The following is a 55,066-nucleotide window of genomic DNA, read 5'->3' as shown; positions in this document are numbered from 1 at the left end:
TGCATTTCGACGTCGTCCGCATGCCCGGTCCGTACGGGCGGGCCGTTGCCGCGCGGTTGCGTGAGCTCGTCGCGCCCGGGGATGCGGGGGCGGTCGTGTACGAGGAGAAGGGGGGCGGCTGGACGTACTTCCTCCTGCCGCCCAACAGCGCCGACGACTACACGTGGCCTGCGGACGTGGAGCGGCTGAGCGGGCCGCGCACGATCGCGTACGTCGGCGTACCGGCACTGCCGGGCGCGGGCAACACGTGGCCGCTGAGCTGGTGCTCGCCGCCCACGCGGGTGGCGCCGTTCGTCGAGCCGGAGGTGCTGCTCGACGTGTTGCTCGACGGGCGGCTCAGCCCTCCCGCGCCGCCCGCCGGGACAGGTGCGGGCCGCCGATCTCGGCGGCCATGACGCGGCCGGCCTCCTCGGCGAGCTGTTCCTCGGGGTCGATGGCGTCGGTGTCGAGGCCGTCGAGTTCGGCGAGGGGCTGGTCGAGGCGGACGTGGGCGACGAGGGACTGCAGGGCGCGCAGGCAGGCGGAGGCGGTGGGGCCCCAGTTGGAGAGGTAGGAGAACTGCCACCACCACAGGGCCTCGTTGACGCGGCCGTTGCGGTAGTGGGCCATGCCGTGGCGCAGGTCGGTGATGATGTCGGCGAGGTCGTCGGAGATGCGGGAGGCGACCGGCGCGCTGCGCGGCACGTACGGGTCGAAGACCTCGGAGTAGACGTCGATGGGGTCGAGCATGGTCGCGAAGCGCTCGCGCAGTTCGTCGACGTCCGGCTCGGGGCCGACGTCGGGCTCGTAGCGCTCGTCGGGGACGAAGTCCTCGTGGGCGCCGAGCCGGCCGCCGGTCAGCAGGAGCTGGGAGAGCTCCAGGAGCAGGAAAGGCACGGCGCTGTCGGGTTCGTCACCGCGGGAGACCTCGGTGACGGCGACGATGAAGCTCTCGACCGAGTCGGCGATGGAGACGACGAAGTCGTCGGGGTCGCGCTTCGCGTCGTGCAGGGTTGCGTCAGACATCGAGAAGTCTTCTCCCTTCGAAGGCACGCCCCAGCGTGACCTCGTCGGCGTATTCAAGGTCCCCACCCACGGGAAGACCGCTGGCCAGCCGGGTGACCTTCAGTCCCATGGGCTTCACCATGCGCGCGAGGTACGTGGCCGTCGCCTCGCCCTCGAGGTTGGGGTCGGTGGCCAGGATCAGCTCGGTGACCGTGCCGTCCGCGAGCCGTGCCAGCAGCTCGCGGATGCGCAGGTCGTCCGGGCCGACGCCCTCGATGGGGCTGATCGCCCCGCCGAGAACGTGGTACCGGCCGCGGAACTCTCGGGTCCGCTCGATCGCGACGACGTCCTTGGGCTCCTCCACCACACAGATCACGGCCGGATCGCGGCGCGGGTCCTGGCAGATGCGGCAACGCTCCTCCTGCGCCACGTTGCCGCAGACCACGCAGAACCGCACCTTCGCCTTGACCTCGGTGAGTGCGTGGGCGAGCCGGCGGACGTCGGCCGGCTCGGCCTGGAGGATGTGGAAGGCGATCCGCTGCGCGCTCTTGGGACCGACGCCGGGCAGCCTGCCCAGCTCGTCGATGAGGTCCTGGACCACGCCTTCGTACACGGATCGGTGCTCCTTCTCGGGATGTGGTTATGGGGTTGTCAGAAGGGTCAGAAGGGGAGGCCGGGGATGCCGCCCAGGCCCTGGGTCAGCGGGCCCAGCTTCTGCTCCTGCATCTCCTGGGCGCTCGCCGTGGCGTCGCGGACGGCGGCGAGGACGAGGTCGGCCAGGGTCTCGGTGTCCTCCGGGTCCACGGCCTTCGGGTCAATGACCAGGCCCTGGAGCTCACCGGCACCGGTGACGGTGGCCTTGACCAGCCCGCCGCCCGCCGTGCCCTCGACCAGGGTGCGGGCCAGCTCCTCCTGGGCCGCGGCGAGGTTCTGCTGCATTTTCTGGGCCTGCTGGAGCAGCTGCTGCATGTTGGGCTGACCACCACCGGGGAACACGATCGGCTCCTGCACTGTCGACGACTACGGCGTACTGCTACTGCGTAGCCGAGCCTACGTGCTCGCCGCGCGGCGCGCCCCACGCCGTGCGAACCGGGCGCCGGGGACGACCCCGGCACCCCGCTCACCTGCGGTTTCGCTCGCGATTACTCGTGGGGGATTTCCTCGATGACGGTCGCGCCGAGCTCGCGGACGATCAGGTCGTGACCGGTGAGGGCGGTGTCGTCGAGGTCCGGATCGTCCTCGGCGGGCACGTCCTCCTCGATCGGCACCGGCGGCGGAGCCGCCTCCGCCTCCCGGTACGGCTGCGCGGGCGGGGCCGCCGGGGCGGCCTGGGGCCGCACGGGAGCCGGGGCCGCCGGAGGCGGCGCGGGGGCCGCGGGGGCGGCGGGGGCGGCGGGACGGGCGTACGACGGCGCTGCCGCTACGGGGGCGGGGGCGCCGCCGCCGGCGCCACCGGAGGGGTCGACCAGCAGCTCGGGGCGCCACTGCAGGCCGAGGTCGCCGAGGGCCTGGCGCAGGACGTCCTCGCTGCCGCTGTTGGCGAAGCTGTCGCGGGCACCGGCGGTGGCGAAGCCGACCTGGAGGGTGCTGCCGTCGAAGCCGGAGACGTGGGCGTTCTGGCTGAGCAGGATCCACGTGAAACGGCGACGGTTCTTGACCGCCTCCAGGATGTTCGGCCACAGCTGGCGGGCCTGGGTGGCGTCGCCCTGAACGGGCACCGGGGCGCCCGTGGCGGGCGCGGGTGCGGGCGCGGCGGCCGGCGCCCCGCCGCCTGCGGCGGGGCCCGAACCGGGCGCGGCCGCCGTCGGCCAGGCGCCGGCAGGCGCTGCGGACGACGCGGACGGCTTGGCGGGGCCGGAACCGGGCGCGGCTGCCGTCGGCCACGCACCTGCGGGAGCCTGCGCAGGGGCCTGGGCGGGGCCCGAACCCGGCGCGGCCGCCGCCGGCCAAGCGCCGGGGCGCGAGCCGCCGCCGCCTTCGGCGGGCGGCTGCGCGGGGGCGCCCGCAGGGGCCGGTGAGGCCCCGGTGGGCCAGGCCCCGGCAGGCTGGCCGCCACCGGCAGGGGACGGAGCCGGCTGCTGCGGCGAGGCCGCGGCGCCCTGGCCCGAGGCCGCACCGGCCGCCGGCCAGGCGCCGGACGGCGCGGTCGCAGCAGCCTGGCCTGCAGGGCCACTGGCCCCAGCGCCCGGCCCACCGGCCGCCGGCCAGGCGCCGGACGGCGCGCCTGCGGGCGCCTGGCCCGCCGGGCCACCGGCGCCCGCGTCCGCACCGCCGTGCGCCGCAGGGCCACCCGCACCCGCCGTCTGCGGCGCGCCCTGCGCGCCGTTCGCACCGTTCGCACCCTGCGTGCCCGCCACGGCCGCGCGGGCCGCCGCCCGGCCCGAGAGGCCGGCGGGCAGCGGCGCGTGGGCGTCGGGACCGGGGACGTACCCCACCGGCGGCATCGCGGTGGCAGGGCCCATGCCCCGCTCCAGGCGGTCGAGCCGGGCCCGTACCGACCGCTCGTCGTCGAAGGCGGCCGGCAGCAGCACGCGGGCGCAGATCAGCTCCAGCTGCAGGCGCGGCGAGGTGGCGCCGCGCATCTCCGTCAGGCCCTGGTTGACGAGGTCGGCGGCGCGGCTGAGCTCGGCGGCACCGAAGACGGAGGCCTGGGCCTGCATGCGCTCGACGACGTCGACGGGGGCGTCGATGAGGCCCTTCTCGACGGCGTCGGGCACGGCGGCGATGATCACGAGGTCGCGCAGGCGCTCCAGCAGGTCGGCGACGAAGCGGCGGGGGTCGTTGCCGCCCTCGACGACGCGGTCGACGACCTCGAAGGCGGCCGCGCCGTCGCCGGCGGCGAAGGCGTCGACGACGGCGTCCAGCAGGGAGCCGTCGGTGTAGCCGAGGAGGGACGTCGCCATGGCGTATGTCACACCGGCCTCGTCGGCGCCGGCGAGCAGCTGGTCCATGACGGACATGGAGTCACGCACGGAGCCGGCGCCGGCGCGCACGACCAGGGGCAGCACGCCGTCCTCGACGGGGATCTTCTCCTGCTCGCAGACCTGCCCCAGGTACTCGCGCAGGGTGCCCGGGGGCACCAGCCGGAACGGGTAGTGGTGGGTGCGCGAGCGGATGGTGCCGATGACCTTCTCGGGCTCGGTGGTCGCGAAGATGAACTTCAGGTGCTCCGGCGGCTCCTCGACGACCTTCAGCAGGGCGTTGAAGCCCGCCGAGGTGACCATGTGGGCCTCGTCGATGATGTAGATCTTGTAGCGGCTGGAGGCGGGGCCGAAGAAGGCCTTCTCGCGCAGCTCGCGGGCGTCGTCGACACCACCGTGGGAGGCGGCGTCGATCTCGATCACGTCGATGGAGCCCCGGCCGTTGCGCGCCAGGTCACGGCAGGACTGGCACTCGCCGCAGGGGGTGGGCGTCGGCCCGTTCTCGCAGTTCAGGCAGCGGGCGAGGATGCGGGCACTGGTCGTCTTGCCGCAGCCGCGCGGCCCACTGAACAGGTACGCGTGGTTGACCCGGTTGTTCCGCAGCGCCTGCTGCAGCGGGGTGGTGACATGCTCCTGCCCGATGACCTCTGCGAAGGACTCGGGGCGGTAGCGGCGGTAGAGCGCGAGGGACGACACACCTACGACGATATCGGGCCCCACTGACAAGTGGCTTCCGTCACAGATTTCGCTCACCGGCACACGGGGCGCAACGGCCGCGGACGGCCCCAGGAAATACAAGGGCCCCTCACGCACCCGCCAGAGCCCACTTACCCTTGCTGCCTTCCGGCCCTGGGGGAGTTGGGTGAGATAGCGCCACGTGAGGGGCTTGGCCCCAAGCCTAGCGGATGCCGGGGCATGCTCGGCCACCCCCACCCTCCCGAGGACCCCGCCGGACCCCCTCGGGACCCCCTCGCCGGGAACAGGTTCGCGAGCACTGCCCGGAGTCTTGTATTGTTTGCGGCGGAGGATTCGCCTAGAGGCCTAGGGCGCACGCTTGGAAAGCGTGTTGGGGGCAACCCCTCACGAGTTCGAATCTCGTATCCTCCGCCAGTGCCTCACCGGGCACTTGAAGGCCCCGACCGGGAAACCGGCCGGGGCCTTCTGCGTTCCCGGCTGCAGTTCGCCCCCTCCTTGGTAATGGTTCCCGTTTTCATGTAGCGTGCCGGGCACCCACCCGACGACGGAGGTCCCGTTCCCATGGCCGTACCCAAGCGGAAGATGTCCCGCTCGAACACCCGTCACCGCCGCGCCCAGTGGAAGTCGAGCACGCCCCAGCTGGTGCCGTTCACCGTCGACGGCTCCGTGTATCTGGTGCCACAGCGCCTGCTGAAGGCGTACGAGCGCGGGCTGCTGCGCCCGGAGGGCTGACGGGCCATGGCCGACCACCACCGGCTGCCGGTGACCGTCCTGTCGGGGTTCCTCGGCGCGGGCAAGACGACCCTGCTCAACCATGTCCTCGCCAACCGCGACGGACTGCGCGTCGCCGTGATCGTCAACGACATGAGCGAGATCAACATCGACGCCGCGCTGGTGCGGGGCGGAGAGGGCGCGTTGTCGCGGACCGAGGAGCGCCTGGTCGAGATGACCAACGGCTGCATCTGCTGCACCCTGCGGGACGATCTCCTCGAGGAAGTGGACCGGCTGGCCCGCGAAGGCCGCTTCGACTACCTGCTCATCGAGTCCAGCGGGATCTCCGAGCCGATGCCCGTCGCCGCCACCTTCGCCTTCCCCAGGGACGACGGCGCGACGCTCGGCGACCTCGCCCGGCTCGACACCATGGTCACCGTCGTCGACGCCGCGAACTTCCTCATCGAGCTCGCGGACGGCGACGGCCTGGCGGAGCGCGGCCTCGACCAGTACGAGGACGACGAGCGGACGGTGAGCGACCTCCTCATGGACCAGGTCGAGTTCGCCGACGTCATCGTGGTCAACAAGCTCGACCTGGTCGCCGAGGCGGACGCCGAGCGGCTGCGGGCGGTGCTCGCCCGCCTCAACCCGGCCGCTCGCGTCGTGCCGGCCGAGCACGGCCGGGTGGATCCGTCGGCGATCCTCGGCACCGGCCTCTTCGACCTGGACCGCGCCCAGCAGGCTCCCGGCTGGGTCAAGGAGCTGAACGGCGACCACACCCCCGAGACCGAGGAATACGGCATCTCCTCGATGGTGTTCCGGGCCGAGCGGGCCTTCCATCCCGAGCGGCTGTGGGCGTTCGTCACCGAAGGGCTCGACTCCGGGGCCTACGGCCACGTGCTGCGCTCCAAGGGGTTCTTCTGGCTGGCCGGACGCGACCGGGTGACCGGGCTGTGGTCGCAGGCCGGAGCCGTGGCCCGGTTCGAGCCCGCCGGCACCCGCGAGCACGGCGGGCAGGGCCAGGAGCTCGCCTTCATCGGTACGGAGTTGCGCCCGGAGGCGCTGCGACAGGCGCTGTCCGCCTGCCTCGTACGGCCGGACGAGGCGGGAACGTCTTGGTCCGATCCGTTCCCCGCCTGGGACGTCCACGGTCTGGACGAGGGCGCCGCATGCGAGCACGACCATGAGCCGGAGCACGCCCGCGCCTGAGCGCTCCCGCACGAGGCCCGGACGTCAGCCGTCCCGATGTCAGCCGTCCCGCCGGGGTCGACCCGGCGGGACGGCACTCGGCGAAAGGACGCCGGTATCTGTCACGTTGTGGCCTTCGGCACAGCGGGTGGTGTCGGCTAACCGCCGCACTGGCACGAGCCACCGGACTGGCATCCGCAGCTGCAGCCCGGACCACAGGTGCAGTCCGCCCCGCATGTCGGAGCCGGCGTGTGAACGGTCATGATCAGCGCTCCTTCTTGGGTCGTACGGCTCTCCATCCGAGCGAACACCCGACCGGTTCCCGTCCGCAAGGGGCCGGACGCGGATAGTGACGGCGAGGAGGCGCAAGCAGCCCGCCGGTCGCCGGATTCGTGGAAGGTTTCCGGCCGACCTGTGACGACTTTTGTGATTCCCCGGCACGGTCGAGACTGGAGGGGCAGGCTCTCCCGTCGGAAAGAAACCGACCAGGCGGGGGAACGAAGGGAAGGGGTCGTCATGCCGACTGGCACTCACACTTCTCACGCGGACCACACCCATCAGCACGGTGCCGGCTGCGGACACGTCGCCGTACCGCACAGCGACCACGTCGACTACGCCCACGACGGGCACCTGCACCGGATCCACGAGGACCACACCGACGAGTGCGAGCCGACCGGCCACACCGTTCACCAGGACCACGCCCACCAGCACCAGCCGGGATGCGGGCACGTCGCCGTGCCGCACGGCGACCACGTGGACTACGTCCACGACGGGCACCGTCATGCCCAGCACGACGGGCACTGGGACGACCACTGAGCCTTCCAGGTGCCTGTGACCTTCAGGGTGCCGGCGGCTGGTCCTCCCTCCGGCCGCAGTCCGGGCAGACGCCGGAGAGTTCGAGGGCGTGCCGGACGTCGGCGAACCCCGAGGTCCGGGCGATCCGGTTCGCCCATTTCTCCACGGGGCCGGATTCGACGGGCAGGCTGAGCCCGCACTCGGTGCAGATCAGGTAGTGGCGGTGGTCGGGGCCGGGCCGGTGGCGGAAGAGCCGCTCGCCGTTGGTGTCGCGGACGACGTCCGCGCGACCGGCCTCGGCCAGCGCCGTGAGGGTGCGGTAGACGGTGGAGAGACCGACGGGCGAACCGTCGCTCACCAGCCGCTTGTGCAGGGCCTGGGCACTGATGAAACCTTCCATCACGACAAGGGCTCCCAGCACCACGGCGCGCTGCTGTGTTGCGCGACCGATCAGCGCCACGTCGTGGACAGGTGCCTGCGGTCGGTTGTCTGCCATCGCGGTGCTCCTCCGCTCATGCCTCAGCGAATACGCGGGACAGGGCGCCGTATGAGGAAGGTGGCGGCGTAGACGGCGGTGGCAGCGGCCATGACGGCGAAGCTCGGTGGCATCTGCGGCACCGCGTACGAGCCGAACAATCCCACCCACATCTCCGCCACCGCAAGGCCCGTGGAGAGGGCGAGCGCCCGGTACGGACGGTCCGTCAGCCGGATCGCGGCGCCGGCGGGGGCGGCGAGCAGGCCGAGCAGCAGCAGGGAGCCGACCGCCTGGGTGGCCTCGGCGGCACTGGCCCCGGCCACGGCGAGGAAGCCGAAACCGAGCAGCCGGACCGGAACGCCACGGGCCGCGGCCACGGCTTCGTCCACCGTGGCGAACAGCAGCGGGCGGGCAGCGGTCAGCATCACCAGGCAGACAACTCCGGCCAGCAGAGCGGACGTCACCGCGTGCGCCGCGGAAATGCCGAAGATCGAGCCGAACAGGACGCTGACGCCCGCGGTGCCGTCGGCCGTGCTGCGCGACGTGGCGTAGAGGGTGACGAAGAACGCGCCCACACCCAGGACCCAGGAGAAGACGCTCCCTATGACGACGTCGTCCGGGCGGGCCCGGCGGCCGAGCGCGCCGAAGAGCAGCGCGATGGCGATCGTCGCGGCGAACAGCCCCAGCCGCAGGTCGAAGCCGACGGCGAGCGCGGCCATGGCGCCGGTGAACGCGACGTGGCTCAGCGCGTCGGCAGTGAACACCTGGGCACGCAGCACGAGGAAGTAGCCGACCAGGCCGCACGCGGCCGCGACCAGCGACCCGGCGAGGAGAGCGTGCTGGAAGAACGGCTGGGACAGCGGCGTCATGACGCGACCTCCCCGGTCGGCCGGCCCGGCAGGGCCGCGCGCAGCGCACGCAGCGCCAGACCGGCTCCCCGGGCGAGGACGTATCCGGCGAAGGCGAACGAGGTCACGAAGAACCCCAGGGGATAGGGCGAGTAGTACGCGGCGATCAGCCCCGCCCAGGTGGCCGCGAGGGCCAGCACCACGGCCAGCAGCAGACTCGCCGCCGGACGGGCGGTGAGCGCCTGCGCGGTGGCGGCGGGGATCACCATCAGGGCGAAGACCAGCAGCGTGCCCGTGATCTGGCTCGCCTCGGCGGTCGCCGCCCCGAGCAGCACGAGGAACGCGATGGACAGCGCCCGCACCGGGACGCCGCGCCCGGCGGCCACCCGCGGGTCGACGGAGGCGAACAGCAGCGGCCGGCCGATGAGCACCAGCGCCGCGAGCACGGCGACGCCCACGCCGAGCAGGACGGTCACCTGGGTGGTGGTGATGCCCAGGAACGTGCCGAAGAGGATCGTCTGCGGCCCCTCCAGCAGTCCCTTGTAGAGGGCGGTGAAGAGATACCCGCAGGCGAGGAGGAAGGCCTGCACGGTTCCGGTCAGTGCGGATTCCTCACGGTCGCCGCTGCCGCGCAGGGCCGCGATGACCAGGGCCGCGGCGAGGCAGAGCGTGAAGTAGCCGCAGACCGCGCCGACTCCGAGGAGCACGGCCCCGGCGGCGCCGGGGAAGGCGACGGCGGAGACGGTGTGCGCGGCGAACGTCTGCCGCCGCAGCACCACGAACCACCCGACCGCCGCGGAGACCACGGCCACGATCGCGCCCGCGCGGAAGGCGTTGACCATGAACGGGTACGACCACATCTGCCGGATGTCGTCGGCGAGGTTCCACGTCCAGAGCGGGTCAGCAGGTGCCATGACCGCCCACCGCGGACTCGGGCCGCCCGACCACGACCAGTCGCCCGTCGGATGCGCGCAGCACCTCGACCGGAGCGCCGTACAGTCCCGTCAGGGTCTCGGACGTGATCACTTCCTGTGGAGTGCCGGTGGCGGAACCGCCCTCGGCGAGGTACACGACCCGGTCGAGGTGGTGCAGTATCGGATTCACGTCGTGCGCCACCATCAGCACGGCCACACCCTCCTGTTGGCAGATGCGTCCGATCAACGCGGCGACTCCGCCCTGGTGGGAGAGGTCGAGGCTGTCCAAGGGTTCGTCCAGCAGCAGGAGTTGCGGACGCCGGACGAGGGCCTGCGCGATGAGGATCCGCTGCTGTTCACCGCCGGAGCACTCCCCGACGGGCCGGCCGGCGTAGGCGGTCGCCCCCACCAGCTCGATGACCTCGGCGACGCGGTCGCGGGCGGCCCGGCGGCGCGGGCCGGGAAGGGGCAGCGGCACACCCCAGCGGTCGCCGTCCATACCCAGGCGGACCACGTCGATGCCGCGGATCCGCATCGAGGCGTCGAAGCTGCGGCGCTGCGGCAGATAGCCGATGCGGTGGCCGGCCCGACCGGGACGGGCCCCCAGGACGCGCACCTCGCCCGCGGCGAGGGGGTGTGCCCCGAGCACCACCTTGACCAGGGTGGACTTGCCGACTCCATTGGGACCGAGGACGGCGGTGAACTCCCCCGCCCCGACGGTGAGATCCACCCCCGCCCACAGGGTGCGGCCCGCCACGCGCACGGCGGCGTCGCGCAGTTCGAGCACGGGTTCGGCCGCCTGCCGAGAGGCAGGGAGCCGGGCCTCGGCGGCCCGGACTGCCGGCTCCATGGCCCCGATCATCGCCCGGTGGCCTTGGCCAGGGCCTCTGCGATGCCCTGGAGCTGGGCGGTCTGCCACTGCTGGAAGGTGGCACCGGCGGGTGCCAGGGTCTCGGTGACGGTGGCCACCGGGATGCCCGCGTCCTTGGCCTCCTTGACCTGCGCCTGCACGTCGGGCGTGGAGTTCTGGCTGTTGTAGACGTAGATCTTGATCTGCTTGTTCTTGATCTGGTCGTCGATGGTGGCCTTGTCCTTGGCCGTGGGGTCGGTGCCCTCGCTCGTGGCATCGAGGAAGGTCTCGGGGGTGAGCATCTTCAGCCCGAGCCCGTCGGCGAGCGGGGCGACGATGGACTCCGAGGCGCCGATCGGCGTGCCCGCGTACTTGCTCTTTATCTCCGATATGAGCTTGGTGTACGGGGCGAGGTCCTTGCTCTCGTAGGCGGTCTTCCGCTGGTCGAAGTAGGCGGCGTCGGCGGGGGCGGCCTTCTTGTAGTCGCCGGTGATCCTCTCGATGACCTTGTGGACGTCGTCCGGCGAGTACCAGCGGTGCGGGTTGCCGCCGGGCTTGACGCCCACCAGGTCGCCGACCTTCAGCTCGGTGCGTCCGCCGGCCGGGTTGGCGGCGAGAAGCTTGTCGGCCCAGCCGTCGTAGCCGATGCCGTTGACGATCGCGTACCGGGCACCGGCCACGGCGCGGGCGTCGGCGGCCTTGGGCTCGTAGTCGTGCGGGTCGGCGTCGGGGCTGGCGATGATGCTGGTGACGTGCACACGATCGCCGCCGAGCTGCGCGGCGATGCTGCCCCAGAAGTTCTCCGCCGCCACCACCTCGATCTTCTTGCCGGAACCGGATCCGCTCGCGGCCGACGCGCTGCCGCTTGCCTTCGCGTCGGTCGAGGACGAGGTCGAGCAGGCGGTGGCAGTCGCGGCCGTCAGGGCCGCCACGGCGGCGACGAGGACGGCCCGCGCGGACGGCCGGTGGGATCGGGACGTGGCGGCGGTGGGCATGGGGGGCTCCTTCGGGCGGTGCCGGTGGCTCTGCGACCCATACCGGCGTGCGGGGACTCGCCCCGAAGGTAAATGGAAACGATTGTCATATCAACTCTAGATGAAAACCGTTACCATCATTTGGGTGGAGCCCGACCGTCCGGCCCGGACCACCAGGTCCTTCACGGGGCCACGCGGCCCGCCGTCCGATCGGCGTCGATGAGGGCCTGGACGCCGTCGAGGAGGCGGGCGAGGCCGAATTCCAGGGGGTCGGGGCCTTCCGCGGCGAAGGCTCCTGCCGCTATGGCGCGGGTCAGGGCCGGGAAGCGGGGGGCGTGCCGGGTGAGGAGGTCGCCGGTGAGGGCGTTCCACTCCTGGGCGCGCTCCTCGTCGAAGTCGGCCTGTTCCTGGGCGTGGGTGCGCACCAGGCCGGCGACGAGGACGAAAACGCGGTGCTGTTCGGATGCGGACAGGCCGGTGGGTTCCAGGGCGGCGAGGGCCGCGTCCAGCCAGGCGAGCTGATGCGGGCCCATGAGCTGGCGGCGGGCCGCGGTGGCGGCGAGGAGCCAGGGGTGGGCGTGATGGACGGCGGCCGAGCGGCGGGCCCATTCGGCGATCCGCGGGCGCCAGCCGCTTCCCGCCGCCGAAAGGTCGGGGGCTTCGGCGAGGACGTACTCGACCATCAGCTCGACCAGTTCCGTCTTGCCGGGCACGTAGCGGTACAGCGCCATCGCCGAGACCCCGAACTCGGCGGCGACCTTGCTCATGGAGACGGCGTCCAGGCCTTCGGCGTCGGCGAGGGCGACGGCGGCCCCGGCAATGCGGTGCGGGGTCAGGCTCGGTTTGGGGCCGCGGGTCGGCCTGTCCTGTTCGCCCCACAGCAGCGCCATGGCCGTGCGCAGATCACGGGGCTTGTCCTTGGCCATCGGGTCCTCCAGTCGTCCCCTCGACATCTCCCGCAATTGTATATACCGTAAACACAACTGCTGACGCCGTAAACAGTTGGGGGATCCGTCATGCTCGCCACCGTCCTCGCCGCCTCCGCCGCCGTCCTCGCCGCGCCCGCCGCCGGTCTGCTGGGGCACCGCGCGCTCCGGCGCGCCGCACTCGCCGAGCGGCTGCGCATCACCACGCCGAACGGCATCGACGAGTCCGGGTTCGTCCGCATCGGCGGCATCGACCAGTGGGTGTCCATCCGCGGCGAGGACCTGCGCAACCCGGTCGTCCTGGAGATCCTCGGCGGCCCCGGCGCCTCGAACCTCGTCTTCCTGCCCCGCACCCGCGCCTGGGAGCGGCACTTCACGATCGTGCGGTGGGACATGCGCGGGGCCGGGCGCACCTTCGCCGCCACCGGCCCGGCCGGCCAGGGGGAGATGAGCCTCGAACAGCTCCACCGGGACGCCCTGGAGGTCACCGAGTACGTCCGCACCCGGCTCGGCGTCCCCCGGGTCGTGCTCGTCGCCAACTCCTTCGGCACCGTCCTCGGGCTGCGCCTGGCCCGCAGCCACCCCGAGCTGTACTCCGCCTACGTCGGCACCGACCAGAACGTCATCGCCGGCGGACGCGAACGCTCCGCGTACGACGGGCTGGTGGCCAGGCTCCGCCACGCCGGAAAGGGGAAGCGGAAGGAACTGGCCGCGGTCACCGCCATGGGGGCCGACAAGGCGCAGTGGAGCGTCGAGCAGCTTTCGGCGTACAACAAGCTCGTCCTCACCACGGATGCGCTGTCGTACGACACCATGAAGACGGTGGTGATCCGCTCGCTGTGGTTCTCCCCCTTGCACACGCTGCGCGGCCTGCGGGCCTACCTGAAGGCCATGGCCTTCTCCGAGCCGCTCGCGCTAGCAGCGGTCGCGGTCGACGAGTGGGAGGAAGGCACCGAGTTCCGGATTCCCTTCTTCGTCTTCCAGGGTGATGCGGATGTGCTGACCCCGCCCGGGCCGGCGAAGCGGCTGTTCGACGACGTGACCGCGCCAGTCAAGGAGTTCGCACTGATCCGGGACGCCAGTCACTTCGCGTCCTTCCGGCGCCCGGATCAGTTCCTCGACCTCATGCTCGCCAAGGTGCTCCCTACTTGCGCACCGCGCACGTAGCAGTAGCCGTGCGCGACGGGTCGCTCTCCGAGCGGGCCGTCAGGGTGATCGTGCCCGTGCGGGCGGCGTCGGAGCGGGCCTGCACCGCGACGTCGACCGGGACGGTCGCGCCGCCCTTGGCCGTGGCCAGGCGGTTGGGCAGCCAGGCGGACCAGCCGCGGCCGGCCGTGGTGGCCGACAGGCGGTAGACGTCGTCCGCCGCCGGGCGGCCGGTGTTGGCGAGGGCGAACGTGCACAGGGCCCGGCCGCCGGCCGGGCGGCCGCGGGCGGTGCCCCTGGCCAGGGCGACACCGCGGGCCTGCGGGCCGGCGCCGTCGAGGGACTTCACGCCGACGTCGTAGGAGAGCACGCCGCGCGCGTCCCGCTGGATGTTCAGCACGTAGAAGTGCAGGCGGTTGGCCGCGTCCACGTACTCGTACGAGCTGCCGGAGTCCGCGCCCGCGTGGAAGAGGGCGTCGCTGAGCTGCCGGTAGTCCCCCATGGTGATCTTCTGCGGGGTCCCGTCGGGGCGGATGAAGTCGAGCATGCCGATGTCCTCCGGGTGGGCGTCGATCACCCAGGCGAAGGGGGCGCGGTCGGCGTTCTTGGTCTTGCTGATCAGCACGCCGTTGTCGGGGGTGAAGGAGTCCATGCCCATGCGGTCGACGACCTCGACGGTGTAGTTGTCGTAGCCGCCGCCGTCGCACAGCGGATCGGTGGCGCGGTCGCAGGACGGCGACAGGTCGCGGCCCATGGTGACGTTGATGCCGGTCAGGCCCTTCTCGCCGGGCGGGGCGGAGCGGGCGGTGACGCGGGCGACGACGAGGCCGGAGTCCTTGAGGGCGTCGCGGTCCAGGCGCAGGACGTTCTTCTCGTCGACGATGCCGAGCTTCATCTTGTCCCGCAGCACGTGCTGGGCGCCCATCGAGCCGCCCGCGGTGGCCGGGATCCGCCAGCGGGTGTGCGGGCCGCCGGGTCCGTTGAAGGTACCGCGCGAGAGCATGCCCCAGATGCCGGTGTACGAGCGGCTCAGCGGCGTGCCGTAGGGGTTGTTGTAGTTGTCGCCGATGCCCAGGATGTGGCTGAGCTCATGGGCGAAGGTGGCCATGCCGGAGCTCTCGGCCTGCGTGGAGGAGCCGTTCGCGGCGTTGGGCCAGATGCGGGCCGCCGCCTGCCAGGACGTCCACGGGACGTACCGGGTGGCGGCCGCGTTCAGGCCGGAGGCCAGCGGCGAGGGCGGCCCCCAGGTGGCGGGCACCTCGGCCGCGCTGCGAAAGCGCATCGACCCGAACTCCTGCCAGGCGGACGACTCGTCGACGCCGGCGGTGAGGTAGAAGACGAAGTCGAACGAGCCGGCCTTCTCCGCGCCCACGTCCGCGACCCAGGCGCGCTTGCCGTCGGCGCGGATGTCCTTGCCGCAGGTGTCGCCGACCGGGCAGGCGCCGGGGTTCATGCCGGGCTCGATGCCGTACTGGTACGACTTCCACGGCATGCGGTAGACGCCGAAGGACGTCAGCTGGACGCCGAGGCGCCCGCCGGAGTCCTCCATCCAGTACTCGTTGATGGTGTGGCCGTGGTTGAGCGTGCCCGGCTTGTTGAGGAAGTCCTCGTAGAACTTCGGCACCTGCGCGCGCGGAATGCCGGAGGCGCTCGGCAGCGGATTGCCGAACTTCGCGGCGCCCGCGGCCTTGGTGACGGAGAAGTCCTCGTCGGGGTAGTCGAGCAGCACCAGCGCGCCCCGGAAGGTGCGCTGCGTGGGCTTGGTCGCGGGGTTCGCCCAGTCGGTGCCGGGCACGGCGCGGTACTCGGACCAGGTCATGGCGTCCGGGTTGCGCCAGTGCTGCGGGTCGACCGGCTGGACGAGCGGTGGCCGGCCCCGCCCCTGGTCACCGGGCGCGGCCCCGGCGGGCCCGGCGGCGACGGCGGCCGCCAGGAGGCCGAGGAGCGCGGCGAGTAATCGCCGGCGTGTGCGGGTGCGGGTGGGAACGGGGGTGCGTCTGCTTCGGGGGTGCATCGTCACCTCTCGGCGGATCAACGCGACTGCTGTACATGACAATTGCTCGTTCGCGCCGACGGTAGGGCCGGGAGTGAAGTGATGCCAGATCTCCTACGGGACATTCGTGAACTGCGGCGTCCCCACGACCTCCAGCAGCGCCAGCCGGCTCGCCGTGTCGCTGCCCGGCGGCGGCGTGTACAGCACCAGGCGCTGGTCGCCCTCCGGCGCCAGCAGGACCTGGCAGTCCAGCTCGACCGGCCCGATCAGGTCGTGCAGCACACGGACGCGGCTGTGCCGGCGCACGGCCACCTCGTGCAGCTCCCACAGCTCACGGAACTCCTCGCTGGCCTCCCGCAACCGCGCCACCAGGCGTACGGCGGCCGGGTCGCCGGCGCGGCGGGCGGTGGCCGCGCGCAGGTCGGCGACGTGCATGCGGCTGTAGCGGTCGTGGTCGTCCGCCGGGTACGCGGCGCGTACGGCCGGGTCGGCGAACCAGCGCCAGACGACGTTGCGGCCGTGCTCGGAGACCGTGCACACCCCGCCCAGCAGCGCCTGGGCCACGGCGTTCTGGGCCAGGACGTCGCCGAGGTCGCTCAGCACCTGGGCGGGGGTGGTGGTCAGCCGGTCCAGCAGGTGCAGCAGCCCCGGGGCGACGTGGTCGCCGGCCGCGGCGCCGGCGGGCGGGCGGTGGCCGGCCAGCAGGTACAGGTGGTCGCGCTCGTCCGCGGTCAGCCGCAGCGCCCGCGCGAGGGCGTCGAGCATCTGCGGGGACGGCTGCGGGCCGCGGGCCTGCTCCAGCCGCACGTAGTAGTCGGCGGACATCCCGGCGAGCTGGGCGACCTCCTCGCGGCGCAGCCCCGGCGCACGGCGGCGGGGCCCGGCGGCCAGGCCGACGTCCTGCGGGCGCACCCGGTCGCGGCAGCGGCGCAGGAAGGCGGAGAGCTGGGGGCGGTCGATCGTCATGGTGATCATCCTGCACGGCGGGCCCGCGGCGAACCAGGGACCGCCGGTCCCAGGTTCGGCAGGGCTCTTACGGCACCCTTCCGCAGGCGGCAATGTCGGTGGTGCCGCGGCGACCGACCGCCCGGCGGCATCACCTCCCACCACGGTCTTAGGAGCAGCGCCATGCCCGTCGTCCCCGTCGCCGACGCCCTCGTCCACTACGAGCGCACCCCCGCCGCCACCGCCGGCGCACACCGCCCCGCGCTCGTCCTCGTCCACGGCACCGGCTCGGCCGGGGCCGCCCTGACCTGGGGGCAGCTCGCCCCGCGCCTCGCCACCGACCGCACGGTGATCACCCCCGACCTCTCCGGGGCCGGCGCCACGACGGACGCGGGGGCGCCGCTGACCGTCGACGGCCTCGCCCGGCAGGTCCTGGCCGTCATCGAGGACGCCGGCGAGGGCCCGGTGGACCTGCTCGGCTTCTCGATGGGCGCCCCCGTCGTCGCGGCCGCCGCCGCCCTGCGCCCCGACCTCGTGCGCCGGCTGATCCTGGTCGCCGGGTGGGCGCACACCGAGGGCGACGAATACCTGCGCAACTTCTTCGCCGTGTGGCAGCGCCTGGGCGACCTGGACCCCGAGGCGTTCGGGCGGTACGTGACGATGACCGGCTTCAGCCGCGGATTCCTCAACGCGATAGGCCGCGAGCAGGTCGAGGAGATGGTGCCCAACCTGCCGCCCACCCCCGGCACCCTGCGCCACGTCGACCTCGACACCCGCGTCGACGTCCGCGCGCACCTGCCCCGCATCCAGGCCCCCACGCTCGTCGTGGCCGGCACCCAGGACGCCACCGTGCCGGCGGAGCACAGCCGTGCGCTGCACGCCGCCATCGCCGGCAGCACGTACGCCGAGATCGACGCCGGGCACGTGATGTTCTTCGAGCGGCCGGACGAGTTCGTCAAGCTGGTGCAGGACTTCGTCGCCGACCCGGAGTGAGTCGCGTGGTGGTGACCGTCGCGAGGGGCGATCATCGGGGCATGGACCGTGCGCTGCACCTCGCCCAGCAGGACGCGGCCGACGAGCTGCTCTCACGCAGCCCGCTGGCCGCGCTGGTGGGCATGCTGCTGGACCAGCAGATCCCCATGGAGTGGGCCTTCACCGGGCCGTACACCCTCGCGCAGCGGCTCGGGCGCGACGACCTCGACGCGCACGAGATCGCGGCGTACGACCCCGAGGCCCTCGTCGAGCTGTTCTCGCGCAAGCCGGCCGTGCACCGGTACCCGGGGTCGATGGCCAAACGGGTGCAGCAGTTGTGCCAGTACTTGGTCGAGCATCACGACGGCGAGGCGAGCGCCGTGTGGCGGGACGCGGCGAGCGGCCCGGAGCTGCTGGGGCGGCTGGTGGACCTCCCGGGCTTCGGCAAGCAGAAGGCCCAGATCTTCCTCGCGCTGCTGGGCAAGCAGTTCGGGGTACGGCCGCGGGGCTGGCGCGAGGCGGCCGGGGCGTACGGCGAGGAGGGCTCGTACCGGTCGGTCGCCGACATCACCGGGCCGGAGTCGCTGGAGAGGGTCCGTGCCTACAAGCAGGAAGTGAAAAGAGCCGCCAAGAAGGCAGGGGTCAAGAAGGCGTGAGCGGCCGACCGCGGCCGACGGCGCGTCGCACCGCGGGTCGGCACCGGCCGCCGGGAGACTGGGCCCCATGAGCAGCCCCAAAGCATTCCTCGAAGGCGGCCCGGACGACCTGCCGTCGCGGATCGTCCCCATCGTCCCCCCGGGCATCGAGCTGAAGATCCCGCACCGCGCGGGGTACGAGCACTTCAAGGTCACGCCGCGGCACACGGACACCGCCGAAGGCCGGCTTCAGGTCTTCGAGTGGTTCGAGCGGACGGAGATCGCCGAGTAGCCGGCGGCCCGCTAGCGACGGCGGCGCGTCGTTCCGAACACCGATCGCGTGATCTCGCGGCCCAGCTGCGTGCCGATGGAGCGCGCCAGGGACTTGAACATGCCGCTGCCGACGACCTGTTCGAGGACGGAGGGTTCCGCGCGCTGCGCGGGGCCCTCCGCGGGCCGCTCCGGCGCGGGCGCCGGCGCTTGCGGCTGCGGTTGCGCGGCGGTGAGCTTCTCGTACGCCGATTCCCTGTCCACAGGCTGTGCGTAACGTTCGTACAGCGGCGACATCCGCACCGCCCCCGCCAGGGCCGTCGCGTCCACCGGGCCCATCAGCGAGCAGGGGGCGCGCAGCCGGGTGGCCGCCACCGGCGTGGGGGCGCCCTGCTCGCCCAGCACGGTGACCACGGCCTCGCCCGTACCGAGCCCGGTCAGCACCTCTTCGAGGTCGTACGGGGAGACGGGGAACGTCCGCACCGTCGCCTTCAGGGCCTTCGCGTCGTCCGGGGTGAAGGCGCGCAGCGCGTGCTGCACGCGGTTGCCGAGCTGGCCGAGGACGTCACCGGGCACGTCCTTGGGCGACTGTGTCACGAAGAAGACCCCCACGCCCTTGGAGCGGATCAGCCGGACGGTCTGCGTGACCGACTCCAGGAATTCCTTCGAGGCGCCGTCGAAGAGCAGATGGGCCTCGTCGAAGAAGAACACCAGCTTCGGCTTGTCGAGGTCGCCGACCTCCGGCAGGCCGTGGAAGAGGTCGGCGAGCAGCCACATCAGGAACGTGGAGAACAGCCGCGGCCTGTCCTGGACGGCGGGCAGTTCCAGTACGGACACCATCCCCCGCCCGTCGGCCGCCGTGCGCAGCAGGCCCGCGCTGTCGAACTCCGGCTCACCGAAGAACGCGCCCGCGCCCTCCTGCTCGAAGGCCGTGAGCGAACGCAGGATCACGCCTGCGGTCTGGGTGGACAGCCCGCCGATGTCCCGCAGCTCCGGGCGGCCCTCGTCGGAGGTGAGGAAGGCGACGACGGCCCGCAGGTCCTTGAGGTCGACCAGCTCCAGGCCCTTGGCGTCGGCGTAATGAAAGATCAGGCCGAGGGACTGCTCCTGCGTGCGGTTCAGCCCCAGCACCTTGGCCAGCAGGACGGGCCCGAAGTCGGTGACCGTCGCCCGCAGCGGAATCCCCGCGCCGAGGCCGCCGAGCGCGTAGAACTCGGCCGGGCAGGCCGCCGGGGCCCACTCCTGGCCCACCTCCGCGGCCCGCTGCCGCGCCTTCTCGCCGTCCGCCCCTTCGGCGCCCGGAGCGGAGACGCCGGAGAGGTCGCCCTTCATGTCTGCGAGGAAGACCGGCACCCCGTGGGCCGAGAGCTGCTCGGCCATCAGCTGCAGCGTCTTCGTCTTGCCCGTACCGGTCGCGCCGGCGACCAGACCGTGCCGGTTGAGCACGGACAGCGGCACCCGGACGGGGACCTCGGGATGGCAGGCACCGTCCCAGAGCACGGCGCCCAGCTCCAGGGCCGGGCCGGAGAAGGCGTATCCCGCGGCGATTTCGCTCAGGGGTTCCATCCATCACTCCCGGTATGCGGCTGATTGTCACCATCGCACTCCCGCGCCGTGGCTGCGCTCGGAGCCGCTCGCCCGGTAGGCTTTCCGTGTGATCTTCAAGCGCATCGGAAACGGGCGGCCGTACCCCGACCACGGCCGGGAAAGCACCCGCCAGTGGGCGGATGTTGCCCCTCGCCCGGTACGCCTTGACCAGCTGGTGACAACCAAGCAGCAGCTCGACCTGGAGACGTTGCTCGCCGAGGACTCGACGTTCTACGGGGACCTCTTCGCCCACGTCGTGAAGTGGCGGGGCGACCTCTACCTGGAGGACGGGCTGCACCGCGCCGTGCGCGCCGCCCTCCAGCAGCGCCAGGTGCTGCACGCGCGCGTCCTCGAACTGGACTGACGCATCCGCCGCCCCGTTGGCCCTTTCGGGTAGGGGTCCGCGCAACCCATTGATCATCTAGTAGGCAGCGACCGCACCCCGCACTACGCTGCGTCCATGAGCATGCTCACGCCCCCCGGCATGGGGGGCAAGTACCGCATCACGGGCAACAGGTTTCCCCACATGCGCCGGCCGCCCAACCGCCGCCGGATCGTGCTCGTCAGCGCCGCCGCGGCCGTGGTGCTGGGGCTCACCGGATGGGGAACGCTCCAGCTCGTCGGCGTCTACGGCGGCCTCTCCGGCAGCAGCCAGGACGCTGCCGCCCGGACGGCCGCCAAGGAGAAGAAGAGCGGCGACTGCAAACCCGGCGCCGGCGCCCCACCCGTCAAACGGGCCGACCCCAAGCCGCTGCCGAAACCCGGCGACATCACCGTCAACGTCTACAACGCCACACCACGCGGCGGCCTCGCCAAAATCACGGCGGACGAACTCGAACGCCGCGGCTTCCGCATCGGCCAGGTGGGCAACGCCCAGGCCGACTACGACAAGAAGGTGCCCGGCACCGGGGTGCTGGTGGGCTCCCAGGCCGCCGCCGACGGCGCACTGAAGGTCCTGGGCACGCAACTCGCCGGCACCGAGGTGCACACGGACGAACGCGAGGGCCAGGACGTCGACCTCGTCCTCGGGGCGGGCTACCAGGCGCTCGCGCCGAAGGAGGAGGCGGACAAGGCGCTGACCGCGCTGGAGTCGGGGCAGCCGGCACCGGCGCCCTCGTCCCCGGCGCCGGCCCCCTCCTCCGCCCCGGCGGAGAAGAAGGCGAGCCCGGCCGCCAAGTGCTGACGCACGGCGACCGGGCTCCGCAGTGCCTTGCCTGCGGCAGAGGCGTCAGCCAGCCGTGCCGTACATGCGGTCGCCCGCGTCGCCCAGGCCCGGGACGATGTAGCCGTTCTCGTTGAGGCGCTCGTCGACGGAGGCGGTGACCACGGTCACCGGCGCACCGGCGAGCTCGCGCTCCATGACCTCGACGCCCTCCGGGGCGGCCAGCAGGCACAGCGCGGTGACGTCGTCGGCGCCGCGGTCGATCAGCTCGCGGATCGCCGCGACGAGGGTGCCGCCGGTGGCCAGCATCGGGTCCAGGACGTAGACCTGGCGGCCGGAGAGGTCGTCCGGCATGCGGGTGGCGTAGGTCTCCGCCTTGAGGGTCTCCTCGTTGCGGATCATGCCGAGGAAGCCGACCTCGGCCGTCGGCAGCAGCCGGACCATGCCGTCGAGCATGCCCAGGCCGGCCCGCAGGATCGGCACCACCAGCGGCCGCGGGTGCGACAGCCGCACGCCGGTGGTCGCGGTGACCGGGGACTCGATGTTGACCTGCTCGGTCCGCACGTCGCGCGTGGCCTCGTAGGCGAGCAGGGTGACCAGCTCGTCGGCGAGGCGCCGGAAGGTGGGGGAATCGGTGCGCTTGTCGCGCAGGGTGGTGAGCTTGTGCGCCACCAGGGGGTGGTCGACGACGTGGATCCGCATGACATCGACATTAACCGAGCTTCACGGCCCGGGCGCCCGCCCGGACCCCGTCGGTGGTCTGCCGGCCCGGAGGCATCAAACCACCACTAAGGGGGAAAGTGGGCACGTACGCCCGGTCTGTCGCCGGGCGAGGACCTCGGCACGAGGTGGTGCTGTCCATGGCTGGCGTTGAGAAACGGGAGTCCATAGAGCCCGGGAACGGGCCGCGACGCGGCCCGGGCGAACGACGGGAACGACACGAGAGCGGGGCGCGCACGGGGCGCGCGGCGCGCGGGGACGGCGCGGGCGAACCGCGTCGCGAGGAAGTCCTGGAGCGGCGCCGGGCGCAGCGCGGGCTGCCGGAGGGGCGAAGAGATCCCCGGGCGGGCGCCGCGGACGGGGACGACCCGGGCGGGGACGACCCGGGCGGGGCGGACGCCGGCCCGGAGAGCGCCGAGGACCGCCGGCGGCGCCGGGCGCAGTTCCTCCGAGAGCTGAACGAGGCCAGGGAGCTGCGCGACCGGGTGCAGCCGCGCCGGGCCCGGGCGGCCCGGATGCGCCAGCAGATGCGGATGCGGACCTTCCGGTGGTGAGCCCGCCACCGGCCGGCCACCCCCAGGTCACGCCCGTACGGCGCCCTCCCGGGCCCCACGTGAGCGACATCTCTCGGACTGCTGCACGACGCAGCGCGGAAGACCTCTCGCAACGCCCCGGTTTCTGCCACGATTCCGAGTGGGCGGGGTGGTTCCCCGTCCGGCCCGGCACCGCCTATGACCAGTGGGAGAGTCACGGTGTACTTCGCCGCATTGCTCGCGCGCACCGAAGACGGTTGGGAAGCGAGCGACACAGAACTCGACGATGTGGAGACCCTGGCCGACCTCGTCGACCTCGCCCGGGAGAACGCGGTCGAGGACGACACCGTCGTCGCCCTCATCGAGCAGGAGGACGCCTGGTTCGCCGTCGTGCGGGTGGACGGTGAGGACGACCCGCGCGTCTACGTCTCCAACGCCGCCGTCGCCGCCCGCAGCTCGTACGGGGCGATGCTCGTCGACGAGCTGACCGGCCGCGAGGAGGACGGCTCCGACGACCTCGACGCCCTGGACCTGGACGGCACCGAGGAGGGCGAGCCGGAGCCGGAGGAGGACGACGAGGACGGCGAGGCCGCCGGCGAGGTCGTCCCCCACGGGCCGCTGGGCGACGCCGAGCTCCTGGCCGACCTCGGAGTGAGCGCGAAGGAGCTGCTGGCCCTGGAGAGCGACGCGCTCAGCGACATCGCCGACTCCCTGGGCTGCAGCGAGATCCTGGAGGCCGTGCGCTGACGACCCGGCCCGCCGGGCGGTGAGCCGCCGCCCCGGCGGCCCGCCGCCCGGAGCCCGGGCGCGTTCGCCCACACTGGTGCCATGAACGAAGCCGCCGACCGGAGTGCCGACCGGAGTGCGCCCCTCGCGCCGGAGCCCGCCCCCGATCCCGTACGCGACCCCGTATGCGACCCGTGGCTCGCCCCGATGCGGGCCGCGCTCGCCGAGGCCGAGCGGGCGCCGGACACCGGCGACGTACCGGTCGGCGCGGTGGTCCTCGGCCCCGACGGCTCCGTGATCGGCCGGGGCCGCAACGAGCGCGAGGCCACCGGCGACCCCACCGGCCACGCCGAGGTGCTGGCCATCCGCGAGGCCGCCCGCGCCGTCGGCGAGTGGCGGCTGTCGGGCTGCACGCTGGTCGTCACGCTCGAACCGTGCACGATGTGCGCGGGCGCGATCGTCCTCTCCCGCCTGGACCGCGTCGTCTACGGCGCGGCCGACGAGAAGGCCGGCGCGGCCGGTTCCCTGTGGGACGTCGTCCGCGACCGCCGCCTCAACCACCGCCCCGAAGTGATCTCCGGGGTGCTCGACGAGGAGTGCGCCGGGCTCCTCACGCGCTTCTTCCGGGGAGATGATCGGGGAGGCGATCGGGGAACCGATTTCGGAAGACGGCACCCCGTCCGCTAAGCTTCCTCTCGGTAGCGTGTCCGAGCGGCCGAAGGAGCACGCCTCGAAAGCGTGTGAGGGGGCAACTCCTCCGTGGGTTCAAATCCCACCGCTACCGCCAGGGATCACCCCCGGACCGCGCGAGCGGACCGGGGGTGATCTGCGTTTGCGCGGCTGCGTTTGCCTGACGGCCTGTCGGGTTATGTACGAGTACGTGCATTTCAGATCATTTGCACCACCGCGGACAGCGTCGTGGGCAGCCTCGCGGGCAGTGTCGCACCGGAAAGCAGCCGGCCCATGACCCTGCGCTTCCACGTCCTCGGCCACGTACGGGCCGACCGGGACGGCCAGCCCCTGAAGCTGGGCTCCCCCCAGGAGCGGGCCGCCCTCGCCCTCCTGCTGCTGCGCCGCGGGCGCACCATGAGCACCCCCGAGCTGATCGACGCCCTGTGGGGCCAGGACCCGCCGCACCGGGCCACCGACACCCTGCGCGAGTACGTCACGCGCCTGCGCGCCGTCATCGAACCCGAGCGGGCGCCGCGGGCCCGCGCCAAGGTCCTCGTCTCCACCGGCGCCGGCTACGCCCTGCACGTCCCCGACGACGCCCTCGACGCGGCCCTCTTCGACCAGCGTCTGGCCGCCGCCGCACAGGCCCGCGCCGCCGGCGACCTCACCGGCGCCCACGAGCACCTGGCCGCCGCCCTCGCCACGTGGGAGAGCGGCAACGCCCTGACCGGACTGCCCGGACCCGGCGTCGACCGCGAACGCGAACGCCTGCGCGCCCTGCACACCGGCGCCCGCGAAGACCTCCACGACTGCGCCATCGCCCTCGGCCGGCACACCGACGCCATCACCGGGCTGCGGGCCCTCGCCACCGAACACCCCCTGCGCGAGCGCACCCGCGCCCTGCTCATGCTCGCCCTGCACCGCGCCGGCCGGCAGGCCGAGGCCCTGGCCGTCTTCACCGAGACCGCGCGCCTGCTCGCCGAAGGCGGCGGCCCCGGGCCCGGACCGGAACTCGTCCGCCTCCACGAGCAGGTCCTGGCCGGGGACCCGGCCCTCGCCCCGCCCCGACCGGGCCCGGTGAGCCCCGCCCCGCGGCACGGCGCGGACCGGCTGCCCCCGCAGCCGCCCTGCGGCTTCACCGGCCGCGACGAACTCGCCGCCACGATCCGCGCCGCCCTCACCGGCGACGGCGCCCGCGTCGTCGTCCTCACCGGCCCCGGCGGGGCCGGGAAGACCGCCCTCGCCGTCCACGTCGCCCGGGCGCTGCGCGCCCGCCACCCCGACGGGCCGCTGTGGGCCGACCTGCGCGGCACGCGCGCACTGCCGCCGGACGCGGGCGCGATCCTCGCCCACCTCCTGCACGACCTCGGCGTCACCGACGCCGCCCTGCCGCACGGCACCGACCGCAGGGCCGCCCTCCTGCGCTCCCTGCTCGCCGACCGCCGCACCGTGCTCCTCCTCGACGACGCCCACGACGAACAGCAGGTCCTCCCCCTGCTCCCCGGCGCCGGCGGCTGCGCCGTCCTCGTCACGAGCCGCGCCCCCCTGCAGCTGCCCGGGGCGCAGACGGTCGAGGTGGGCCCCCTGGAGGAGAAGGACGCCCTCCGGCTGCTGGCTGCAGTGAGCGGCAGCGACACGACGGGCCCGCCCGCCCCCGCAGCCGCCGTGATCGCTGCCTGCGAGGGCCTCCCGCTGGCCGTACGCATCGCCGGCGGACGACTGGCGGAACGTTCCGCCTGGACGCTGGCCGACGTGGCCGCACGCCTCGGCGAGGAGCGGGCCCGGCTGGATCACCACGGTGCGCGCGCGGGCGCGGCGGAGGTGGCGGTCGAGGCGGCGCTGTGCGTCGGGTACGAGGCCCTGGACAGGGCGACAGCGGGGGCTTTGCGCCTCTTGTGCACCCCGGACGCGGATCACGCGGACGCGGCGGCAGCCGCGGCGCTCCTGGGGCCGCGCGAGGCACCGGAGGCCGGGGCGCCGGAGGCGGGGGCCCGGGCGGCGTCGGGGGCGGCGCCGCTCGCCGGAGCGCCGGCAGGCGGGGCGCCGGCAGTTGCCGGGGGACCCGTTGCGACACCGCCCGCCGGCGGAACGCCCGTCGCCGGGGCCACACCCACCAGCGGCACACCGGTCGTCGGAGCACCACCCGCCGCCGGAATGCCGGGCGCCAGCACCCACGTCGTCGGGACGGCCGTAGGCCGGGCTCCGACCTGCGGGACCCCGGCCGCGGCCCGGCACGGCGTGCCCGAGGCCGCCGAGGCCGCCGGCGGGGAGGATGCGGTCGAGGCCGCGGCTCGGGTGGTCGCCTCGCTCGTCGACTCGGGGTTGTTGGAGCCGCTGTGCTCCGGGCGGTACCGGCGGCACGCGCTCGTCGAGGACTTCGTGCGGCGGCAGAGCGAACGCAGTGACAGTCCCGCCCTGCGCGAGGCCGCCCTGCTGCGGCTCGGCGGGCATCAGCTCGCCACCGCCGTCGGCGCCCTGCAGCGTCTCCGGCCCGGCAACGTCGTACCCCGCCACCTGCTGCACGAGGCCGCCGGCGGCGGTCTGCCGTTGCCGGGTGGCGCGGCCGTACGTCGGTGGGTGCACGAGGCTCAGCCGCAGGTCCTCGCCACCGTGCGGCAGGTGCTGGGCACGGGCACCGGCGCCGCGCTGCCCCTCGCCGTCGACCTGCTGACCGTATGGGGCGAACTCGCCCCCGCCGCGGGCCTGGAGGCCCCCGCCCGGCAGGCCCTGGAACGGGCCCGCCGTGGCGGCGACGACGTGTGCGCGGCCCGTGCGCTGCGGCTCGTCGCCGCGCCCCGGCCCGGCGCCGACACCTACGAGCGCGCCGAACGCGAACTGCGGGCGGCCCTGCGGTGGGGCGAGGCGGCCGGCGACGCCCTCGCGGCCCTGCTCACGGGCCGCCAACTCGCCCTCGTCCTGCTGGAACTCGGCCGCCCCGAGGAGGCGCTGCCCCTGCTGGTGCGCGCCGAGGAGCGCCTGCGGGAGGAAGGCGCGCAGGCCGACGCCGCCGAGGCGTTGGCCGAGGCGGCCCTGGCGTACGTGGCGGTGGGGCGCACCGAGGAGGCGCTGCGCGCCGTCGACCGGGCCACGGCCCTGGCGCGCGAGGCCGGCGGGCCGGGCGCGCTGGCGCGGGTGCTCGCCGAGTCGGGCCGTGTCCACCTGCGGGCCGGCCGCTCGGCCGCCGCGGCGGACCGGATGCGGGAGGCATTGGAGACGGCCGGACCGGAGGGGACCGACCCGCGCTGGGAGGCCCTCGTCCGGGCCCGGTTGGCCCAGTGCCGGCTGGCGCAGCTGCGGCACCGGGAGGCGATCGCGGCCGCGGACGCGGCGCTGGCGGCGGAGGCGGTGCTGGGGGACGCGCACGTCCGTGCGCTGGCGCTGGCGGCGCGCGGGCGGGCGCAACTTGCTCTGGGTGAGCCGCGGCTTGCGTGGGGGGCATTGCGGGAGGCGCACGAGTTGCTGACGCGGCGGGGGGCGGCGGAGGCGGCGGAGGTGGCGGTGGTGCTGGCGGAGGAGTTCGCGGCGGGGTGACGGTGCCCGGACGGGCCGGCTTGTCGGCCCGTCCGGCGATCGAGGAGGCCAGCCGTACCGCCTACGCCGGCACGCTGCCGGCGACCGGGGCCGGGAAGTCGTCGATCCAGCGGAACGCCGGTTCCACACCGGAGATGCGGATCACCTTCGAGACCATCGCCCCGCCCCGCACCACCCGCAGGCACCCCCCGCCCCGCACCGCCCGTGCCCGGACGCGGAGGAGCAGGCGGACGCCGCTCGCGTCCAGGAACGTCACTGCGCGCAGGTCGACGACCAGATCGCGGCAGCGTGCCGCGAGTGCTTCCATGCGAGGCCCGAGCACCTGCTCGGCCAGGATGTCGATCTCTCCCACGAGTTCCATGACGACCGCTCCTCCGACCACGCGTTCCCGCATGGTGAAGGCGAGCTCGTGCACGCCCATGGCGAACCTCACCGCCCTCCCTCATCGGGCACATCGTGTGCCCTTGTGGTGCCCCGGCAGTGGGTGGATTTCACCTGTCCGGCCGCACCGGGAAAAGCGCGGAAGCCCCGGCTCCGGACCCGTGCGCGAAATGGTCCGGAGCCGGGGCTCCCGGCGGTTGGTGCACGGGGGAGGCGGCGCAAGGGGCGAGCCGCCTCCCCCGACGAGGACACGGTCTCCGGCACGGGCCGCGGTCGGGGGGATTCGCGCGGCCCGGCCCCGCAGTGAGGCCGTATCCCAGGCCCGGGGGATTCCTGCCAGATCCCCGGACCGGCCTCCATCCTCCGCCCGCGCCCGCGTCCCGGAGCCCGGCGAAGGGCCCGGCCCATAGGGTCGAAGGTCCTTAAATGCCGCGTAAGGGAGTGAAACGCGACACGACAGCCCGACACGCCGCCAGTTTTCGGCCATCCGTTCCCTCGCACGGATGCACGGATAGACTCACGCGACCGCACAGGGGACGGCAGCAGGGGAGGCAGTGCGCGGTGCAGACGAAGAAGGTCGTGCTCTGGGGCCTGGGCATCTTCGTGGCGTACACGATCATCCACTCCCCCGCCCGCTCGGCCGAGCTGGTGCAGATAGGGTTCGAGGGCATTTCGGACGCCGCCAAGAACATCGGCGAGTTCGTGACCCAGCTGATCAGCTGATCAGTCGACCGGCCGAGCCGAGAGGACGAGGACGCCTGTGATCCGCCACCTGGTGCTGTTCAAGCTCGACGAGGGCGTGGAGCGCGACGACCCGCGCGTCGTCGCCGGCGTGCGCGCCTTCGAGGGGCTGGGCGAGGCCATCGAGGACCTGCGCTCCTGGGAGTGCGGCTGGAACGTCTCGGACCGGCCGATCGCCTACGACTACGCCATCAACTGCTCGGTCGAGGACACCGACGCGCTGCAGCGCTACCTGGACCACCCGGCCCACCAGGCGGGCGTCGCCCAGTGGCGCGAATTCGCGACCTGGGTGATCGCCGACTACGTGTTCTGACCCGGCCCGGTACGCGGCGTCCGCCCGGCCCCCGCACCGGAGCGCGCCGGTCCGCCGCCTTTCACCGCCTCTCACCGCCTCGGTGGGGGGCGGTTTTTGATGCCAACACGGCTTTATGCGGTGCTTGCACACTACGGACATGTCTTGTGATGCTATGACCGCTTTTGCCGGATGAGTTGATCGAATTTGACCGCGAAGGGGTGGTGACCGTGCCGGCCCGTACAGCGCCCGAAGCCCCCCTCCGGCGCGATGAGCCCACCGGCGAAAGGGACGCCGAGCGGCCGCACGCCGACGGGGTGCCGGACGAGCGCGGGGAGGACTCCGCGCAGCCGGCCGCGCCCGCCGGCCGGTCCCGCGAGAGCCGCGGAGCCGACGCCCGCGCCCTGACGCAGGTGCTCTTCAAGGAGTTCGTGAAGCTCCAGCCCGGCACGCCGGAGCACGCCCGCGTGCGCGCCGCCCTGATCGAAGCCAACCTCCCGCTCGTGCGGTACGCCGCGGCGCGCTTTCGCAGCCGCAACGAACCCATGGAGGACGTGGTGCAGGTGGGCACCATCGGACTCATCAACGCGATCGACCGCTTCGACCCCGACCGGGGCGTGCAGTTCCCGACGTTCGCCATGCCCACCGTGGTCGGCGAGATCAAGCGCTACTTCCGCGACAACGTGCGCACCGTGCACGTGCCGCGGCGCCTGCACGAGCTGTGGGTGCAGGTCAACGGCGCCACCGAGGACCTGACGGTGCTGCACGGCCGCTCGCCGACCACCGCCGAGATCGCCGAACGGCTCAACATCGCCGAGGAGGAGGTGCTGGCCTGCATCGAGGCCGGCCGCTCCTACCACGCCACCTCACTGGAGGCCGCCCAGGAGGGCGACGGCCTGCCCGGACTGCTCGACCGGCTCGGCTACGAGGACCCCGCGCTGGCGGGGGTCGAGCACCGCGATCTGGTGCGCCACCTGCTCGTACAGCTTCCGGAGCGGGAGCAGCGCATCCTTCTGCTGCGCTACTACAGCAATTTGACGCAGTCGCAGATCAGCGCGGAGCTGGGGGTGTCGCAGATGCATGTGTCCCGGCTACTCTCACGGAGCTTCGCCCGTCTGCGCTCCGCAAATCGAATCGAAGCCTAACCCCTGTGGGTGACAGCCCCCCGGTGACATGGGGAAGATATATCGACTTGGCGCTACAGCGTGTTGCCGACATGTGACATTCTGCAGGAACTGCGTTTGCCACAGCGCAGCCTCCGGTATTCAGGTGGAGGCTGAATCCCTCGTGCGAGGGCGCCGCTGTGACCCGTCCGCGACCTCAAGGGGGTGGCATGTCCGTAGACCTGGGCAGCGCGAAGGTGCTCGCCAACGACGCACCGCAGGCGGCTCCGCAGACCGTGCTCGACGACTGCGAAGCCATCGACACCCGCACCCTCTCCCGCTCGTTGTTCCTGCGGCTGGCCACCCTGGAGCCCGGCAGCGCCGAGCGGGCGTACGTGCGCGACACCCTCATCGAGCTCAACCTCCCCCTCGTGCGGTACGCCGCGGCCCGCTTCCGCAGCCGCAACGAGCCCATGGAGGACATCGTCCAGGTCGGGACGATCGGGCTGATCAAGGCGATCGACCGGTTCGACTGCGAACGCGGGGTCGAATTCCCGACGTTCGCCATGCCCACGGTCGTCGGCGAGATCAAACGCTTCTTCCGCGACACCAGCTGGTCCGTGCGCGTGCCGCGCCGCCTGCAGGAGCTGCGGCTCGCCCTCACCAAGGCCAGCGACGAGCTCGCACAGAAGCTCGACCGCTCGCCCACCGTGCCCGAACTGGCCCTGTGCCTCGGCGTCTCCGAGGAGGACGTCGTCGACGGCCTCGCCGTCGGCAACGCCTACACCGCGAGCTCCCTGGACTCCCCCTCCCCCGAGGACGACGGCGGCGAGGGCTCGCTGGCCGACCGCCTGGGCTACGAGGACACGGCGCTGGAGGGCGTGGAGTACCGCGAGTCGCTCAAGCCGCTGCTCGCCAAGCTTCCTGCGCGCGAACGGCAGATCATCATGCTGCGGTTCTTCGCCAACATGACGCAGTCGCAGATCGGCGAGGAGGTCGGCATCTCCCAGATGCACGTCTCCCGGCTGCTGACCCGCACGCTGGCGCAGCTGCGCGAGGGACTCATCTCCGACTGAGTCATGTACAGCTGACGTACCGTCAGCGACACTGGGCCGATGCGACGGAAGACGCTCGTCTCCGCTTCGGCCGCCGCGCTCTGGCTGGGTACGGCGGGCGCCCTGGGCGCCCTCGCCGCCGGCTGCGACAGCGCCACCCGTGACGGCTACGTCGCCGCCGCCTCGGGGGACGCCGGCCCCGGCGGCAACGTGCCGCCGCAGGACGGCGTACGGCTCGTACCGCTGCCGACGCCGACGTCACCACCGTCGCAATCACCGTTCCTGTCGCCGTCGCCGGTGCGCGGTACGGCAACGCCGGCGCCGACGCCGACTCCCACGGTGCGTCGCTCCGTGCCGGCTCCCCGCGCCGTCCCGCCCGCGCACAGGCCGGTTCCGACTCCCGCCACGAGCGGGGGCGCGAGCCCCACGAGGAGCAGCGGCAGCCGCACACCCACGGCCTCGCCGCAGCCCTCGCCGTCCCCCTCCGCCTCGCCCGCCCCACCTGCGCTGCAGGTGAGCGCACCACGCCGCGAACCAGCCGGCGACCGCTGGTGCGAGCAGGTCGCGCTGACCTTCACGAACACGGGCGGCGGCCCGGTCACCGAGGGCACGGTCACCCTGGGCACCCACGTGCTGGGCCTGTGGGGCGACACGGACTGGACGACCGTCACCACGACCCGCCCCCTGCCCGCCCCGATCGCCGCCGGCGAGGCGGCGGAGGGGAAGTGGACGGTGTGCGTGGACGCGTGGCGCGTCCTGCCGGGGATGTGGGTCGAGACCCGGGACGTCACCGCCGACTGGCGGTAGCCGGGCGCCAACCCGGTCCGGGGGTGCCAGGTGTATTGACCCGGCGCCACGGCGCCCTGTAAGGGGCGCGGGGAACTGCGCGACAAGCCACGACGCACCCGCAGACGAAGTGCCGTGCTTCGCCCGGGCCCTGCCGGTGGCGCTTCGGCTGCGGGCCGTCAGTGGCTGATCGCGCAGTTCCCCGCGCCCCTGCGGGGCGTACCTCTACGCCAGGGCCAGCCAGGCCGCGCCCGCCACGAGGGCGATCGCGGCGAGCACGGCGAGGAGGACGCCCACGCGCCCCCCGCCGCCGTCACGGCGGCGCCCGTGCGTCGCGGGCGCCGTGGCGCGCGGCGCGCCCGGTGCCGGTGCGGCCTCGTCGACGAAGGCGCGGAACATCTGCGTACTGCCCGCCGGGTCGTAGGGGCCGTCCTGGTGGGCTTGGGGATGCTGCGGGTTGGCCATGGGCCAGGACCCTAGCGAAGCCGGGGCGGCGCCGGGCCGCGGGGCTGCTGCTTTACGGCCACTCGGGCAAGCCTTGGGGTTTCTTTTACACGATTTTCCTACTTTTCGTTTGCCTTCAGCAACCAATCTTTCTTACAGTTGCCTCAAGCAACCTAAAGTCCGAGGAGCAGGCCCATGGCCGCACAGGAGCAGTACGAAGAGCTGGCCCGCCAACTCAGTGCCATCGGCGCCGTCAAGCGCGGCCTCGGCCGGAGCCTGCCCCAGGACTGCCACCCGGCCACCGCGATCATGCTCGCCCTGCTCAAGCAGGACGGCGACATGCGCATGGGCCGCCTCGGCGAGCTGATGGCCGTCGACGCCTCGGTGACCAGCCGGCACGTCGCCCACGCCGCCGAGCGCGGCTGGCTCGACCGGCGGCCGGACCCCCTCGACCGGCGGTCCCGGCTGCTGAGCCTCACGCCCAGCGGAGAGGCGCTGCTGGAGGAGGTGAGCCGGCGCTACACGCAGGCGCTGGCCACCGCCCTGGAGGACTGGTCCGACGACGACGTCGGCCACCTCATCGGCCTGATGAAGCGGCTGCGCAACAGCTTCGGGGACTGCCGTCCCCGTACGCCCGCGGCCACCACCCGTACGCCCGTCTGACACCCCCCACCGCGAAAGGAAGTCCATGGCCAAGTCCACACCAGCCGGTGTACGGGACGCCACCGGAGCAACCTCCCCCACCGCCGACGCCGCGCCCATGACGCACCGCCAGATAATGGAGGCGCTCTCCGGACTGCTGCTCGGCATGTTCGTGGCGATCCTCTCCTCGACGATCGTCTCGAACGCGCTGCCGGAGATCATCCACGACCTGCACGGCAGCCAGTCGTCGTACACCTGGGTCGTCACCGCGTCCCTGCTGGCGATGACCGCCTCGACCCCGCTGTGGGGCAAGCTCTCCGACCTGTTCAGCAAGAAGCTGCTGGTGCAGCTGGCGCTGGTCGTCTACGTGGCGGGCTCGGTCGTGGCCGGCCTGTCGCAGAACACCGGCACCCTGATCGCCTGCCGCGTCGTGCAGGGCATCGGCGTCGGCGGTCTGTCCGCCCTGGCGCAGATCGTCATGGCCGCGATGATCTCCCCGCGCGAGCGCGGCCGTTACTCCGGCTACCTCGGCGCGACCTTCGCCGTCGCCACCGTCGGCGGCCCGCTGCTGGGCGGCGTCATCACCGACACCGACTGGCTGGGCTGGCGCTGGTGCTTCTACGTCGGCGTGCCCTTCGCGATCATCGCGCTGATCGTGCTGCAGAAGACCCTCAAGCTGCCCGTGGTCAAGCGGGACGTGAAGGTCGACTGGCTGGGCGCCTTCTTCATCACCGCTTCCGTCACCCTGCTGCTGATCTGGGTCACCCGGGCCGGCAAGGGCAAGGACTACGACTGGATCTCGTGGCAGACCGGCGTCATGGTCGGCGGCTCGCTGCTGCTCGCGCTGCTCTTCATCCTGGCCGAGAGGCGCGCCGCGGAGCCGATCATCCCGCTGCGGCTGTTCCGCAACCCGACGATCGCGCTGTCCTCGCTCGCGAGCCTCTTCGTGGGTGTGGCGATGTTCGCCGGCACCGTCTTCTTCTCCCAGTACTTCCAGCTGGCGCGCGGTGAGTCGCCGACGATGTCCGGTGTGCTGACCATCCCGATGATCGGCGGCCTGTTCGTCTCCTCGACCGTCTCCGGCCAGATCATCACCAAGACCGGTCGCTGGAAGGCGTGGCTGCTCAGCGGCGGCGTGCTGCTGACCGCGGGCCTGGGCCTGCTGGGCACGATGCGCTACGACACCCCGTACTGGCACCTGGCGATCTACATGGCGCTCACCGGTCTGGGCATCGGCATGATGATGCAGAACCTGGTGCTCGCCTCGCAGAACCAGGTCGAGCCCAAGGACCTCGGCGCCGCCAGCTCCGTCGTCACCTTCTTCCGCTCCCTCGGCGGCGCGGTGGGCGTCTCCGTGCTGGGCGCGGTGCTCGCCAACCGGGTGCCGGACTACGTCCGCGACGGGCTGGTCAAGCTCGGCCCGAAGGCCGCGGCGGCCATGGGCCACGGCGGTACGTCCGGCGGCGGCATCCCCGACCTGAAGGCGCTGCCCGCCCCGCTGCGGACGGTCATGGAGAGCGCGTACGGCCACGGCATCGGCGACGTGTTCCTCTACGCGGCGCCGTGCGCGCTGATCGCGTTCATCGTGACGCTGTTCATCAAGGAGGTCGCGCTCAAGCGCGGCTGACGAGGGCTCCCGGTGCGGGGGCGTGCGCAAGGGCAGGGGACGGCCTGCACGCGCCTGCACCGGGCATGCGAAGTGCCGGGTACGCCACGGACGTACCCGGCACTTTGCGTTTCGCCTTCCGGCGACGCACGGCACTTCGTCTGCGGGTGCGTCGTGGCTTGTCGCGCAGTTCCCCGCGCCCCTGCGGGGCGTTCCGCTAGCTCTCCCGGCTCTCCGCCCCGGAGCGGTCGCGCAGGACCTCTATGCCGGCGATCACCGTCTCCAGGCCCATCCCGAAGTCGTGCTCCCACATCTGGGCGACGGTGCGCTCGCCGCGCTCCTCGACGAGCTCGGCGGCCTCCCGGTACTGCTCGGTGAAGTCCGTCCGTTCCGTGACGACCTGCATCACACGGGCGTAGTACTCGTCCTCACTGACCCCCGCCGCCCGGCAGCGCTCCACGTACAGCCCCTGCGTGGCGGCGAAGCCGTACGCGAACTGGAACACCGCCGAGATCGCCCCGGTCAGGGCGTGGGGCGCGACCCCGCTGCGCCGGATGACGGCCAGCGAGGTGTTCGCGAAGGTCATGGCCCGCGGCCCGATGTTGAGGTACTGCCCGAGCAGCTGCGGCAGCCAGCTGTGGGCCACCAGGGTGCGGCGGTACTGACTCACCAGGTCGCGCAGCTGGTCGCGCCAGTCGGCGCTCTCGTCGGCGGGGTCGGGCAGGGTGATCTCGCCCCACACCTCGTCGATCGCGAGCTCCAGCAGGTCGTCCTTGGTGTCGACGTACCAGTAGACCGACATCGCGGTCACGCCGAGCTCCGCCGCCAGGCGGCGCATGGAGAACTTCGCCAGGCCCTCGGCGTCCAGCAGCCGCACCGTGGCGGCCACGATCCGTTCCCGGTCGAGGGTGCCTTCGCCGCCCTGCCCACCCGATCGGCGCTTGGGGGCACCGTCCTGCTTGCCGGCCAGCCACACGCTGGTCCGCAAGGTGTCCGCGTCCTTGCGGCTGCCGCCCGCCATGCCGGCCCTCTTCCTCTTCACTGGAACGCTCCCCGTACCGGAATGCTACGGCCCGCCCCCGGCGGACCGAAGGGCCCGCCCGGGGCGGGCGTCGTCATGCTGTGCCCACCGCTGTCACGCTCCGGCCTGCTGCCGGCGCTCGGCCCGGCGCAGCAGGACGGCCGCGAGGGCACCACCCGCGAGGACGGCGGCGGCCCCCACCAGCTGGCTGGTCTGCACGCCCGTGGCGAAGGCGTCGGCGATCGCGGCGCGGTCGGCGGGCGTACGGGCGTGGGAGAGGGCGGCCGGCAGCGAGCCCGCGCCGGCGGCGACGGCCGGGACGAGGGCGGCGAAACGGGAGTTCAGCACGGCGCCCAGGACCGCGACGCCCAGGCCGTTGCCGCACTCCTGCAGCGTGCCGTTGACGCCGGCGCCGACGCCGGCCTTCTCCGGCGGGATCGCCGACATGATGGCGTTGGCCATGGCCGGCATGGACAGCGCGATGCCGCAGCCCATCAGGATCAGGCCCAGCAGCATGCCGCCGTAGCCGTGCGCCCCGAGGGTCGCTATGGCCGCGAGGCCGCCGGCCAGCAGGCCCATGCCGCCGGCGATGGCGAGCGGGGTGCCCACCTTGGGCAGCAGCCGGGCGCCCACGCCGGTGAGGTTGAGGACGACGATGACCAGGGCGAGCGGCGTCATGCGCAGACCCGTCTGCAGCGGGTCGTAGCCCAGGACGAGCTGCAGGTGCTGGGTGAGCAGGAAGAACGAGCCGCCCATGCCGAAGGCGACCAGGATGCCGCCGGAGACCGCGCCGACGAAGCGGCTGTTGCGGAAGAAGTGCATGTCCAGCATCGGGTACGGGCAGCGGCGCTCCCACAGCGCGAACGCGGCGAGCGTGACGAGGCCGATCGCGCCGGAGAGCAGCACCCGGCCGGAGGTCCAGCCGTGGCCGGGCCCGGAAATGATCGCGAAGACGACACCGGTCATGCCGATGGTGGACAGGATCGCGCCGGGCACGTCCGGCCGGTCGCCGGAGGGGTTCTTGGACTCGGGCACCCACTTGAGCACGGCCAGCAGACCGAAGACGGCCACCGGCAGGTTGATCAGGAAGATCGAGCCCCACCAGAAGTGGTTGAGCAGCGCGCCGCCGATCAGCGGGCCCGCGGCGAAGCCGAGGGAGCTGACGGCACCCCACAGGCCGATGGCCCTGGGCCGCTCCTCGTCGTCGAAGACCTGCACGATGACGGCCAGGGTGGTGGTCATCAGCAGCGCCCCGCCGACGCCCATGCCGGCGCGGGCGGCGATCAGCTGGCCGGTGCTCTGCGCGAGACCGGCGGCCAGCGACCCCAGCCCGAACAGGGCGAGGCCGGTGACCAGCATCTTCTTGCGCCCGTAGCGGTCGGCGGCATTGCCCGCGGTGAGCAGCAGGCCGGCCTGGACCAGCGAATAGGCGTTGATCATCCACTGGACGTCGGCGGTCGAGGCCCCCATCTCGCTGGTGAGGGAGGGGATCGCGACGGTGAGCACGGTGTTGTCCAGCAGCACGGTGAGCTGCGCGAGACAGATGACGGCGAGCACGGCCCAGCGGGTGGGGTTCCGGTGCGGCGCGGCGGTGGGTTGCGGTGTCCGTTCGGTCTGGCTGTCGGTCTGCGCCGGCATGCGGGGTCCCCCTTGTACGGTGTACGAGCGCGATTGCTCGTACACCGTACAAGACCGAGCTATACGCTGTACATCGCTTTTTTGGCGGGCCTCGCCCCCGGCCCCGCGGGCCTCGCCGCGAGGACGGGTTCGGCGGGCTTGATGAGGTAGCCCGCGCCGCGGCGGGTGTGGATCATCGGCGGGGCATCGGCCTCGATCTTGCGACGCAGGTAGGAGATGTAGAGCTCGACGACGTTGGCCCGGCCGCCGAACTCGTACGACCACACGCGGTCGAGGATCTGCGGCTTGCTCAGCACCCGCCGTGGGTTGCGCATCAAGAAACGCAGCAGCTCGAACTCGGTGGCGGTCAGGCGGATCTCCCGGCCGCCGCGGAAGACCTCACGGCTGTCCTCGTCCAGCACCAGATCCCCCACCACCAGCACCGACCGGCCGCGGGCGGCCAGCGAGGGCGAACGGCGCAGCAGCCCGCGCAGCCGGGCCACGACCTCCTCCATGCCGAACGGCTTGGCCACCCGGTCGTCCCCGCCCGCCGTCAGCCCGGCGAAGCGCTCGCCGCCCGGGTCCTTCGGGGTCAGGAACAGCACCGGCAGCCCCGGCCGTTCACTGCGCAGCCGGGCCGGCAGCTCCTGCGCGTCCGCGCCGGCGAGGGCCACGTCCAGGACGACGGCGTCCGGCCGGAACTCCGCGGCCGCCGCGGCCGCCGCACCGGCAGCGGCCGACCGCACGTGCCAGCCCTCGTAGCGCAGGGCGAGGCAGAGCAGTTCGGTGAGCGCCGGCTCGTCGACGACGACCAGGACGCGCACGGGGGATCCGTCGTCGTGCAGCAACTGGGTGCGCCCGGTGGGCGAGGCGGTGGTCATACCGCCGATGGTGGGAGCGCCGGGTGAGAGTGGCCTTGCGGCACTCTGTGAATCCTCTGAGAATCGCCCGCCCTGGCCGCCCCGCCTGCCCGGGCATACGGAAATGCCACAGGGCCGGTACGAGAACGTACCGGCCCTGTGGCCACAGTAGCGGGGACAGGATTTGAACCTGCGACCTCTGGGTTATGAGCCCAGCGAGCTACCGAGCTGCTCCACCCCGCGACGGTCGAGAAGACGGATCCAGAAACTGGGGACCGACGACTCGGCTGTGCGCTCGGCAGGATTCGAACCTGCAACCTCTTGATCCGTAGTCAAGTGCTCTATCCGTTAAGCTACGAGCGCTCGGCTTCCCGGCCGTTTTCCTGGCCGGTCGGCGTTGCGGGAACAACATTACATGAACCTCGCCGCCAGACGAAATCCATTGCCCGGACCCCACCTGACCTGCGAAAACGCGCCCCAGGTGATCGAAAAAGCCCCGGCCGTCGAATCGACGACCGGGGCTTTCCCGTGTGCTGCGGAGGCGGAGGGATTTGAACCCTCGATGGGCTTTAAGGCCCAAACCGCATTAGCAGTGCGGCGCCATAGACCGGACTAGGCGACGCCTCCAGCTCACCCGCGCGTACACGGATGTCGCGTGCAGATGATGACACAGCCTTGCGGCCCGCCACCAATCGCACCCCTACGGTACCGGGCGACGGGTGCCTCGGGCAAAGGCGTTCGCGGCGCGCAACGCGGGGCGCTCCGGGGCGTTAGTGCGGGTGAGGGGTCCGGCCGGGGTTCCGGCCGCCCGGCCCCGCCGTCGCCCGCACCCCAGGAGTACGCGCATGTCGCTCCGCCCGCTCCGCCGCCCGGCCCGCACCGCCGCCGTCCTCCCGGCCCTGGCCTCCGCCCTCCTCGCCGCCCCCGGCGCCACCGCCGCCCCGCTCCCGCCGGCCGGACTCGACCGCGAGGACCACCTGACGATCACCGTCGCCGACGGCGTCCGGCACGGCGCGCACTACGAGCTGTACTGCCACCCCGCCGGCGGCACCCACCCGCGCGCCCGCGAGGCCTGCGACCAGCTCGACGGCCAGACGACCTGGGCCAAGGACCCCTTCGCCCCCGTACCGGCCGGCGAGATGTGCACGATGATGTACGGCGGCACGCAGCGCGCCCACGTCACCGGCACCTGGGCCGGGCGGCCGGTCGACGCCGAGTTCAACCGCACCAACGGCTGCGAGATCGCCCGCTGGAACCGGTTCTCCCTTCTGTTCGGGGACTCGAAGGGCTTGCCGAAGAAAACCGCCGCGCAAACATTCCGGAAGTGACCCCGACGCCCCCGACGTCCCCACGAAGGCGGACACGAGGGGCATGTCCGGCCTGCCCGCAACGCTCCTGAGGGGTCCCCCGGACCCCCTCGGCACACCCGTCATCACACCCGTCATCCGCAGTAGCGCCCGCCACGGCAGCCCGTAGACTTCCCCTCGATGACATGCCCGGGCGCGGTACGAAGCGGTACGAACCCGCCCCGAGCGGTCGGCAAGCAGCGGTAACCAGGGAGGAAGCGTCGTCGTGAGCAGCAGGCCATCCCGAGGCGCTGCTCGCCTCGCAGCCATACTCGACGCGCTGCCGGACGCCCTGCTGCTCGTCAACTGCAACGGCACGGTCGTCAACGCCAACCACATCGCGCTCGAAACCTTCGAGGTGCCCGGCACCGGACTCGTCGGACGCGGCCTGCTCGACCTCCTCCCCGAGTTCGACTCCCGGCGCATCCCCGGCGGCCTGCGCCCCCCGCGCGCCGAAGCCGACGGCGGACGCACCAAGCCCACCCGCATGATCGCCCGGCGCACCGACGGCACGCAGTTCCCCGTCGAGGTCACCAGCGCCAACCTCGAGGACGGCCGCACCCCCTACGCCGAACCCAACGGCTCCTACGACGACGAACTCCTCATGCTCGTCGTCCGCGACCTCACCGGCACCCTCGACACCGAGGCCGAACTCGCCCGCCAGCAGCGCCAGACCGAGATGATCCTGCGCGCCGCCGCCGAAGGCGTCGTCGGCGTCGACACCGCCGGCAAGGTCGTCCTCGTCAACCCCTCCGCCGCCCAGATCCTCGGCTACCGCGCCAGCGACCTCGGCGGCCGCGAGCTCCACCCCCTCATCCACCACTCCCGCCCCGACGGCACGCCCTTCCCCTTCGAGGAATCGCCCATCGCCGACACCCTGCGCTCCGGGCGCAAGCACCGGGTGCGCGGACAGGTCCTGTGGGCCAAGGACGGCCGGGCCGTCCCCGTCGACCTCACCACCGCACCCGTGCGCGACGGCGAACAGCTCGTCGGCGCCGTCATGACCTTCACCGACCGGCGCCCCTACGACGCCCTCGCCGCCCGCCACCAGCAGCTGCTCGGCCTCGTCGAATCCTCCCTGCGCGGCCCCCTCGAGCAACTCCGCGCCGAACTCGGCACCCTCGCCGACGACCCCGCCGGCCAGCTCTGGCCCGAGGCCAACCAGATCCTCCACCACCTCGCCGCCGGCTACGGCCGGATGGCCACGCTCGTCGACAACGTCCTCGCCTACCAGCGGCTCGACGCGGGACAGGACGACCTCGACCGCGAAAGGGTCTCCCTCGACGACGTCGTCTCCGCCGGCGTCGAAGGCGCCGTCGACCTCATCGGCCCCGGCCGCGCACAGTTCGCGGTGCACGCACCCGCCATCGAGGCCGAGATCGACCCCACGCGGTTCGCCCAGGCGCTCGCCCACCTCATCGCCGACGTCGCCGGCGTCGACGCCACCGGCAACTCCCCCGCCGGCACCGCCCGCACCGGCGACTCCACGATCGTGGTCGCCGCCGCGCAGCGCGGCGACGTCGTCCGCATCGAGGTCCGCGGCCCGCACCCCGGCGGCGACCCCGTCCACGGCCCCCTCGTCCGCGGCATCGTGCGCCGGCACGGCGGCGTCCTGCAGACCCACGACGTACCGGGCGCGGCGGGCGGCCGCGCATACGTCCTCGAAGTACCCCTCTCGGCCGAGGCGGGCCCCGTCCCGCCCCCGGCGGACCGGCGCGGCCCCGACACGGAGAATCTGACGACGGTCATGCCGCTGCCGACCCAGCGGGGCCGCGGCACGGCGCCGTCGGCGCCGAAGGCGCCGGACCCGGCGCCGGGCACGGGCGGCACCCCGGTTGCGGGGGGCCCTGCCGGGAGCCCTGCGGGCGGCGAGGCGGTCCGCGGCGCGGGCCCCGGCGCGGCGCCGGACGGCGGGAACGGCTTCCCGGCTCCGGCGGGGCCGGCGGGTGACGGCGCGGGCCGGGGCCGCGGTACGGCGGGCGGCCCGAACGGCTTCCCGGCTCCGGCGGGGCCGGCGGGTGACGGCGCGGGCCAGGGCCGCGGCGCGGCGGGCGGCCCGAACGGCTTCCCGGCTCCGGCGAATGACGGCGCGGCCGACGGCCGGAACGGCTTCCCGGCTCCCGCGGGGCCCGCAGGTGACGGAGCGGCCCACGGCCGCGGTGCGGGCGGCGGCCCCAACGGCTTCCCCGTACCGGCCGGTGAGGGCGCGGGCCAGGCGCCCCGCGCGGCGGGTGGCCCCAACGGCTTCCCCCTGCCCGCGGGGCCGGCGGGTGACGAGGCGGGCCGGGGCCGCGGAGCGGCCGGCGGGCCGAACGGTTTCCCCGTTGCGGCGGGTGACGGCACTGCCCCGGTGGCCGACGGGCACGGCAACGGCTTCCCGGCCCCGACAGGTGACAGCGCAGGCCAGGGCCCGGGCGCGGCCGGCAGCCAGAACGGCTTCCCGGCTCCCGCGGGGCCTGCAGGTGACGGCGCGGCCCACGGCCGCGGTGCGGTCGGTGGCCCGAACGGCTTCCCCGTACCGGCGGGTGACGGCGCGGGCCAGGCGCCCCGCGCGGCGGCCGGCCCCAACGGCTTCCCCCTGCCGGGGATTCCCACGGGTGACGGCACGGCCCCGGGGGCCGATGGACACGGCAACAGCTTCCCGGCCTCGACAGGCGACGGCGCAGGCCAGGGCCGCGGTACGGCGGCCGGCCCGAACGGCTTCCCCGTACCGGGGATTCCCACGGGCGACGGCACGGCCCCGGGGGCCGACGGGCACGGTACCGGCCTCCCCGGCCCCGGGCTTCCGCCCGGCGACGGCCCGGCCCCGCGTGCCGGCCGGCATGGCAACGGCCCGACGGGCGGACCGAACGGCTTCCCCGTTCCGGCAGGGCCGGCGGGTGACGGCACGGCCAGCGGCCCGAACGGCTTCCAGGCCCCGGTGGGGCCTGCGGCCGACGGCGCGGGGGCGCCGGACGGCGGCCCGGTCCCGCGTGCCGGCCGGCACGGCAACGGCCCGGCGGACCCCGCAGGTGGCGACGCCGGCCCGGGTGCCGGTGCACCGAACCGCTTCCCCGTTCCGGGGAACCCCGCGGGCGACGGCGTGGGTACGCCGGAGGGCGGTCCGGCCGGCCGCGGGCGGCGGCGCAGCGGGGGCGATGCCCCGGGCGGGGATGATCGGCGCGGCGGCTTCGAGGGCCCCATTGCGCTGCCCGGCGCCGCGGGCCCGCACGGCGGGTTCGACGATGCTGCAGCTCCGTTCGAAATGCCCGGCGCGCCGCGACCCGTTCCGGCGCCCGGCGACGTCCGGGCCGCCGGTGACAACGGCTCCGACGGGCCGCAGGCCACCGGCACCGACGCCGACGTACCCGGCAAGGCTGCGGCCCCGGCTCCGGCCCCTGGCCCGGAGAGCGGTCCTGCGGACCACGAGGCATTCGGCGCCACCGGCGCCGGTGGGCGGCCCACGGGGCGGCGGCGGGGGCCGGCGCGGCCCGAGGTGGAGGAAGAGCAGGGCGGCAGCGGCCTCGTGCCGGCGCAGTCCGCGCCCACCGGGCGGCGGGCGCGGCGGGACGCGGCGCCGGAGGCCGTGGACGCGGCGGAGGCGCCGACGGGCCGGCGGGCGCGTCGGGCCTTGGCCGAGGCCGTGCCGGAGGCGCAGATTCCCGGCCAGGCGACGGCCGAACCCGCGGTGGAGCGCACGGCGTTCGCCATGCCGCCGGCCGACGGCCCGGCGCAGGGCGGCGCGGACCCGGCGGAGTTGTACGACCTCGCCGGGGCGTCCGTGCCGCCGGCGCAGCCCACGGGGCGGCGCCGGGCGCGGCGGGCGCTCGCCGAGGAGCCCGGTGCGTCCGTGCCGCCGGCGGTGACGCCCGCGGCGCGGCCGATCAGTGTGCGCACGCTGGGTCAGGGCCCGGGTGCGGGTGACACGCCGGCGGCGGGGACGCCCACGGCCGGTTCGGGCCGGCGCCGCAGGCTGGCGAACCCGGCCGAGGGCGACCGTGAGGCCCAGGCCCAGGCGGCGGCCGCGGCGGCGCCGGTGCGGCCGCAGCCGCTGGGTTCGCCGGAGGGCAAGGCGTTCGCGGTCGGGGCGCCGGACGAGGGTGCCGAGGGCCCGGAGCCGCTGGACGGTCCGGACGGTGCGGTCGAGGTCGTGGAGGCGGTGCGGCCGCCGATGGACGACGAGCTGCCGCCGGAGCCGCTGGACAATCCGCGCCGCCTGCTGGTGTGGCCGGCGCCGGACGAGGCGACGGAGAAGGCGCTGACGGAGCGCGGCTACCGTCCGGTGATCGTGCATTCGCGCGAGGAGGTGGACGAGCAGAAGGCCGCGTATCCGGCCGCGCTGTTCGTCGATCCGCTGACGGGTCCGATCACGCGGACGGCGCTGCAGTCGCTGCGGGAGGCGGCGACCGCGGCGGAGGTGCCGGTGCTGGTGACGGCGGGGCTGGGGCATGCGACGCGGGAGGCCGCCTACGGTGCCGATCCGGCCGTTCTGCTGAAGGCGCTGGCGCCGCGGGACAGCGAGATGCATCCGCCGCGAGTGCTGCTGATCGAGGAGCACGAGCCGATCGCGAACGCGCTGACGGCGACGCTGGAGCGGCGCGGCATGCACGTGGTGTGCGGGGCGACGGATTCGGAGGCCGTACAGCTCGCGGGCCAGACCCGGCCGAACCTGGTGGTGATGGACCTGATGCAGGTGCGCCGCCGGCGCGCCGGCATCGTGGACTGGCTGCGCGGCAACGGCGTGCTGGGCCGTACGCCGCTGGTGGTGTACACCTCGGCCGACATCGACCCCGCGCAGCTGCCGCGGCTGGCTTCGGGCGAGACGGTGCTGTTCCTGGCCGAGCGCTCGACGAGTGCGGACGTGCAGGGGCGGATCGTCGACCTGTTGGCGAAGATCGGCACCAACTGACCGCCACGGCGCCCCTGACGGGGCGCCCTAGCCGCCCGTGCCGCTCGTGATGCGGTGGGCCGCCGTCCGTACGGAGGCGCGCAGGCGTTCGACGTCCTCGTCGCGTTCGCCGACGATGATGCGGCGCATCTGCGGCTGCACGGTCGGCCAGGAGGCCAGCGCGATCATCATGAACAGCAGGTCGGCGGGCGGGATCCGGTCGTCGATGACGCCCTTGGCCTGGGCCTCGGCGAAGGCGGCGACCTTGCCCTCGTAGTGGCGGCGGCGTTCGGCCTCGTGCGGTATGCCGCCGGTGCCGTACTCCAGGCCCTCCCAGAAGACGAGCCTGATGAGCTCGGGGTGGGCGGCGTGGTACTCCATGAGCCGGTCGATCCAGCCCTCGGGGTCCTCGGCGTCGACAGGGTTGGCGGCGGCGAGTTCGATCAGGCGCTTTTCGAGCACCTGGGAGAAGAGCTCGGCCTTGTTGCCGAAGTAGGCGTAGATCAGCTGCTTGTTCGCCCGGGCCTCGCGGGCGATGCGGTCGATGCGGGCGCCGGCGATGCCGAAAGCGGCGAACTCGGCGGTGGCCGCTTCGAAGATGCGGGCCTTGGTGGCCTCGGGATCCCTGACTCCTGCCATGGGAACAGAGTAACCAACTATTTGGTTGACAGCGCTTGTACGTGCCTGCCACATTCATGTCGACCGTCACAACCAACCAGTTGGTTACGCCTCAGGGGGAGCGCCGCCCAATGCCGACCACCACCCCGGCCACCGCCACAGCCACAGCCACAGCCAGGGGGACGACGCCGTCCGCGCCCGTCCGCCCGGGCCGCAGCTCCGGCACGCTGCTCGCCGTCATCGCGCTGTGCACCGCCGTCACCGCGGCGAACATCTACCTCGCTGCACCGCTGCTGCGCCTCATAGCCACCGACTTCGGCACCACTCCCGAGGCGGCCGGCTGGATCGCCTCCGTGGCCCAGCTCGGTTACGCCGTCGGCCTGCTGCTCTTCGCCCCGCTCGGCGACACCGCCGACCGGCGGCGGCTCGTCGGCGGGCTGTCCGCCGTGGCCGGCGCGGCCCTGGTCGCCGCCGCCCTCGCGCCCGGGCTGCCGGCGCTCGCCGCCGCGATCCTCGTCTCCTGCGCCGCGACGGTCGTCCCGCAGCTGCTCGTCCCGCTCGTCGCCGAGCGCGCCCCCGCCGAGCGGCGCGCGCGGCACGTGGCCGCCGTGGTGGCCGGCCTGTTCACCGGCATCGTCGCGGCCCGGGTGGTCGGCGGCCTGGCGGGCCAGGCGTTCGGCTGGCGGGCGGTGTTCTGGGGGGCCGCGGCACTGACCGTGGCGGTCGGCCTGCTCACCGCCCTCATGCTGCCGGCGGAGACCCGGCCGCGGCGCTCCGGCAACCCGCTGCGCGGCATCGCCGCGCTGCCCGGCCTCTTCCTCTCCTCGCCGCAGCTGCGCGCCGCGTGCCTGCGCCAGGCCGGGCTGTTCGGGTCCTGGAGCGCCCTGTGGACCTCGCTGACGCTGCTGCTGACCGACGAGTCCGGTCCGTACCGCGTCTCGCTCGGCACCGCCGGGCTCTTCGGCCTCTTCGGTCTCGTCTCCACCGCGGTCGCGCCCGTCTCCGGCACCCTCGTCGACCGCTTCGGGCCGCGCCGGGTCGTCGCGGTCGCGTACGGGGCGAGCGCGCTGGCCGTACCGCTGTTCCTGCTCGGCGAGCACATGATGGCGGCGCTGTGCGCGGGGGCGGTGCTCATCCACGCCGGGCTGATGGCCGGTCAGGTGGCCAACCAGACGCGGGCCCTGGGCGCCACGGAACGCCCGGCGGTGGCCAACACCGCCTACGTCGTCGCCGCGTTCATCGGTGGCGCGGCGGCGTCGGCGCTGGCCGGGCCGGCGTTCGGCCGGTGGGGCTGGGCGGGCGTGTGCGCGATCGCGGCGCTGTGGGTGACCGTCGGCTGGACCGGCGGCGCGCTCGCGGAACGGCGCGTGCGCGCCTGACCGAGGGGCCCGGGGCCCGGGGCGAAACCCCAGGTCCCGGGCCCTTCGGGGGCTACCCGCCCAGGACCGTCACCACCAGATCCCCGTCCGCGTACTGCTTGCGCAGCACCTTCTTGTCGAACTTGCCCACCGACGTCTTCGGCACCGCAGCCACCGTCGTCCACCTCTCCGGCAGCTGCCAGCGGGCGACGCGGTCGCCGAGGAAGGCGCGCAGGCCCTCGAAGTCGGCGGAGGCGCCGTCGCGCAGGACGACGGCGGCCAGGGGGCGCTCGCCCCACTTCTCGTCCGGCACGCCGATCACGGCGGCCTCCGCGATCCCGGGGTGGGCCATCAGGTGGTTCTCCAGCTCGACGGAGGAGATCCACTCGCCACCGGACTTGATCACGTCCTTGGCCCGGTCGGTGAGCGTCAGGAAGCCGTCGGGGCTGATCACGCCGACGTCGCCGGTGCGCAGCCAGCCGTCCGGGCTGAACTTGTCCTCGGGACGCTGCGGTTCGCCGTCCGCTCCCCCGTGGTACGCGCCCGCGATCCAGGGGCCGCGGACCTCCAGCTCGCCGGCCGACCGGCCGTCCCAGGGCAGCACCTCGCCGCCCGGGCCCACCAGCCGCGCCTCGACGGAGGCCGGCACCCGGCCCTGGGTGATCCGGTACGGCCAGGCCTCCTCGGCGTTCAGCCCGGCCGGCGGGTAGGCGACGGTGCCGAGCGGGGAGGTCTCGGTCATGCCCCAGGCCTGCACGAGCGTGAGGCCGAGCTTCTCCTCGAAGTCCTTCATCAGCGAGGGCGGGCACGCCGAACCGCCGCTGATCACGGTGCGCAGCGAGGAGACGTCCCGCGGCTTGGCCACGAGCTCGGCCAGCAGCCCCTGCCAGATGGTGGGCACGCCCGCCGTCACGGTCGGCCGCTCGGCCTCGATCATCTCCGCGAGCGGGGCCGGCTGCAGGAAGCGGTCCGGCATCAGCAGCGACGACCCGGCCATGAAGGCCGCGTGCGGCAGCCCCCAGGCGTTCACGTGGAACATCGGGACCACGGGAAGACACACCTCGGCGGGCGTCAGGCCGAAGGACGCCGCCGCGTTGACCTCCATCGCGTGCAGGTAGACCGAGCGGTGGCTGTAGACCACGCCCTTCGGCTCGCCGGTCGTGCCGGAGGTGTAGCACAGCGCCGCGGCCTGTCGCTCCTCCAGCTCGGGCCACGGGTACGCGTCGTCCGGGTGCCCGGCGATCAGCTCCTCGTACGCGTGCACCTGCGGCCGGCAGCCGGCCAGGACGGAGGTGTCGCCGGCGCCGGAGACGACGACGTGCTCGACGCACTCCAGGTGCGGCAGCAGGGGTGCGAGCAGCGGCAGCAGCGAGCCGCTGACGATGACGACGCGGTCGGCGGCGTGCCGGACGATCCAGGCGAGCTGCTCGGCGGGCAGTCGCAGGTTGAGGGTGTGGAGGACCGCGCCCATGGAGGGGATGGCGAGGTACGCCTCCAGGTGGTCCCCGTTGTTCCACATGAGGGTGCCGACCGGTTCGCCCTCGCGCACGCCGAGGCCGTGCAGGGCGTGGGCCAGGCGCGTGGCGCGGCGTCCGACCTCGGCGAACGTGCGCCGCTCCGGTGCGCCGTCACCCGTCCAGGTCGTGACCTTCGCGCCGGCGTGGACCGTCGACCCGTGGGCCAGGATCCGCGTGACCGTGAGCGGTACGTCCTGCATCGTGCTCTGCACCGGGGCCTCCCGACTGGTGCGCGCGTCGTCGCGCGAGGGGCAGTTCCCGGTGATTCTGCTGGGGTGTCCGGCGGTAAGTCACTAGCCGGAAGCAACGACTCCGACACATTCCGTTGACGAAGGCCGCTGATCCTTTGCGATTACGCGGCGTACGCCAGCTCCGGGTCCTCGCGGAGCTTGCCCAGCGCCCGCGAGACCGCGCTCTTGACCGTGCCCACCGAGACGCCGAGCAGCTCGGCGGTCTGCACCTCGGTCATGTCCTCGTAATACCTGAGGACGACCATGGCCCGCTGGCGGTCCGGCAGCCGGTGCACCGCGCGCCACATCGCGTCGCGCAGCGCCTGCTGCTCGGCGGGGTCCGCGGCCGCGGTCGCCTCGCGCTCGGGGAGCTCCTCGCAGGGGTACTCGTCGATGCGCCGCTTGCGCCACTGCGAGGTGCGGGTGTTCACCAGCGCCCGGCGGACGTAGCCGTCGAGGGCGCGGTGGTCGGCTATGCGGTCCCAGGCCAGGTAGGTCTTGGTGAGCGCCGTCTGCAGCAGGTCCTCGGCGTCGCACGGGTTCGAGGTCAGCGAACGGGCGGTGCGCTGCAGCACCGGGCCGCGGGCCCGGACGTAGGAGGAGAACGACGGGTACACGGCGGCGGTGGAGGCGCTGGTGCACACGGACGTCGAGGTCACTGTCATGCCCTCAACGCTAGGAGCGCGGGCGCCTCCGGCGTATCGGCCGGAGGTGCCGAAGCGCGGTCAACCTCAGGTCGTAGCCGTGGGGGTGTCCCCACCTCCTGGAGGGGGAGGAGCGAACGACGTAAGGCGCGGCCGGACGGAGATCGTACGAAGATACGAGGAATCGATTCAGTGGATGATCGCCACGGGAGCGTCGATCGCGTTGCGGTCGATGGTCAGCTTCCGGCCACCGTACGTCTCGCTCACGTTCCCGGCGTACTGGTGGATGCGGCGGTGCGGCTGCCAGGCCCCCGGGGGCAGGACGCGCTCGTGATCGGTGGACGCCGGCACCTTCCAGCGCGCGAACCACAGCACGTCCGGCAGGTCGTCCAGCCCGTCCCGGCGCGCCAGCACCATGTGCCGTACGCCCGACTCGGCGCTGCTGTAGAGGCCGGGGATGTAGCCGTGGCGGTCGACCGTCGCGCTCCAGGCGCGGATGAAGTCCAAGGTGGCGCCGCCGCAGTCCTCGTCCTTGTAGTCGTACGCCTCCATGTCCAGGTAGAGCGCGCTGCCGGGGGCGATGCCCAGGTCGGCCGCGGTGTCCACGGCGTCGCGGCCCTCGTCGACGCCCTGGTCCTCGGGGTAGTCGCCGATGGGGTAGTACCGCTTGCTGGTCGCCCGCGCGCACGGCGACTGCGAGCCGACGTACACCGGCAGCACCCGCCAGCCCAGGTCGCGGGCGCCGGTGAGCCAGCGGTGGCTGAGGTAGTGCTGGTTCGGGCAGGCGCGGGCCCGCCCGGCGTAGTAGACGCCGACGGCCCCGTACGGGGAGGTCTCCCCCCAGGCGCTGAGGGTGGTCAGCGGCGGCGCCTGGCAGGTGTCGAAGCCCTTGCCCCGGTAGACGACGGGCCGGGTGTCCGGGACGACGTCGCCCGGCGCGGCCGCGGCCGGCACCTGGGCGACTGCCGCCAACAGGGCGACGAGATATCCGATGATCTTTCTCCGTCGGTACATAACGGCGAGCCTGGGCGCCGTGCGGGGCGGGCCCGCGCTGACACGCCCGGCCGTTCATCCGTCTGCGCCGAGAATGAGCCCCGACGTGGGAACACCGCTTCCGGCGGTGACGAGCACGCGTCCGGCACCCGGCACCTGGTTCGCGGACGTGCCGCGCAACAGCCGTACGCCCTCGGCGATGCCGTTCATCCCGTGCAGGTACGCCTCGCCGAGCTGGCCGCCGTGCGTGTTGACCGGCAGCGCGTCCGCCGCGAGGAACGCACCGCCCTCGCCCGGGCCGCAGAAGCCGAACTCCTCCAGCTGCATGAGGACATGGGGCGTGAAGTGGTCGTACAGAACGGCCGCGTCGACGTCCGCCGGCCGCAGCCCGCTCGTGCGCCACAACCGCTCGGCCACGACGCGCGACTCGGGCAGGCCGGTGATGTCCTCGCGGTAGAAGTTCGTCATCTGCTCCTGCCCGCGCGCCGCGCCCTGCGCGGCAGCGAGCACGACGGCGGGCGGATGCCGCAGCGTACGGGCCCGTTCGAGGCCGGTGAGGACGAGCGCCTGCCCGCCGTCGGTCTCCTGGCAGCAGTCCAGCAGCCGCAGCGGCTCCACGATCCAGCGGGACGCCGCGTGCTCGGCGAGGGTCAGGGGCCGGCCGTGGAAGTACGCCGCCGGGTTGCGGGCCGCGTGCCGGCGCGCGGTGACGGCGGCGTGTCCGAACACCTCCGGTTCCAGCCCGTGGACGTGCAGGTAGCGGCGCGCCTGCAACGCCGCCCAGGACGCCGGCGTGAGCAGCCCGTACGGCATCCCCCAGCCCAGCGCCACGCCCTCGGCGGAGGGCGCGCGCCGCGTGAGGCCCGCGCCGAAGCGGCGGCCGGACCGCTCGTTGAACGCCCGGTAGCAGACGACCACTTCCGCCGTGCCCGAGGCCACGGCAAGGGCCGCCTGCAGCACGGTCGCGCAGGCGGCACCACCGCCGTAGTGGACGCGGGAGAAGAAGGACAGCTCCCCCATGCCGGTGGCCTGGGCGACGGCGATCTCGGGGCTGGTGTCCATGGTGAACGTCACCAGGCCGTTGACGTCGGCCGGCGCGAGGCCGGCGTCGGCAAGGGCGGCGCGCACGGCCTCGGCGGCCAGGGCCAGTTCGCTGCGGCCGGAGTCCTTGGTGAAGGCGGTGGCACCGATGCCGGCGACGGCGACGCGGCGGCCGCTCACGGGGCACCCCCGGGGGCGGGCAGGGCGAAGGCGAGGGTGGCGGTGCCGGTGACGTGACGGCCGAGGCTGTTGGTGCCCGTGAAGGTGACGTCGGCGGTGCGTTCGTCGTCACATGTGGAGGTAATTATTCCGGTCAAGGTGAGGGTGTCACCGGGGTAGTTGGGCACGCCCAGGCGCACGGCGAGGCGGCGCAGGACGGCGCCGGGACCGAGGCGCTCGGCGAGGTAGCGGCCCACCAGACCCTGGGTGGTCAGGATGTTCATGAAGATGTCCGGCGCCCCCGCGGCGCGGGCGGCCTCGGCGTCGTGGTGCACGTCCTTGAAGTCCCGCCCGGCGAGCGCGCCCGCGACGATCAGGGTGCGGGTGACGGGGACGGAGAGGGGCGGCAGCTCGTCGCCGGGCTTCACGGGGCGTCCTGGCGGCGGGCGCGGAAAAAAGGCAGCTGCTGGGCGTCCCCGGGGCCGTACGCCCGCGCGAACTCCAGCTCGACCGGCATGCCGATGCGCAGGTCCGCGGGCCCGGCGCCGGTGATATTGCTGATCATCCGTACGCCTTCGGCGAGTTCGACCAGGCCGACGGCGTACGGCGGCGCGAAGGCCGGGTGCGGGGGATGGTGCACGACGACGTACGAATGCACCGTGCCGGCGCCGGACGCCTCCTCCGTCCCCCACCGGTCCGAGCCGCAGTCCGGGCAGCCGGGGCCCCAGGGGAAGCGCAGGCGGCCGCAGGCCGTGCAGCGCTGCAGGAGCAGCCGGCTGCCGGCCACGCCCTCCCAGAAGCCGGCGTTGTCGCGGTTGACGACGGGGCGGGGGCGCCGGGAGGCGTCCGCGGTTGGTTGTGGGTGGTACTTCAGGATGCGGAAGCGGTGCGTGGCGGCCGGCTCGCCGTTCGCGCGGATCTCGGTACGGGTGGTGACGAAGTGGCCGGTGCCGAGGCTTGTGGTCTTGCGCGGCGAGATCTGTTCGATCACGGAGTCGAAGGTGATCACGTCGCCGGGGCGCAGCGGCCGCAGGTACTCCTGCTCGCAGTCGGTGGCCACGACGGCGGTGCAGCCGGCGGCGTCCAGCAGGGCGAGCAGCTCGCCGTACGCGGCGGAGCGGCCCGCACCCGGGGCATCGGCGCCGGCGGGGCCCGGCATGATCCACGCCTGCAGCATGGCGGGCGGGGCGATGGCGGCCGGCCCGCCATGGGCGGGGCCGGGGTCGCTGTGGCCCATGACCTCGCACCAGTGCCCGATCATGGCGGTGTTCACCGGGTACCGGCCGGTGCCGGAGGCGGCGGGGCACCCTTCGTAGGACCGCAGGCGGGCGAACAGGTCGTCGTCGCTCACGAGTTCTGACTGTCCGTCAGGTGCTGGCGGCTGTCAAGGCGTGGGTGAGGGGCGGGGTCGGGCGGGGCGGGCAGCCGGCACAACGCCGCGCGGCGGCACCGGAGTGCCGCCGCGCGGTTCGTACTGACCCAGTCCCCTCTCACCACATCACCCTGCTGTCACCCCCGGGGCGCGGGGGGCCGCAGGGCTCACCACATTCTGGTGAAGGTGATCCTGATGTTCTCCTGCTGGATCACGTTGTGCCCGTGCTGCCCGGGACTGAGGATGCTGGCGGTGTTCGCCTGTGCCGTGGCGCCCGCACCTGTCGCGAGCTGCTGCGTCGTGGTGCTGTTGCCGTGGTTGCTCCCCCCGACGCCGCTGCCCACGATGTCGGCGGCAGCCGCGTTCGCGCCGCGGTTGGCCAGCTGGCCGTGGTCGTCGGCCGTGGCGACGCCGGCGAAGAGCAGGGCGGCCATCGGCAGGGCGGTCAGGGCGGCGAAGATGCGGGCGGCTGCAGTGCGGGTGCTTGCCATGTCACTTCCTCCAGACGGAACTACTCGATCGTGCCCAGCGGTTGGCCGGCCGCTGCGGCGATTTGTCGACGTCGCGACTCCAGACTTGCCCACCGAATCCACACCGAACCCACCGACTCTCCGCATTCCCTCTCAAGCATGAGATTCCCGACCTAAACACTGACCCCATGGAAACGCCGCGCACCGACGCCCTCTCGGCCCGCTCTCGTCCCATGCGCACCAAGAGGTGAACCGTTTCGGCAGTGCCGGCCCGCGACCGGGGAAACTCCCCCGGATCGCCCATCGGTTTCGGCCCAACTGCCCCCGAAAAACGTCTTTTCGCTTCACCTCGAAGGTGACGGACCGGCTCCGCGCCGCCGGAAACGGGGACCTCCAGCAATGACGGCCCGGTCCACCGCCCGCCCCTGTCGGCCGCTCACGGCCGCAGGCCCCGCGACGGCGCGACCGGGCCGCCGCTCGGCCGCGCCGTCACCTGCGACCCGGCTGCCATCGGGACTCGCAGGCATCCCAACTGACACTGCAGTCCCTCGACTTACCTCGTTGATCCCTCGTACCACCGCACCGTTCGTCCATCACACCGCCGCGCGGCCGTGCCCACCGGTCCCGTACCGACCGACCGTCGACCGCACAGGAAGGTGTCCGATGAACCTCATAACCCAGGCCCTGCCCGTTGCCCTCCCCACCCTCGGCTGGGCCGCCCACGCGCTCGTCCTCCTGCGCCGGCTGCGGACCGCCCGCACCGACCGGCTCACCGGGCTGATGCGGCGCGAGGAGTTCACGCCCCGCGCCCTGCGGGCGCTGCGGCATCCGCACGCCGCCGTACTGCTGCTCGACCTCAACGGCTTCAAGCAGATCAACGACACCCACGGCCACGAGGCCGGCGACCGGGTCATCGCAGCCGTCGGCCGGCGCCTGGCCGCCTGGTGCAAGGAACGCGGCGGCTTCGCCGCGCGCCTGGGCGGCGACGAGTTCACCGCACTGGTCCGGCTGGCGCCGGAGGCCGACCACGACGCCGAGATGCGCTGCCTGTCGGCCCGGCTGTCCGCCCCGCTCGACGCCGGAATCGTCACCCTCGCGCCCCGCGCCTCCATCGGCCTGGCCCACACGGCCGACCACCCCGGCGCCGGGCTCTCCGACCTGCTGCGCGGCGCGGACGAGGCCATGTACGCGGCCAAGCGACGCGGCATCCCGTGGCAGCCGGCCCGCCCCGCCGCCACCCGCACCCGGCGCCCGAGCCTGACGCTGCTCACGCCGGTGTGGCGCAAGGCGTCGTGACCGGTGCTCCGGCATGCCGACGACCCGGCCGTCCCCAACCGGCCGGGTCGTCGCTGCCTGCGCTGTTGCTGCTGCGTCAGTCGAGGCGGGTGTGGACGTACATGCCACCGAGGCCGGAGTCGCTCGGGATGAGGGAGGTGCAGTAGCCGTTCAGGCCGCCGTAGTACTGGTCGCCGTAGGCCAGCAGGTAGTCGCCGGTCCGCGGGCCGACGACGCCGTCGCTGTCGAGGCCGACGAAGCTCTGGTACCAGCGCACCTGGGCGTCCGTCCGCGGGCCCCACTTGCCGTCCTCGGAGACCTGGGCCCGGCCCACCTTGGCGGCGATGCTGTTGACCTGGTGCTGCACGCACCACACGGCGGAGCCGGAGGTGGTGTAGCCGTAGCCGACGTAGCCCGCGCCCTCGGCGGCGTTGGCGGTGCCGCCCAGTCCGCCGGCGACCAGGGCGGCGGCGCCGACCACGAGACCGGCCTTGGCCGCGTACTTCTTCAACACTTTCGTGTCCCCCGTTCGTTGAGTTGATCTTCACGGAGGACGGTACGTCCTGATCTGCCCATGCCAGAAGCGGGGACGGCCTCCCGGACGCCCCTGATGCGCCGCCGGCCCCGTCCGGTGACAGCCGTGACCGGACCGAGACGTTCCAGGCCCCCTTCGTCAAGCCCGGCGTCCCGGCCGTCCTGCGTCCGATATCCGGTCACAAGCGTCCGCCACGCCGGACGCGTGATTGACGCCCTCCCCACCGGCCCCGAGTCTGTCGCCCGCGACGGACGACCCGTTCCTGCCGAGGAGGACCCATGCTCCGCACCGCACGCAGCAGGCTGCGATTAACCCTGGCCGCCCTGGGCACCGCCGCCGCCCTGGCCGCCGGCTTCCTCACGCCCGCAACCGCCACCGCCGCCCCCGGACCCGGCGCCCGGAGCGCCCGCTACGTCGCCCTGGGCGACTCCTTCACCTCGGGCCCCTCCATCCCCACCCAAGTGAACGTGACCTGCGGCCGCTCGAACGCCAACTACCCGTCGCTCCTGAAGGAATGGCTGGGCATCACCCGCTTCACCGACGCCAGCTGCGGCGGGGCCGTCACCCAGGACATGTGGCGATCCCAACCGGGACGCCCCGGCACCACGCCCCAGCTCGACGCGATCGACTCGTCCACCACTCTGGTCACGCTGGGCATCGGCGGTAACGACATCGGCTTCGGCGAGGTCATCTTCCGTTGCTCCCACGCCTGGCCGAAGCCCGTCCCCACCGACAACCCCTGCCAGCGCTACTTCACCGGCAGCGGCACGGACGCGCTGGAAGAGCGCATCGAACAAACCGCACCGAAGGTCGCCGACATCCTCAAGGGCATCCACCAGCGCGCCCCGCACGCCCGGATCGCCGTCGTCGGCTACCCCGCGGTGATCGGCGACGACATCGCCGGCTGCCGCACCTCCCT

At 73.4% G+C, this 55,066-nt stretch carries 54 protein-coding genes, 5 tRNA genes and 1 other RNA gene (2 of these 60 only partly in view); 28 read left to right on the top strand and 32 right to left on the bottom strand.

Translation table 11 applies throughout. From position 1 onward, the window contains the following. A protein-coding gene (locus ABD361_RS03680) for a hypothetical protein (RefSeq protein WP_344433183.1) crosses the window boundary here: on the top strand, positions 1-395 show its 3' portion. It extends 91 nt beyond the left edge of the window; the window shows 395 of its 486 coding nt (coding positions 92-486); its start codon lies off the left edge, out of view; its stop codon occupies positions 393-395. Here ABD361_RS03680 and ABD361_RS03675 read toward each other — a convergent pair. The 5 genes from ABD361_RS03675 to ffs all read right to left on the bottom strand — a co-directional run bounded on the left by ABD361_RS03675 (position 337) and on the right by ffs (position 4,794). Further along, a complete protein-coding gene (locus tag ABD361_RS03675; RefSeq protein WP_344433182.1) occupies positions 337-1,005 on the bottom strand; it encodes a DUF5063 domain-containing protein in 669 nt (222 codons plus the stop codon). The two genes, ABD361_RS03680 and ABD361_RS03675, sit on opposite strands and share 59 nt — an antisense overlap. Beyond that, entirely contained in the window at positions 998-1,597 is a 600-nt protein-coding gene (gene recR / locus ABD361_RS03670; protein WP_344433181.1) for a recombination mediator RecR, read from the bottom strand. The genes ABD361_RS03675 and recR overlap by 8 nt, the downstream gene beginning before the upstream one ends. A 47-nt stretch (positions 1,598-1,644) precedes the next feature. Continuing rightward, entirely contained in the window at positions 1,645-1,980 is a 336-nt protein-coding gene (locus tag ABD361_RS03665; protein ID WP_344433284.1) for a YbaB/EbfC family nucleoid-associated protein, read from the bottom strand. 146 nt (positions 1,981-2,126) lie between these two features. Next, complete coding sequence (locus ABD361_RS03660; protein ID WP_344433180.1) at positions 2,127-4,601, bottom strand: DNA polymerase III subunit gamma and tau; 2,475 nt, start codon at positions 4,599-4,601, stop codon at positions 2,127-2,129. Between the two features lie 98 nt (positions 4,602-4,699). Then, an RNA gene (gene ffs, locus ABD361_RS03655) (signal recognition particle sRNA small type) lies at positions 4,700-4,794 on the bottom strand. Between the two features lie 133 nt (positions 4,795-4,927). Between ffs and ABD361_RS03650 the strand changes: the two genes are divergently transcribed. The 4 genes from ABD361_RS03650 (at position 4,928) to ABD361_RS03635 (ending at position 7,316) form a co-directional block, all read left to right on the top strand. After that, positions 4,928-5,015, top strand: a tRNA-Ser gene (locus tag ABD361_RS03650). A 147-nt stretch (positions 5,016-5,162) separates the two neighbouring features. Further along, the gene (gene rpmF / locus ABD361_RS03645) at positions 5,163-5,333 is read left to right on the top strand and encodes a 50S ribosomal protein L32 (protein WP_344433179.1); all 171 of its coding nucleotides are present in this window, start codon (positions 5,163-5,165) and stop codon (positions 5,331-5,333) included. Between the two features lie 6 nt (positions 5,334-5,339). Further along, positions 5,340-6,521: a GTP-binding protein gene (locus ABD361_RS03640; RefSeq protein WP_344433178.1), complete on the top strand. Its 1,182-nt coding sequence runs from the start codon at positions 5,340-5,342 to the stop codon at positions 6,519-6,521. Positions 6,522-7,016: 495 nt separating this feature from the next. Next, positions 7,017-7,316, top strand: coding sequence for a hypothetical protein (locus tag ABD361_RS03635; protein WP_344433177.1), 300 nt, complete (start codon positions 7,017-7,019; stop codon positions 7,314-7,316). A gap of 22 nt (positions 7,317-7,338) precedes the next feature. On the opposite strand, the gene ABD361_RS03630 is transcribed toward ABD361_RS03635, so the two are convergent. The 6 genes from ABD361_RS03630 to ABD361_RS03605 form a co-directional block, all read right to left on the bottom strand. After that, a complete protein-coding gene (locus ABD361_RS03630; RefSeq protein ID WP_344433176.1) occupies positions 7,339-7,791 on the bottom strand; it encodes a Fur family transcriptional regulator in 453 nt (150 codons plus the stop codon). Positions 7,792-7,814: 23 nt separating this feature from the next. Then, positions 7,815-8,639 (bottom strand): metal ABC transporter permease, encoded by an 825-nt coding sequence (locus ABD361_RS03625; RefSeq protein ID WP_344433175.1) that lies wholly within the window; start codon positions 8,637-8,639, stop codon positions 7,815-7,817. Further along, a complete protein-coding gene (locus ABD361_RS03620) occupies positions 8,636-9,532 on the bottom strand; it encodes a metal ABC transporter permease (RefSeq protein ID WP_344433173.1) in 897 nt (298 codons plus the stop codon). The genes ABD361_RS03625 and ABD361_RS03620 overlap by 4 nt, the downstream gene beginning before the upstream one ends. Continuing rightward, complete coding sequence (locus ABD361_RS03615; RefSeq protein ID WP_344433172.1) at positions 9,519-10,382, bottom strand: metal ABC transporter ATP-binding protein; 864 nt, start codon at positions 10,380-10,382, stop codon at positions 9,519-9,521. Before ABD361_RS03615 ends, ABD361_RS03620 begins: the two co-directional genes overlap by 14 nt. An 8-nt stretch (positions 10,383-10,390) precedes the next feature. Further along, complete coding sequence (locus ABD361_RS03610; RefSeq protein WP_344433171.1) at positions 10,391-11,377, bottom strand: metal ABC transporter solute-binding protein, Zn/Mn family; 987 nt, start codon at positions 11,375-11,377, stop codon at positions 10,391-10,393. Positions 11,378-11,538: 161 nt separating this feature from the next. Beyond that, positions 11,539-12,309 (bottom strand): TetR/AcrR family transcriptional regulator, encoded by a 771-nt coding sequence (locus tag ABD361_RS03605; protein ID WP_344433170.1) that lies wholly within the window; start codon positions 12,307-12,309, stop codon positions 11,539-11,541. A 63-nt stretch (positions 12,310-12,372) separates the two neighbouring features. On the opposite strand from ABD361_RS03605, the gene ABD361_RS03600 reads away from it, so the two are divergent. Next, positions 12,373-13,449, top strand: a complete 1,077-nt coding sequence (locus ABD361_RS03600; RefSeq protein ID WP_344433168.1) for an alpha/beta fold hydrolase — start codon at positions 12,373-12,375, stop codon at positions 13,447-13,449. On the opposite strand, the gene ABD361_RS03595 is transcribed toward ABD361_RS03600, so the two are convergent. Next, entirely contained in the window at positions 13,427-15,442 is a 2,016-nt protein-coding gene (locus ABD361_RS03595) for a M6 family metalloprotease domain-containing protein (protein WP_344433283.1), read from the bottom strand. The genes ABD361_RS03600 and ABD361_RS03595 overlap by 23 nt on opposite strands. A gap of 93 nt (positions 15,443-15,535) precedes the next feature. Next, positions 15,536-16,387, bottom strand: coding sequence for a helix-turn-helix transcriptional regulator (locus ABD361_RS03590; RefSeq protein WP_344433167.1), 852 nt, complete (start codon positions 16,385-16,387; stop codon positions 15,536-15,538). Positions 16,388-16,549: 162 nt separating this feature from the next. Between ABD361_RS03590 and ABD361_RS03585 the strand changes: the two genes are divergently transcribed. The 3 genes from ABD361_RS03585 to ABD361_RS03575 all read left to right on the top strand — a co-directional run bounded on the left by ABD361_RS03585 (position 16,550) and on the right by ABD361_RS03575 (position 18,265). Next, the gene (locus ABD361_RS03585; RefSeq protein ID WP_344433166.1) at positions 16,550-17,359 is read left to right on the top strand and encodes an alpha/beta fold hydrolase; all 810 of its coding nucleotides are present in this window, start codon (positions 16,550-16,552) and stop codon (positions 17,357-17,359) included. A gap of 41 nt (positions 17,360-17,400) precedes the next feature. After that, positions 17,401-17,994: an HhH-GPD-type base excision DNA repair protein gene (locus ABD361_RS03580; RefSeq protein WP_344433165.1), complete on the top strand. Its 594-nt coding sequence runs from the start codon at positions 17,401-17,403 to the stop codon at positions 17,992-17,994. A gap of 67 nt (positions 17,995-18,061) precedes the next feature. Beyond that, a complete protein-coding gene (locus ABD361_RS03575; RefSeq protein ID WP_344433164.1) occupies positions 18,062-18,265 on the top strand; it encodes a DUF5988 family protein in 204 nt (67 codons plus the stop codon). 11 nt (positions 18,266-18,276) lie between these two features. On the opposite strand, the gene ABD361_RS03570 is transcribed toward ABD361_RS03575, so the two are convergent. Next, positions 18,277-19,809, bottom strand: a complete 1,533-nt coding sequence (locus ABD361_RS03570) for a helicase HerA-like domain-containing protein (RefSeq protein WP_344433163.1) — start codon at positions 19,807-19,809, stop codon at positions 18,277-18,279. Positions 19,810-19,897: 88 nt separating this feature from the next. On the opposite strand from ABD361_RS03570, the gene ABD361_RS03565 reads away from it, so the two are divergent. Together ABD361_RS03565 and ABD361_RS03560 are read left to right on the top strand one after the other, a co-directional pair. Next, positions 19,898-20,194: a type II toxin-antitoxin system VapB family antitoxin gene (locus ABD361_RS03565; RefSeq protein WP_004929488.1), complete on the top strand. Its 297-nt coding sequence runs from the start codon at positions 19,898-19,900 to the stop codon at positions 20,192-20,194. Positions 20,195-20,290: 96 nt separating this feature from the next. Continuing rightward, positions 20,291-21,013: a LytR C-terminal domain-containing protein gene (locus ABD361_RS03560; protein ID WP_344433162.1), complete on the top strand. Its 723-nt coding sequence runs from the start codon at positions 20,291-20,293 to the stop codon at positions 21,011-21,013. Between the two features lie 45 nt (positions 21,014-21,058). On the opposite strand, the gene upp is transcribed toward ABD361_RS03560, so the two are convergent. Continuing rightward, positions 21,059-21,694, bottom strand: coding sequence for a uracil phosphoribosyltransferase (gene upp / locus ABD361_RS03555; protein WP_344433161.1), 636 nt, complete (start codon positions 21,692-21,694; stop codon positions 21,059-21,061). A gap of 158 nt (positions 21,695-21,852) precedes the next feature. Here upp and ABD361_RS30615 point away from each other — a divergent pair, with 158 nt between their 5' ends. From ABD361_RS30615 to ABD361_RS03530, 5 genes are all read left to right on the top strand, one after another. Then, complete coding sequence (locus ABD361_RS30615; RefSeq protein WP_425583131.1) at positions 21,853-22,266, top strand: hypothetical protein; 414 nt, start codon at positions 21,853-21,855, stop codon at positions 22,264-22,266. 198 nt (positions 22,267-22,464) lie between these two features. Further along, complete coding sequence (locus ABD361_RS03545) at positions 22,465-22,992, top strand: tRNA adenosine deaminase-associated protein (protein WP_344433160.1); 528 nt, start codon at positions 22,465-22,467, stop codon at positions 22,990-22,992. 81 nt (positions 22,993-23,073) lie between these two features. Then, positions 23,074-23,658, top strand: coding sequence for a tRNA adenosine(34) deaminase TadA (tadA, locus tag ABD361_RS03540; protein ID WP_344433159.1), 585 nt, complete (start codon positions 23,074-23,076; stop codon positions 23,656-23,658). A 10-nt stretch (positions 23,659-23,668) separates the two neighbouring features. Then, positions 23,669-23,758 (top strand) — tRNA-Ser (locus ABD361_RS03535). Between the two features lie 176 nt (positions 23,759-23,934). Further along, a complete protein-coding gene (locus ABD361_RS03530; protein WP_344433158.1) occupies positions 23,935-27,174 on the top strand; it encodes an AfsR/SARP family transcriptional regulator in 3,240 nt (1,079 codons plus the stop codon). A 61-nt stretch (positions 27,175-27,235) separates the two neighbouring features. Here ABD361_RS03530 and ABD361_RS03525 read toward each other — a convergent pair whose 3' ends face one another. Beyond that, positions 27,236-27,607, bottom strand: a complete 372-nt coding sequence (locus ABD361_RS03525) for an STAS domain-containing protein (RefSeq protein WP_344433157.1) — start codon at positions 27,605-27,607, stop codon at positions 27,236-27,238. A gap of 509 nt (positions 27,608-28,116) precedes the next feature. Between ABD361_RS03525 and ABD361_RS03520 the strand changes: the two genes are divergently transcribed. From ABD361_RS03520 to ABD361_RS03500, 5 genes are all read left to right on the top strand, one after another. After that, the gene (locus ABD361_RS03520) at positions 28,117-28,278 is read left to right on the top strand and encodes a hypothetical protein (protein WP_344433156.1); all 162 of its coding nucleotides are present in this window, start codon (positions 28,117-28,119) and stop codon (positions 28,276-28,278) included. Between the two features lie 37 nt (positions 28,279-28,315). Next, entirely contained in the window at positions 28,316-28,609 is a 294-nt protein-coding gene (locus tag ABD361_RS03515) for a Dabb family protein (protein ID WP_344433155.1), read from the top strand. A gap of 203 nt (positions 28,610-28,812) precedes the next feature. Next, entirely contained in the window at positions 28,813-29,733 is a 921-nt protein-coding gene (locus ABD361_RS03510; RefSeq protein WP_425583130.1) for an RNA polymerase sigma factor SigF, read from the top strand. Between the two features lie 188 nt (positions 29,734-29,921). Then, positions 29,922-30,767 carry an RNA polymerase sigma factor SigF gene (locus tag ABD361_RS03505; RefSeq protein WP_344433154.1) on the top strand — a complete coding sequence of 282 codons (846 nt, stop codon included), beginning with the start codon at positions 29,922-29,924 and terminating at the stop codon, positions 30,765-30,767. Positions 30,768-30,806: 39 nt separating this feature from the next. Beyond that, complete coding sequence (locus ABD361_RS03500) at positions 30,807-31,553, top strand: hypothetical protein (RefSeq protein WP_344433153.1); 747 nt, start codon at positions 30,807-30,809, stop codon at positions 31,551-31,553. A gap of 204 nt (positions 31,554-31,757) precedes the next feature. Here the strand turns inward: ABD361_RS03500 and ABD361_RS03495 are convergent, their stop codons facing one another. After that, positions 31,758-31,997, bottom strand: coding sequence for a hypothetical protein (locus tag ABD361_RS03495; RefSeq protein ID WP_344433152.1), 240 nt, complete (start codon positions 31,995-31,997; stop codon positions 31,758-31,760). 174 nt (positions 31,998-32,171) lie between these two features. Here ABD361_RS03495 and ABD361_RS03490 point away from each other — a divergent pair, with 174 nt between their 5' ends. Next, a complete protein-coding gene (locus tag ABD361_RS03490) occupies positions 32,172-32,639 on the top strand; it encodes a MarR family winged helix-turn-helix transcriptional regulator (RefSeq protein WP_344433151.1) in 468 nt (155 codons plus the stop codon). Positions 32,640-32,736: 97 nt separating this feature from the next. Beyond that, positions 32,737-34,245 (top strand): MDR family MFS transporter, encoded by a 1,509-nt coding sequence (locus ABD361_RS03485; RefSeq protein WP_486387903.1) that lies wholly within the window; start codon positions 32,737-32,739, stop codon positions 34,243-34,245. Positions 34,246-34,441: 196 nt separating this feature from the next. Here ABD361_RS03485 and ABD361_RS03480 read toward each other — a convergent pair whose 3' ends face one another. The 6 genes from ABD361_RS03480 to ABD361_RS03455 all read right to left on the bottom strand — a co-directional run bounded on the left by ABD361_RS03480 (position 34,442) and on the right by ABD361_RS03455 (position 38,349). Further along, positions 34,442-35,266, bottom strand: a complete 825-nt coding sequence (locus ABD361_RS03480; RefSeq protein WP_344433149.1) for a TetR/AcrR family transcriptional regulator — start codon at positions 35,264-35,266, stop codon at positions 34,442-34,444. A gap of 93 nt (positions 35,267-35,359) precedes the next feature. Next, entirely contained in the window at positions 35,360-36,883 is a 1,524-nt protein-coding gene (locus ABD361_RS03475) for an MFS transporter (protein ID WP_344433148.1), read from the bottom strand. Between the two features lie 59 nt (positions 36,884-36,942). Further along, positions 36,943-37,743: a response regulator transcription factor gene (locus ABD361_RS03470; protein WP_344433147.1), complete on the bottom strand. Its 801-nt coding sequence runs from the start codon at positions 37,741-37,743 to the stop codon at positions 36,943-36,945. 148 nt (positions 37,744-37,891) lie between these two features. Beyond that, positions 37,892-37,965 (bottom strand) — tRNA-Met (locus ABD361_RS03465). Positions 37,966-38,012: 47 nt separating this feature from the next. Next, positions 38,013-38,085: transfer RNA gene (locus ABD361_RS03460), tRNA-Arg, on the bottom strand. Between the two features lie 173 nt (positions 38,086-38,258). Next, positions 38,259-38,349 (bottom strand) — tRNA-Ser (locus ABD361_RS03455). Positions 38,350-38,567: 218 nt separating this feature from the next. Between ABD361_RS03455 and ABD361_RS03450 the strand changes: the two genes are divergently transcribed. Continuing rightward, positions 38,568-39,050, top strand: a complete 483-nt coding sequence (locus ABD361_RS03450) for an SSI family serine proteinase inhibitor (protein WP_344433146.1) — start codon at positions 38,568-38,570, stop codon at positions 39,048-39,050. Positions 39,051-39,294: 244 nt separating this feature from the next. Continuing rightward, positions 39,295-43,956, top strand: coding sequence for a PAS domain-containing protein (locus ABD361_RS03445; RefSeq protein WP_344433145.1), 4,662 nt, complete (start codon positions 39,295-39,297; stop codon positions 43,954-43,956). A gap of 27 nt (positions 43,957-43,983) precedes the next feature. Here the strand turns inward: ABD361_RS03445 and ABD361_RS03440 are convergent, their stop codons facing one another. Further along, positions 43,984-44,574: a TetR/AcrR family transcriptional regulator gene (locus tag ABD361_RS03440; RefSeq protein WP_344433144.1), complete on the bottom strand. Its 591-nt coding sequence runs from the start codon at positions 44,572-44,574 to the stop codon at positions 43,984-43,986. 110 nt (positions 44,575-44,684) lie between these two features. Here ABD361_RS03440 and ABD361_RS03435 point away from each other — a divergent pair, with 110 nt between their 5' ends. After that, entirely contained in the window at positions 44,685-45,932 is a 1,248-nt protein-coding gene (locus ABD361_RS03435) for an MFS transporter (RefSeq protein ID WP_344433143.1), read from the top strand. Positions 45,933-45,984: 52 nt separating this feature from the next. On the opposite strand, the gene ABD361_RS03430 is transcribed toward ABD361_RS03435, so the two are convergent. The 7 genes from ABD361_RS03430 to ABD361_RS03400 form a co-directional block, all read right to left on the bottom strand. Next, positions 45,985-47,640, bottom strand: a complete 1,656-nt coding sequence (locus ABD361_RS03430) for a long-chain fatty acid--CoA ligase (protein WP_344433142.1) — start codon at positions 47,638-47,640, stop codon at positions 45,985-45,987. Between the two features lie 140 nt (positions 47,641-47,780). After that, entirely contained in the window at positions 47,781-48,323 is a 543-nt protein-coding gene (locus tag ABD361_RS03425) for a SigE family RNA polymerase sigma factor (protein ID WP_344433140.1), read from the bottom strand. Positions 48,324-48,491: 168 nt separating this feature from the next. Further along, positions 48,492-49,316 carry a DUF1906 domain-containing protein gene (locus ABD361_RS03420; RefSeq protein ID WP_344433139.1) on the bottom strand — a complete coding sequence of 275 codons (825 nt, stop codon included), beginning with the start codon at positions 49,314-49,316 and terminating at the stop codon, positions 48,492-48,494. Positions 49,317-49,370: 54 nt separating this feature from the next. Beyond that, a complete protein-coding gene (locus ABD361_RS03415; protein ID WP_344433138.1) occupies positions 49,371-50,516 on the bottom strand; it encodes a lipid-transfer protein in 1,146 nt (381 codons plus the stop codon). Beyond that, a complete protein-coding gene (locus ABD361_RS03410) occupies positions 50,513-50,923 on the bottom strand; it encodes a MaoC/PaaZ C-terminal domain-containing protein (RefSeq protein WP_344433136.1) in 411 nt (136 codons plus the stop codon). Before ABD361_RS03410 ends, ABD361_RS03415 begins: the two co-directional genes overlap by 4 nt. After that, the gene (locus tag ABD361_RS03405) at positions 50,920-51,846 is read right to left on the bottom strand and encodes a bifunctional MaoC family dehydratase N-terminal/OB-fold nucleic acid binding domain-containing protein (protein WP_344433135.1); all 927 of its coding nucleotides are present in this window, start codon (positions 51,844-51,846) and stop codon (positions 50,920-50,922) included. Before ABD361_RS03405 ends, ABD361_RS03410 begins: the two co-directional genes overlap by 4 nt. A gap of 188 nt (positions 51,847-52,034) precedes the next feature. Further along, entirely contained in the window at positions 52,035-52,358 is a 324-nt protein-coding gene (locus tag ABD361_RS03400) for a hypothetical protein (protein WP_344433134.1), read from the bottom strand. 642 nt (positions 52,359-53,000) lie between these two features. Between ABD361_RS03400 and ABD361_RS03395 the strand changes: the two genes are divergently transcribed. Continuing rightward, the gene (locus ABD361_RS03395; protein ID WP_344433133.1) at positions 53,001-53,633 is read left to right on the top strand and encodes a GGDEF domain-containing protein; all 633 of its coding nucleotides are present in this window, start codon (positions 53,001-53,003) and stop codon (positions 53,631-53,633) included. A gap of 76 nt (positions 53,634-53,709) precedes the next feature. Here ABD361_RS03395 and ABD361_RS03390 read toward each other — a convergent pair whose 3' ends face one another. Next, positions 53,710-54,123: a peptidoglycan-binding domain-containing protein gene (locus ABD361_RS03390; RefSeq protein ID WP_344433131.1), complete on the bottom strand. Its 414-nt coding sequence runs from the start codon at positions 54,121-54,123 to the stop codon at positions 53,710-53,712. Between the two features lie 302 nt (positions 54,124-54,425). On the opposite strand from ABD361_RS03390, the gene ABD361_RS03385 reads away from it, so the two are divergent. Then, positions 54,426-55,066 carry the 5' portion of an SGNH/GDSL hydrolase family protein gene (locus tag ABD361_RS03385; protein WP_344433130.1) on the top strand. It continues 271 nt past the right edge of the window, so 641 of the gene's 912 nt are visible here — the first part of the coding sequence; the start codon lies at positions 54,426-54,428; its stop codon lies off the right edge, out of view.

This window comes from Streptomyces luteosporeus, from assembly GCF_039532865.1.
Classification (GTDB): domain Bacteria; phylum Actinomycetota; class Actinomycetes; order Streptomycetales; family Streptomycetaceae; genus Streptomyces; species Streptomyces luteosporeus.
This window is presented reverse-complemented; position numbering and strand designations above follow the sequence as displayed.

Bases quoted from the DNA above. Each gene is read 5' to 3' on its own strand.
- ABD361_RS03675 (WP_344433182.1), bottom strand. From the start codon at position 1,005: ATGTCTGACGCAACCCTGCACGACGCGAAGCGCGACCCCGACGACTTC.
- rpmF (WP_344433179.1), top strand. From the start codon at position 5,163: ATGGCCGTACCCAAGCGGAAGATGTCCCGCTCGAACACCCGTCACCGC.
- ABD361_RS03640 (WP_344433178.1), top strand. From the start codon at position 5,340: ATGGCCGACCACCACCGGCTGCCGGTGACCGTCCTGTCGGGGTTCCTC.
- ABD361_RS03635 (WP_344433177.1), top strand. From the start codon at position 7,017: ATGCCGACTGGCACTCACACTTCTCACGCGGACCACACCCATCAGCAC.
- ABD361_RS03630 (WP_344433176.1), bottom strand. From the start codon at position 7,791: ATGGCAGACAACCGACCGCAGGCACCTGTCCACGACGTGGCGCTGATC.
- ABD361_RS03625 (WP_344433175.1), bottom strand. From the start codon at position 8,639: ATGACGCCGCTGTCCCAGCCGTTCTTCCAGCACGCTCTCCTCGCCGGG.
- ABD361_RS03620 (WP_344433173.1), bottom strand. From the start codon at position 9,532: ATGGCACCTGCTGACCCGCTCTGGACGTGGAACCTCGCCGACGACATC.
- ABD361_RS03615 (WP_344433172.1), bottom strand. From the start codon at position 10,382: ATGGAGCCGGCAGTCCGGGCCGCCGAGGCCCGGCTCCCTGCCTCTCGG.
- ABD361_RS03610 (WP_344433171.1), bottom strand. From the start codon at position 11,377: ATGCCCACCGCCGCCACGTCCCGATCCCACCGGCCGTCCGCGCGGGCC.
- ABD361_RS03605 (WP_344433170.1), bottom strand. From the start codon at position 12,309: ATGTCGAGGGGACGACTGGAGGACCCGATGGCCAAGGACAAGCCCCGT.
- ABD361_RS03600 (WP_344433168.1), top strand. From the start codon at position 12,373: ATGCTCGCCACCGTCCTCGCCGCCTCCGCCGCCGTCCTCGCCGCGCCC.
- ABD361_RS03595 (WP_344433283.1), bottom strand. From the start codon at position 15,442: ATGCACCCCCGAAGCAGACGCACCCCCGTTCCCACCCGCACCCGCACA.
- ABD361_RS03590 (WP_344433167.1), bottom strand. From the start codon at position 16,387: ATGACGATCGACCGCCCCCAGCTCTCCGCCTTCCTGCGCCGCTGCCGC.
- ABD361_RS03585 (WP_344433166.1), top strand. From the start codon at position 16,550: ATGCCCGTCGTCCCCGTCGCCGACGCCCTCGTCCACTACGAGCGCACC.
- ABD361_RS03580 (WP_344433165.1), top strand. From the start codon at position 17,401: ATGGACCGTGCGCTGCACCTCGCCCAGCAGGACGCGGCCGACGAGCTG.
- ABD361_RS03575 (WP_344433164.1), top strand. From the start codon at position 18,062: ATGAGCAGCCCCAAAGCATTCCTCGAAGGCGGCCCGGACGACCTGCCG.
- ABD361_RS03570 (WP_344433163.1), bottom strand. From the start codon at position 19,809: ATGGAACCCCTGAGCGAAATCGCCGCGGGATACGCCTTCTCCGGCCCG.
- ABD361_RS03560 (WP_344433162.1), top strand. From the start codon at position 20,291: ATGAGCATGCTCACGCCCCCCGGCATGGGGGGCAAGTACCGCATCACG.
- upp (WP_344433161.1), bottom strand. From the start codon at position 21,694: ATGCGGATCCACGTCGTCGACCACCCCCTGGTGGCGCACAAGCTCACC.
- ABD361_RS30615 (WP_425583131.1), top strand. From the start codon at position 21,853: ATGGCTGGCGTTGAGAAACGGGAGTCCATAGAGCCCGGGAACGGGCCG.
- tadA (WP_344433159.1), top strand. From the start codon at position 23,074: ATGAACGAAGCCGCCGACCGGAGTGCCGACCGGAGTGCGCCCCTCGCG.
- ABD361_RS03530 (WP_344433158.1), top strand. From the start codon at position 23,935: ATGACCCTGCGCTTCCACGTCCTCGGCCACGTACGGGCCGACCGGGAC.
- ABD361_RS03505 (WP_344433154.1), top strand. From the start codon at position 29,922: ATGTCCGTAGACCTGGGCAGCGCGAAGGTGCTCGCCAACGACGCACCG.
- ABD361_RS03500 (WP_344433153.1), top strand. From the start codon at position 30,807: ATGCGACGGAAGACGCTCGTCTCCGCTTCGGCCGCCGCGCTCTGGCTG.
- ABD361_RS03495 (WP_344433152.1), bottom strand. From the start codon at position 31,997: ATGGCCAACCCGCAGCATCCCCAAGCCCACCAGGACGGCCCCTACGAC.
- ABD361_RS03490 (WP_344433151.1), top strand. From the start codon at position 32,172: ATGGCCGCACAGGAGCAGTACGAAGAGCTGGCCCGCCAACTCAGTGCC.
- ABD361_RS03485 (WP_486387903.1), top strand. From the start codon at position 32,737: ATGACGCACCGCCAGATAATGGAGGCGCTCTCCGGACTGCTGCTCGGC.
- ABD361_RS03475 (WP_344433148.1), bottom strand. From the start codon at position 36,883: ATGCCGGCGCAGACCGACAGCCAGACCGAACGGACACCGCAACCCACC.
- ABD361_RS03470 (WP_344433147.1), bottom strand. From the start codon at position 37,743: ATGACCACCGCCTCGCCCACCGGGCGCACCCAGTTGCTGCACGACGAC.
- ABD361_RS03450 (WP_344433146.1), top strand. From the start codon at position 38,568: ATGTCGCTCCGCCCGCTCCGCCGCCCGGCCCGCACCGCCGCCGTCCTC.
- ABD361_RS03440 (WP_344433144.1), bottom strand. From the start codon at position 44,574: ATGGCAGGAGTCAGGGATCCCGAGGCCACCAAGGCCCGCATCTTCGAA.
- ABD361_RS03435 (WP_344433143.1), top strand. From the start codon at position 44,685: ATGCCGACCACCACCCCGGCCACCGCCACAGCCACAGCCACAGCCAGG.
- ABD361_RS03425 (WP_344433140.1), bottom strand. From the start codon at position 48,323: ATGACAGTGACCTCGACGTCCGTGTGCACCAGCGCCTCCACCGCCGCC.
- ABD361_RS03420 (WP_344433139.1), bottom strand. From the start codon at position 49,316: ATGTACCGACGGAGAAAGATCATCGGATATCTCGTCGCCCTGTTGGCG.
- ABD361_RS03400 (WP_344433134.1), bottom strand. From the start codon at position 52,358: ATGGCAAGCACCCGCACTGCAGCCGCCCGCATCTTCGCCGCCCTGACC.
- ABD361_RS03395 (WP_344433133.1), top strand. From the start codon at position 53,001: ATGAACCTCATAACCCAGGCCCTGCCCGTTGCCCTCCCCACCCTCGGC.